Here is a 40,789-nt window from a genome sequence, read left to right as displayed (position 1 = left end):
ATTCACTAGAAGCCGTTGCTTCTTAGTGACTCACCCTGTTCGAGTGAGATGCGCATTATACGCTGGAAGTTTTCGTTGTCAACACTTTTTGAAAATTTATTTTCTGAAGCGTTTCTTCTAAACTCCCGTCTTTACTGGCCTATGTAGGTAGTAGAGACTTACTTCAGGAGGGTTGCTGTTTTGCTTTTCCCCCGAAGCGGATGCGCATTTTAGGGAAATGAGCGCTCACGTCAACACTTATTTTAAAAAAAGTGTCATATTCGTTTTGAACGCTCAAAATACCAACTATTTCCAGTATTTCAGCTTATTCCTTAACCGGAACTTGCGCCAAAGGTTAAGCGGCTTCGCTTTTATCTTACCTTTATAGTTACTATTAAAGTCATCGACTGCATCTAAAATACGTTCGCAATTACGTCCATCTCTATAGGCTTCATGATAATGGGCAAAGTCATTAACCTCTTTCATTAATGATGCAGGTCGCGTTAATGCCGTTTCAATGGCGTTTTCTACTTCGCTTACTTCTGTGACATTAAGTAAATGTTGACCAGGGTTTGTATTGCGATAAGTGACAACAGGTTTGTTCATCATCATAAACTCTAAAATTATAGAGCTGCTGTCACACAACATGACATCTGATTGCTGAAAGTCTTCGAGACGTACATTATCAATAAAGGTAACGTTACTATTTTCGTCTGCCAGCGCACGATATCTATTTAATAGTGCTTGATCGTTAAATTTAGGATGAAATGTTAAACGCCAATTCCATTTCTTTTCTTTCACTAACCTACTAATTGTGTCGACAAGTACAGGAGCAGAGGTAATGCCTTTAGAAAAAGTGGTGGCGTAGAGAATAGTGGGAACATCGTTTTCCTTCTTATATGGAGAAAAGTAGTCATCCACTTTCGCCCAACCTGTTTGGTACACTTTAAAAAACTGATGTTTAGCCTCAAGCTGCTTAAAATACTCTGTGCTACTTGGCCCCTGAGTACAGTACATATCAAACCACCCGCGAATAGAGAAGTGATCATCTGTAGCGCTACTCTTCTCCCCTCGCTTGCCAATCGGATAACCGTGAAAAACTGATACCTTTATACCTGGCAAAAAGTGATAGATGATATTTCCACACGCAAATATGGCTAAGGGGTTGTATTCAACAACATCATTAATAGAGTGAAGGCGAATTTCATCAGGCTTCAAAAGATCGGGACATTCTCCTTCCAAAAACCAGGCTACTTCGTCACCTCTAGCCCTAATGGCCTCTTGTAGTGGTCTATAAATAGGATAGGCATAGGGAAGGGCAGTGAAAAATACATAGCGCTTGGGCATTACAACGTCTCGGTGAATTCTATTAGCAAACTACATTATCATTTTTCTCTTTGTGATTTACTACCCTCCTCTTCGCGTGTTGCAACGTACGGATAGTTACCTGTTGCTTAAAGCATTACGGGTAGGCTCAGTACACCCTACTAGTACCAACTCACTGGCATTGCTGTTAGAGTTTGTGTAATTCACTTTCTGCGCAATTTATATGAGTGTGTAATGCATAAATCGATTGATAGTTTTAAAGGTGTTTCTCCTACATTAGGAAAGAATGTCTATGTTGATGGCTCGGCAAGAATCGTCGGTGATGTAGTTTTAGAAGATGATGCGAGCATTTGGCCGCTGGTCGCTGCTCGTGGCGACGTGAACAAAATTCGGATTGGCGCTCGCAGCAATATACAAGACGGCAGTGTATTGCACGTTACCCGTAAATCTGAGAAAAACCCTGATGGGTTTCCACTTATTATTGGTGACGACGTAACCGTTGGGCACAAATGTATGCTGCATGGCTGCCAATTAGGTAATCGTATCCTGGTAGGTATGGGCGCAATTGTAATGGATGGTGTTATAGTTGAAGACGATGTGTTCATTGGTGCTGGTACATTAGTACCACCAAACAAGAGATTAGAGAGCGGATTTCTTTATGTAGGAAACCCTATGCAAAAGAAAAGACCGCTCAACGACGCTGAAATGGCATTCCTGAAACAATCTGCCGTTAACTATGTTGTATTGAAAGATGAGTACCTTGAAGAAGCGAACTAGTTTCGCTTCTCACCTTGCTCAACGATAGCCCTGACACGTTTTACAATATCTGAAGTATCGGGGCGCTTATGTGTCCATATGTAGAAAGCTTCAGCCGCTTGCTCAACCAGCATCCCTAACCCATCTATTTGTGTTTTAACACCAAGTTCAGCCGCATCTCTCATAAAGCGCGTAGGTGAGTTTTTATATACCATGTCGTACACCACTTCACAGTGTTGTAAAACACCATCAGTCAAACTACACGGCAAATCATTACTTAAACTGGCGGCTGTTGAATTGATAACAATATGAGGTGCGACAGATGCGATATCTTCAAGTGCTACCACCTGTACTTTAGGGTTTGACGCGGCATTTGCCACTTCATCAGCTTTTGCTTTGGTTCTATTTGCAATGGTTAAGGAAGCGGCTCCGGCTTTTAATAACGGCGAAATGACGCCACGGGCTGCGCCACCGGCACCAATAAGCAATACACGTTTGCCCTTAATTTCCACTCGATTATTGAGTAAATCATTTACCAGCCCAACACCATCTGTGTTGTATCCAAGCACATCGCCATTGCCACTATTCATCAGTGTATTAACAGCTTGTGCATCTTTAGCCGCTTGGTCATCTACCTTTGCCAGGTTGAATGCATCTAGCTTAAAAGGCATGGTGACATTGCAGCCTACAGCACCTTTCTGCGCTAAGAACGCTTTGGCAGCTTCAACAAAACCATCTTCAGGCGCAAGTATCTTTTCATAAGAAATATTTTCTCCAACCTGATCTGCAAACATTTGATGAATAGTTGGTGATAAACTCTGTGCAATAGGATTTCCGAATACAGCGAATTTTTTCATGGGAATACGAGACTTATTTAATATAAAGAAGAAAAGCGATAGTCGTGCCTCGCAGAGTACACCATATGTGCGTATAGGTGGAGAGGAGAAAGTACGGGAATTAGCAAATACGTTTTACGACATTATGGAGACCGACCCATTAGCCAATGAACTGCTTGCTATTCACCCTCAGCCATTAGATAGAATTCGCCATGTATTCTTTTTATATTTAAGCTTATGGCTGGGTGGTCCCGATGATTATCAGCAGCAATTCGGACACCCGCGTCTGCGTGCTCGCCATCTTCCTTATACCGTAACACCAGAGTTAAAGGCCCAGTGGATGTATTGTATGCGCAAAGCCATGTTTACAACGGTAGAAGATATCGCTTTAGCTCAACAGTTAATAGACGCACTCGATCAGCTTGCCAATCATATGGTGAATACAAAATAAAAAAACGCGTTGAAAGGGTTAACCTTTTAACGCGCAAGTCCCCTGCTACTGTCTACGCTCTTGTTGGCGTATTAAAGTAGTGCAATTATGAAAGCATCAATTGTTGAGTTTTGGGCCTTAAAAGGTATAACCTACCGATATCGTGTACACCCAAGGGTCTATTTCAATATCGCTAACCGCTCCATCAGCCTCACCAACTTTAAATGTAGCTTCAGTATCAATATCAATAAATCGAACCGAAGCATTTACATGCCACTTGGTATCTATTTGGTAGTCCATACCAACCTGAGCCGATACACCAAATGAGTTATCAAGCGATAGGTCGCTTAAACCCGCAGTTTCATTTGCTCCCGTAAACTTCTCATCAAAAATAAAGGTGTAGTTGATACCCGCACCAATGTACGGCTGAAATGCAGAACTTGCGTCATTGAAGTAATAGTTCGCGGTTAATGTAGGAGGAAGGTGCGTCACTTCTCCAAGCTGATTTCCTGTACCTAGAGGGTCTGCAACGGAAAAGTTCACGTCGTGCTTGAAGGGCGTTGCTGCAAGCAGTTCGATATTAATATTATCAGTAATAAAGTATGCAACGTTCAAACCTAGCTGGGTATCGTTATCAATATTGAGGGCAACACCGAGATCATTGCCACCAGCGACGATGTTAGAAGTAGATTCGTCAGGAGCAACGGTAGTCAGACCGCCACGGACAATCCAATCGCCCTGTTGATGAGCGCCAGCTAAAGGTGAAAGTGCAGCAAGTGTAAGACAAAGTGCAGATAAAGTGTGTTTGCGCATGATGTGTCTCTTTTGTGTTTAACTAAGATGTCGCCACTTTACGCCCTTGGTTAAGAGAAACATTGATCCAGCGCAAGCTTGATAACTCACTGAAACAAAGATGATATTCGTACTTGATGCAGATCAAAAAACGCCGTGTGATCATTTCACACGGCGTTTTTTTGTTATTGATGGTCTTAGTTAAAACAGTAAAAGTGACCTTACTGAAGTTAATTTACCAGTCACTAGGTTTTAACCAGTCAATTAACTTAGCTTCTGCACTACCCGGTGCTGGCGTATAACAATACTCCCAGCGGGCTAATGGCGGCATCGACATTAAAATAGACTCAGTGCGCCCACCGGTTTGTAACCCAAACAGGGTGCCGCGGTCGAACACTAGATTAAATTCGACATAACGACCTCGACGATATAGCTGAAAGTCTCGCTCTCTTTCACCAAAGTCGGTTTGCTTACGGCGTTCAACAATAGGAACGTAAGCATCAATAAAGCCGTTACCTACTGCCTGCATAAACGCAAATGACTGTTCAAAGCCCCACTCATTAAGGTCGTCGAAGAATAACCCACCCACGCCGCGAGTTTCATTGCGATGTTTTAAATAAAAGTAGTCGTCACACCACTTTTTATACTTAGGGTACACATCATCGCCAAAGGGCTTACATAATTTCTTTGCGGTATCATGCCAATGTACAACGTCATCTTTGAACGGATAAAACGGCGTTAAATCAAAACCACCACCAAACCACCATATAGGTGCTTCACCTTCTTTTTCCGCAATAAAAAAGCGAACATTAGCGTGTGACGTCGGGATATACGGGTTATGTGGGTGAATAACGAGTGATACGCCCATTGCTTGAAAGTTTCTTCCTGCAAGTTCTGGACGATTTGCCGTTGCTGATGCAGGCATTTGACTGCCAAACACATGAGAAAAGTTAACGCCGCCTTGTTCAATCACCGTACCGTTTTTTAATACGCGAGAGCGACCACCACCGCCTTCTTCACGCTGCCAGCTGTCCTCAACAAACTGACCTTTGCCGTCGGCAAGTTCAAGGGTTTGACAGATTGTGTCTTGCAGCCCTAGAAGATAGTTTTTTACTTGTTCGATTACTTCAGCGGCGTTTTTACCGTCCAGTAATTCTGCTGATGTCATGCTCTTATTACCTCTGCTGTGTCACCATCGCGAATGGTACTGGGTTTAGTTGCACCACCTACTGCGCCGTCAACATAGAAAACGGAATCAGCGAATACGGCTTTTGCTTCTTCAGTAGTCGTGGCTGGCGGTTGGCCGGTTAAATTAGCGCTCGTAGAAACTAAAGGTTTACCTAGCTTGTTGCACAATTCCACCACTACAGGGTGATTCGTTACGCGCACCGCTATTTTACTATGCTTGCCGGTTAACCAAACAGGCGCCGATGATGACTTAGGTAATAGCCAGGTGTTAGGGCCAGGCCAGCTTGAGAAGATATCGGTACGTCGATGTGGTCGTATGGCGTTGTCGTTAACATAGGGCAGCAATTGACTGTAATTCGCAGCAATTAAGATCACGCCCTTTTCTACCGGTCGCTGTTTTATCTCTAATAATGCATTCACCGCTGCTTCGTTGTCTGGGTCACACCCAATGCCCATCACCGCTTCAGTTGGATAAACGATTAAACTTCCCGCTTCAAAAGCGGCAACAACAGGGTCTACTTCAGATGAATTAGCCTCAACGGGGATAAACGTATTTACGTTCCCATTTTGGATATCAGACATGGTTTTGATCTCTATGTATAGTTCTTCGTTTAGCTACTTTTTAAAGCCGCAAGTTGGCTGAGGGCATTGTAATTGCCCCTTTTTATCTATCAATACTGTCCAACCACAGTCTGGGCAGCTTTCATTTACCGGCGTGAAATTTAGCACATATCGACATTGTGGATAATGATTACACGCAAAAAACTGTTTGCCGTATTTGTTAGTACGCGAGATCAGGTGCCCTTTCTTACACTTTGGGCAATCTACCAAAGTATCTTCTTTTTCTTTAATGGGCTCTATGTGATGGCATGTAGGAAAATTGGTGCAGCCGATGAACATGCCAAACCGCCCCTTTTTTATAGCGAGGTCAGAAGCACATTCGGGACAAGGCATACCATCTAAGGTTTTAAGTATAGTAGTTTGTTTATCGTGAAGCGGTTTGCTGAAGTTACATTCAGGATAACCAGTACAGCCAATAAACGGCCCTGATTTACTGTTCTTTATATGAAGAGGTTTACCACACTCGGGGCAGTCTCCGAAATTATCATCAAGAGCATGCTCGTGTGCCGAAAAAAGTGAATGGTCTATTTTAGACATGTATTAGACGTTAAGGCCTTAAACGCGCTGTAATTTCACAGCGCATATTTGAGTAAATATTTAAATGTCAGTGACTATAACTGCATTAGTGCAGCACGCCATCTGGCTCTTCGAATAAGAGATCTTCCATCTGTGCGTAGGCTTTCTCTTTGCCGGGTACGTTAAACAGTACCATTAGCACAACCCATTTAAGGTCTTCTAAACAGAATTCAGTGGAGTCAATTTCCATGACGCGGTCTATCACCATTTCACGTGTAGACGCATCTAATACATTGACTTGTTCTAAGAACATAAGAAAGCCGCGACACTCCACATCTAAACGCATTTGTTCTTCGTGGGTATAGATACGGCTTAAGCTGGTGCTGATACCCTTACAAAAATACGGCTTAATATCCGTTTCTTGCAGAGCCGCTAGCTTTTCTAACCATGCGAGGGCTTTATAAATCTCATCGTGATGGAAACCTGCGCGCACAAGCTCTTCCGTTAACTCGTCTTGATCAACACGAATTTCCGTTTCACTGTGAATGAAGTTTTCAAACAGATACATGAGGATATCGAACATATTATTTTCCCCTCAATTTAACGTAACCACCAGGGACAGCGGCTACTAAACCACGCAACTCATATTCTAATAATGATGCCATTGCTTGCGATACTGATAAGGCATTGCGCTGGGCTATAACATCAATAGCGGTGATGTCATAATCCACACTAGCTAATAATTTATCGGTTGCCAAGCTATTCGCTGCACTTTTTTCGTTTAGCTCGTTTACGTCCAAGCCCAATTGTTCAGGCTGAAGACCAATTTCATCAAGAATATCGTTAATATTAGTTACTAATTTGGCGCCCTGTTGGATTAACCAATGGCAGCCCTCAGAGTACGCGTGAAAGATATTACCTGGCACAGCGAATACTTCTCGCCCCATATCTGCGGCCAAATTCGCAGTTATCAAGGTGCCACTCTTAATTTTTGCCTCTACCACCAAGGTTCCAAGCGATAATCCAGCAATAATTCTGTTTCTTCTGGGAAAATGCCAGGGTTTAGGCCCCTGCCCTGGAAAGAACTCGGTGACAGTAACCCCTTTGTCATTATTTATTGCCTCGTAGAGCTTGCGGTTTTTAGCGGGGTAGATCTTTTCAGGCCCAGTTCCCATTACCGCGACTGTCCCTATATTGCCCAACAAAGCCCCTTGATGAGCTGCACTATCGATGCCCATAGCAAGGCCACTTGTTACTGCAACCCCGTTGTTAGACAGCCCTAATGCAAATTCACTGGCGATACTCTTACCCTGAATACTAGCCCTTCGGCTGCCCACAATGGCAATTTGCGGGCTTCGCAGCAAAGCACTATCACCCGTTGCGAACAGAACAAGGGGTGGACTATCCAATTGCTTTAATGATTGAGGATAGTATGAAGACGAATAGGGAATAATGTGTCTGTTATCACCCGTTTGCAGCCACGCAAAGGCAGTATCAATGAGGTGCTTTGATATTTGACCTGTCAGCTGTTTCACTGTGTCAGGAAGCGATGATGCATTTCCCGCTAAATCAGCGGGAGAGAATTTATACCGTTCAAGGGTCTGTAACCAGATTTTAGGAGCAATGCGCTGAGCGGAAGCCAGTGCTAACCATGCAAGTAGCTCGCTGTTGGTTTGAGATGAGTGCTGTTTCATTGTCGCTCCTGTGTGAGCGACAATGAACCGTTTGCGTTTAAGGCTTAGCGACAATAAAGCCGCGCTTAATTCCTCTGTTCGCTCGTGTTATTAATCCATAGCTTGCCGCATCGAATGTTTTAAAAACAATCACCTCACCTACTTTTAGAGCGGGTTGTGCTACCGTATCAATAAACCACTCACCACCGTTTTTAGCACCGGGTTCATCAACGTAACGCGGGCTATCTTCATCAATAATGGCAGGGCCTTGGGCATACACCCCCAATACTGTGCCTGGTGCTACATCCACTGCACCAAGGTCAACAATGACAACATCATATTTGCCAAGTAAGTCGTGATCATGCAAATCGCCAACTACTAATCCTCGTTGTGAGGTAGCAGGTGTAAGCTCGAAACCTTCTGGATGAGTAAAGCCGCCGGCCATCAATTTGTCGCCACGTTTTGCTTCTTGGTTAGCGTTATCAATAAACAGCAGCATAGTATCGTCTGCTTGGCCTTTCTCTACTAACGAAGCATTAGATATATGTGTGACCTGAATGCCTAGCGTTTCTCCATCTAGGTTTTTGATAGTAGCGTGCTTTCTAATCACTCTATACTGATCGTCAGTACTGAATTGTTGCTGACTAAGCACAAAGTCATCTGAAGCAAACCTTACATTCCCGTCTTGATTACCTAGGAGTCGAGGTAAGACAGAATAACTTTCTTCGTCAAGCAACATATGCTGTCTTACAAACGGAGAGATAGTTGTCCAAGACAGTACGTCAACAGGTTTTGGCTTTATTCGCTTATCGGTAGACGGTGACAGGTTGTAGGATAACTTGTCGCGCTTCACGCTTAAGACAGGCTGACCGTTAACATAACCTACAACGATAACATCGCCGGGGTAGATAAGATGAGGATTATCGATTTGCGTATTAGTTCGCCACAGCTCTGGCCATAGCCAAGGCTCGTCTAGAAAAATACTCGCAATTTCCCACAGGGTGTCGCCACGCTTCACCGTATAGGTCTCGGGCGCAGTGTCTTTTAATTGAAGCGCGAACGCAGGTAAAGACAAAAGCACTCCAAGAATAATTATTGCTGCACTACGCGCGTACATTAATCGTTTTTTCAAATTAACCACCTGCAAATTATTCACTGTCATTTATTGTTGAATTTTCAGACAATAGCACTATATCGGCAGAAGTACGTATTCTTACAGGGTTCAGGCAAAAAACTGCACGAAACCACCCGATATACGTTAGAATAGTAACTTAATAAGCACTGTAAAGCGTGCTGGCAATTAGATCGTATATGAATTTATACAGCGAAAAGGTGAAGTAAGCGAGAAATGGCAATTTTAGACGTATTAAGTTTTCCTGATGAACGTCTTCGCACGGTAGCTAAGCCGGTTGAAGAAGTTAACGACGAAATTAAACAATTGGTATCGGACATGTTCGATACCATGAAAGACGAGAACGGTATTGGCCTTGCAGCGACGCAAGTTAACCGCCACGTTCAAGTTGTTGTAATGGACGTATCGGAAGATCAAAACGAGCCTCGCGTATTTATTAACCCTGAAATTATTCGTAAAGATGGCTCCACAATTAGTGAAGAAGGCTGCTTATCTGTACCGGGTAACTACGCCAAAGTCGAGCGCGCTGAAGCAATAACGGTTAAAGCGTTAGATGAAAACGGAGACACTTTTGAGTTGGACGCAGAAGGCCTGCTAGCTATCTGTATTCAACACGAACTCGATCATTTAAAAGGTAAGCTTTTTATCGATTATCTATCGCCACTTAAGCGCCAACGTATTCGTAAAAAGCTTGAGAAAGAAGCGCGTCTTGCTGCAAAAGCCTAGGGAATAACGTGACAACTCCATTAAAAGTGATTTTTGCCGGTACTCCGGATTTTGCAGCTAAACATCTGTCGGCGTTGCTAGAGAGTGAGCACGAGGTTATTGCTGTCTACACTCAGCCTGATAGGCCCGCCGGACGAGGTAAGAAACTCACAGCCAGTCCAGTTAAAGTGCTGGCTGAAGAAAATGCCATTCCTGTTTATCAACCTCAGTCGTTAAAAGCGTCAGAGGCACAGGAAGAATTAGCCTCGCTAAATGCCGATTTAATGGTGGTGGTAGCTTATGGTCTAATACTCCCTACTACAGTACTTAATGCACCTAAGCTAGGTTGTATTAATGTACACGGTTCTATTTTGCCAAAATGGCGCGGCGCAGCTCCAATACAGCGTTCTATCTGGGCAGGTGACGCTGAAACCGGCGTAACCATAATGCAAATGGATGAAGGTTTAGATACCGGCGATATGCTACACATTGCGACACTGCCTATCACGCCTGAAGATACCAGTGCGACCTTGTACGAAAAACTTGCAGAGCTTGGACCAAAAGCGTTAGTTGATGTTGTTGACGAATTTGATCGTTACACGCCTACCAAACAAGATGATTCTCAAGCCACCTACGCGAAAAAGCTTTCTAAAGAAGAAGCCCTTATTAATTGGGCAGACGATGCCGAGCAAATAGAACGAAACATTCGCGCCTTCAACCCTTGGCCGGTAGCGTGGATGAAGGTAGAAGATCAGAATGTGAAGGTGTGGTCAGCTACCGTTGTAACACTAGATAAAGAGGTTAAGCCAGGTACGATAGTCAGTGCTAGTAAAGAAGGCATAACCGTAGCAACAGGGCGCGATGCACTTTGCATCACATCACTTCAAATTCCAGGTAAAAAGGCGCTACCAGCGTCAGACGTTATTAATGCTCGCCAAACATGGTTTGAAGTGGGTCGTTGTCTGGCACAAGCGGACTAAACGTGAAACCATTACCCCTCCCCAAACAAAAGAACCTGCGCGCAGATTGCGCGTGGGTTATCTATCAAATTTTAGAACAAGGCAAGTCATCGCGTGAGTGCTTAGAACGCGTTCAGCGCAGACACAACGCCAAAGATAACGCATGGATTCAAGAAATGTCGTTAGGGGTAATGCGTCGGCTTCCCCTTTTACAACACTGGCTTCGTTCTTTGCTTGATAGGCCCTTAAAGGGAAATAAAAAGGTTGTTGAACACCTTATACTTCTTGGTTTATACCAGCTTAACTTTTCGCGTGTTAGCAACCACGCCGCAGTAGGTGAAACCGTTGCCGCAGCGTCTTATTTAAATGCAGCCGCGCTTAAAGGCTTGGTGAATGCGGTATTACGCAATTTTCAGCGAGAGAACCTTGCCGACAAACCCGTAGACGATGCCATTATAAACAGCGGCTTACCTAAGTGGCTGTTTAAGGCAATAGAAAACGCCTATGGCGCCGATGCCGACCAAGTGCGTAGCGAAACTAACGCTATGGCTCCTATCTGGCTTCGCGTAAATAAGCTGCAAACAACATCGGCAGCATTTACCGAGGCGCTCGATAATGCTGGCGTAGAATATACCCTTAGCGACAATCACGCAGATGCAGTAATTCTGACTAAACGTGAAGACATTACAGCCCTGCCTGGCTTTGATAAAGGTCACTTTGCGGTGCAAGATGGTGCAGCTCAGTTAGCCGCGCACTACTTACAGCCGCAAGCAAATGAGCGTATTTTAGATTGTTGCGCCGCACCAGGCGGAAAAACTGGGCACATTGTTGAATGCGCCCCCGATACAGAGTATGTATTAGCCCTAGACGCCGATGCCAACCGTTTAAAGCGTGTTGAAGAAAACATGACGCGTCTAAAACACACGGTAGATATCAAGCAAGGTGATGCAGCAAATTCAGAAACTTGGTGGGACGGAAAGCCTTTCGATAGGATATTACTGGATGCCCCCTGCTCTGCTACTGGCGTTATACGACGTCACCCTGATATTCGCTGGCTTCGAAAATCCAATGACATTGACAATTTAGCGCAGCTACAACGCCGCATATTAGATACGCTTTGGGGCTTATTAAAACCAGGCGGCACGTTGCTTTATGCAACCTGTTCTATTCTACCAAAAGAGAACATGGCGCAAATACAGCAGTTTTTAGCCGACACGCCCGACGCTACGTTATCGCCTTTAGTGAAAACAGAAACCATAGATAAACCTGGACGTCAGATAACGCCTGGGGAACAACAAATGGATGGTTTCTATTATGCGAGGCTGGTAAAGTCGGCAGACTGAGTTTAATAGTTGTGCAGGTTACATAGTTATGGCCTGCACAGATATGAAGGCAAAATAATAACGATGAAGATCATCATTTTAGGGGCCGGACAGGTTGGCGGAACTCTTGCTGAAAACCTAGTAGGTGAAAATAACGAAATTACCGTTATTGACTCTGACCCCACTATTCTGCGCGCGCTGCAAGACCGTCTTGATTTGCAAGTTGTTACAGGTGTGGGTTCACACCCTGATGTATTGCGCAAAGCCGGTGCGGAAGATGCTGATATGCTGATAGCCGTCACCAATAGTGATGAAAGCAACATGCTTGCCTGTCAGGTTGCCTACAGCCTTTTCAAAACACCCACAAAAATTGCCCGCGTACGCTCTGAACAATACATTATTTACCAAGAGCAACTATATAAGCAGCAAGACATTCCGGTAGACCACATCATTGCCCCAGAGCAACTGGTAACCAAGGCAATCAAACGCCTTATCGATTATCCCGGCGCCCTTCAGGTAGTTGAATTTGCAGAAGGCAAGGCAAGCCTAGTAGCAGTTAAAGCTTATTACGGCGGCTTACTAGTAGGCCACGCGTTATCTGCGCTTAAAGATCACATGCCAAACGTTGAAACCCGGGTTGCAGCCATTTACCGTCGCGGCCGCCCTATTCGTCCACTGGGAACAACGGTTATAGAAGCAGATGACGAAGTATTCTTTATTGCCGCCACCAAGCACATTCGTGCAGTAATGAGTGAGCTCCAAAAGCTTGAGTCTAGCTACAAGCGAATTATGATAGCCGGCGGTGGTCTAATTGGAGCAGGGTTAGCGAAAAAGCTTGAGCACAATCATAACGTTAAGCTTATTGAATACAGCCCAGAGCGGGCAAAGTACCTATCAGCCAACTTAGATAAAACCATTGTGTTTAGTGGTGATGCTTCTGATCCTGAATTGCTTAGCGAAGAAAATATTGAGCAGGTCGATGCCTTTATTGCGGTGACCAACGACGATGAAGCGAATATTATGTCGGCCATGCTGGCAAAGCGTATGGGCGCGCAAAAAGCCATGGTGCTTATTCAGCGAAGTGCTTACGTCGATCTCGTTCAGGGTGGCGAGATAGATATTGCGTTTTCACCGCAACAAGCCACGATATCGGCACTACTTACGCACGTGCGCCGTGGTGACATTGTTAACGTTTATTCACTACGTCGTGGCGCGGCAGAGGCTATTGAAGCCATTGCCCATGGCGATGGAAACACGTCTAAAGTGGTTGGCAGACAAATTGGCGACATTAAGCTACCACCAGGTACGACAATTGGCGCTATAGTTCGCGACGAACAAGTGATTATTGCCCATAGTGATACCAAGATAGAAGCGAACGATCACGTCATTTTGTTCTTGGTGGATAAGAAGTACATCAATGATGTAGAAAAGCTGTTCCAGCCTAGTGCATTTTTCTTTGGCTAGCACTATACCCCGCTCTTTTGAGGCTTCGCTAAGATATACGGGTACAGTAATTCGAATATAGACTTATAGAACAAAGGGCGATAATTATCGCCCTTTGTTTTTTTAGCTTGTTTTAAACGATTAGGCAAAGCCATTAGTTGTAGATATTAGCTTCGCCAGAACGTTGGCGAGAAGAGTACCAGTAATGAGAAAACTTCTAGTCGACCAAATACCATCCCCGTTACTAGGATCCATTTGCCGGCATCAGTTACATCGGCATAGTTTGCCGCCACACTGCCTAGGCCCGGGCCTAAGTTATTTAGCATGGCCGCCGTTGCAGTAAAAGCACTGAGGTTATCTAGTCCTGTAGCAATTAGGCCTATCATTATTACCACAAATACCACGGCGTAAGCCGAGAAAAAACCCCATACAGCTTCTACCACTCTGTCAGGCATAGCGCGGTCGCCAAACTTAACGCTATAAACCGCCTTAGGGTGGATTAACCTATCTACTTCACGCTTGCCTTGTAAAAACAATAAGCACACTCGTACTACCTTTAAGCCGCCACCTGTGGAACTGGCGCAACCGCCTATGAAGCTAGAAAAAATAAGCATTATGGGTAAAAACGTAGGCCATACAGAAAAGTCAGTAGTGGCGAATCCGGCTGTTGTGCTAATAGACACAGCCTGAATCATAGCCTGATCTAGGGCTTGCTCAGCTGAGTTATAGTAGCCTGAGAGCGTTAGTACTAGAAAGCAAATACCAATTAGCGACGCTTGAATAATAAAGAAGGCTTTAAATTCTGGATCCTTAAAATAGCCTTTTACTGAGCGAGAGCTTACCGCCGCATAGTGCAGCGAAAAATTCAGCGCAGCAATAAGCAAAAAGACTGTACAAACCACGTTTACCATAGGGCTGTTGAAGTACCCTAAGCTTGCATCATGGTTAGAAAACCCACCAATGGCTACTGTTGAGAATGCATGGCAAATAGCGTCGAATACATTCATACCTGAAAGCCAATATGCACCGGCGCATGCAATGGTTATGGTTAGGTAGATATACCATAGATGCTTTGCCGTATCGGCGATACGCGGCGTCATCTTGTTATCTTTAACCGGGCCAGGCGTTTCTGCTCGATACAGCTGCATGCCCCCAACACCAAGAATAGGAAGTATGGCAACGGCAAGTACAATGATACCCATACCGCCTAACCACTGAAGCTGCTGGCGGTAAAACTGCACTGAATGTGGAAGAAAGTCTATCCCTTCAATCACCGTAGCACCTGTAGTAGTCAGGCCAGAAAACGATTCAAAAAAAGCATCGGTAACTGTCATGCTAGGTTGCTCAAGTAAGATAAGCGGTATTGCACCCACGCTTGCCAGTACAGACCAAAATAGCGCGACTATTAAAAACCCTTCTCGCGCCCTTAAGTCATTTTTTTGCTGACGATTGGGGTACCACAAGGCCATACCGCCAATAACACAGAAAATAAAGGCAAGAGTGAAAGGAAGGCCGCTGCCATCTTGATAAATCAACGACACAATAGCTGGTGGGATCATGGTTACGCTAAATAGCGCTATTAATAACCCAAGTATTCGTATGATGGCACGGTAGTGCATTGTTTGTTATGCCTTTATTCTTATAGCGCGCACAAGGGCTTAAGCGCCCTGGTTTTTTATGTTTTTTTAAACTAACTACAAAAAACAAACTTATCTACCTTAAATAAGGAAGGTAAAGCTCTGTGTGTTTCGTATTGGGTTTTGATTATAGGACTATAATGAGTAGGGGGAAACCTTTGTCTCCCCACAACGTTAAGCAAATCACATGGGATTGAGCTAGCTTTTCGGTGATAGAAAAGCCAGCACCCAAGCTTTCTATTTCATGGCTAACACAGTCTTTACCATTTTGCTAATACTCGCATTCGCCTCACTAACGTTTTGGGCCAGCATATAAGCAGGTGTGGTTACCAGCTTTGCATCATTATCCACGACAACTTCATCTACCGGGCACTCTACATGAGTGGCACCTAATGCATTCAAGCCGCCAGCTGTAGATTCATCATCACCAATAGTCATCTTGGTCTTGTTACCATACACTTTAGCGGCTAACGCTGGTGCGATACAGGCATAAGCTGCAGGTTTTTTAGCTTGTGCAAATGCCTTACAGACTGATAATACCTCTTCGTTAAAGGTACATTTATCACCGTCTACAGCAAAGGTGCACAAGTTTTTCGCCGCACCAAAGCCGCCGGGCAATATAAGTGTATCAAACGCATTAACGTCACAATCAGTGACGGGCTTTATATTGCCCCGGGCGATACGGGCTGATTCTACCAATACGTTTCTGGTTTCTCCTTCCGCGACTTCACCGGTTAAGTGATTGACCACGTGAAGTTGCTCTACATCAGGCGCGAAACATTGATAAGACGCCCCTTCTTGCTCAATGGCTAGCAGCGTTAATACCGCCTCATGTAATTCTGCCCCGTCGAACACACCACTACCACTTAAAATAACGGCTACCTGTTTCATATTGTCCTCCTAGACGTTATGCCATCTACTTATTCAAAATTTGGCTATTAAACACACAAGTGTACAAAAAAAGTTCTTATAAATACGTGTATACAATGTTAACGGTTATGCTACATTACTTGACCAACTTGGTTAAACCAAAAATAAACGTACACCAAGTTATCCACACAAAATGGAATGATTAGTAGCAGGTACGCTGTTTCCACACCTTAGTCTTATTCCCTTATTTTTCTTGATTTAGAAGGTGATCTTTAACTTGACAAAGATCATCCGGATCACCGTGCCTGAAACTTTAGATCACAAAGTTATCCACAGGCGAATTGTGATCGACTGTCACGTTTAATCTTCCTTCATGATATGGCGATCTGCCCTAGCCTGTGGCATCCTTGCGCTCATATTGTATATTGGAAAATCGCCCGCTATGCCAGATTCTAAAAAGCCTCCATTTATTCTTGTCGATGGATCGTCATATCTCTTTCGTGCCTTTCACGGTCTACCACCATTAACGAACTCAAAAGGCCAAGATACCGGCGCCATTTATGGTGTTGTGAACATGCTTAAAAGCTTGATCAAACAATACAACCCTACGCATATGGCGGTAATTTTTGATGCCAAAGGAAAAACTTTTCGCGACGACATCTATAAAGAGTATAAAGCGAATCGTCCACCTATGCCGGATGAACTAAGAAGCCAGATCGAACCACTACATACCATCATCAAGGCAATGGGCTTACCTGTTATTGTCGAGTCGGGCGTAGAAGCAGACGACGTTATAGGTACCCTAGCCAAACATGCCACAGAGAAAGGTATCGATACCCTTATCAGCACTGGCGACAAAGACATGGCGCAATTGGTTAATCAACACGTCACCTTGATCAACACCATGACCAACCAGGTAATGGACGTTGAAGGCGTAAACACTAAGTTTGGTATTCCACCTGAACTTGTGATCGACTTTCTTGCACTAAAAGGCGACAAGGTAGATAACATTCCCGGCGTACCTGGTGTAGGCGATAAAAGTGCTCAAGCTTTACTTAATGGTATTGGCGGCATCGACGATATTTATAAGAACCTGGACAAAATTGCCGATCTATCGTTTAGAGGTAGCAAATCAATGGCGGCTAAAATGCAGGAGTACGAGGAGCAAGCACGACTTTCTTATACCCTAGCCACTATTAGCATAGATCTTGACCTAGACTATGATGTTGAAGCCTTGATGCCCTGCCAAGCCGATAATGAACAACTTCGCGATCTATTTGCTGAGTATGAATTTAAACGCTGGCATACAGAAGTAAGTGCGCTTGTTGCTGGCGGTGATAGCTCAAATAGTGAAACGACTACCAGTGAAGATCAAAGCAATGCACAAGAAAGTGAGCAAAATAATTCGATAGATATCGACAAATCGAAATATGAAACCGTACTTGATGAAGCGCGCTTTAACGCTTGGGTCGCTAAGCTTGAAAAAGCAGAACTAGTCGCCTTTGATACCGAAACAACTAGCCTTAACTACATGGATGCCGAATTAGTTGGCGTTTCATTTTGTATAGAAGAAGGTGAAGCTGCTTATGTTCCTGTAGCCCATGATTACCCCGATGCGCCAGCACAGCTATCGCGGGAATTTGTACTAGAGGCATTAAAACCTATTTTGGAATCAGACAAGGTTATCAAAGTAGGCCAGCACATTAAGTACGATAAGAATGTACTCGCAAACTATGACATAACCTTAAACGGCATTGGCTTTGATACCATGCTTGAAAGCTATGTACTAAATAGTACTGCCCAGCGCCACGATATGGACTCGCTAGCGCTAGCTTACCTTGGCCATAAAACAATTCACTTTGAAGAAATTGCAGGCAAAGGTGCTAAACAGCTTACCTTTAACCAAATTGACCTAGAAGAAGCAGGCCCTTATGCAGCAGAAGATGCAGATATTACGCTTCGCTTACATAACGCTATTTGGACTAAGTTAAAAGATATTCCTGAACTTAAAAACTTGTTGATAGACGTTGAAGTTCCCCTTGCGTGCGTCCTTTCTCGCATGGAGCAAGAAGGCGTACTGATTGATAGCCAAAGACTTAGTCAACAAAGCCAAGATCTTGCTAGCCGTATTGCCGAGCTTGAAAGTGAAGTACATGAAGAAGCTGGAGAGCCATTTAACTTAGGCTCAACCAAACAGCTTCAGCATGTCTTATTCGAAAAGATGTCGCTGCCAATTATTAAGAAAACGCCTAAAGGTGCGCCGTCTACGTCTGAGGACGTACTGCAAGAACTCGCACTTGAGTATCCGCTGCCTAAAAAGATCATGGAATACCGCGGCTTAACCAAGCTAAAGAATACCTACACCGACAAACTTCCTAAGATGATCAATCACCGCACAGGTCGAGTACATACGTCTTATCATCAAGCGGTAACGGCAACAGGGCGCCTTTCATCAACGGATCCTAATTTACAAAACATTCCTATTCGCAATGAAGAAGGTCGTCGCGTACGTCAGGCGTTTGTTCCAAGGGAAGGAAATAAGTTTGTCGCAGCTGACTACTCTCAAATTGAGCTGCGTATTATGGCGCACCTGTCTGGCGATAAAGGCCTACTCGATGCCTTTGCTAATGGCAAAGACATTCACAAAGCAACTGCTGCGGAAGTATTCGGCGTATCGCTTGATGAGGTAACGACCGAGCAGCGACGCAGCGCGAAAGCGATTAACTTCGGCTTAATTTACGGTATGAGTGCGTTTGGACTGTCTAAGCAACTTAATATTCCGCGCAACGAAGCCCAAAAATACATGGACCTTTACTTTGAGCGCTACCCTGGTGTGCTTGAATATATGGACTCTACTCGTGAGAGTGCAAAAGAAAAGGGTTATGTAGAAACTGTATTTGGTCGCAGGCTATACTTGCCTGATATTAAAGCAAGTAATGGCGCACGCCGAAAAGGTGCAGAGCGCGCAGCAATCAATGCGCCAATGCAAGGGACGGCTGCAGACATTATTAAGATGGCGATGATTAAAGTTGACGACTGGATCAGGAAAAATGCATCTGACGATGTAACCATGATGATGCAAGTGCATGATGAACTGGTTTTCGAAATAAAAGAAGATAAGGTTGAGACCTATGTCTCTACTATTACTGCACTTATGGAAAGCGCAGCTACCCTTAATGTACCACTGGTTGTTGAGGCTGGAGTAGGCGAAAACTGGGATGAAGCTCACTAGTTTGGTAATTAGATTACAGTTTTCACATTAAAAGCGCGTTTAGCTTCATCAAATTTGGTAATTTAATTACATAACGCCCTTGCCTTTTCTGTGCTTTGTTGTAATATTACGCATGTAGGGTACAGAGGTGAGAAAGCTGTTTTCAAACCTTTGCTTTAACCCCGACAGTTTTGTCGGGGTTTTTTTATGTCTGCGGAAAATAAATAACCATTAAATATCAAACACATAACCAATTAAGTGATTTTTCTTTCTATTTTTTCTGAACTTCTTTATTTCCTACTACTCTATATCTACGGTTTTTATGTGTTTTCTCTCAGTTTACGCCTCGCTCTATGCGGGGCGTTCTTTTTTCTAGCGCATCGAGCTTTCCCACCAGAGACACTAAGTCAGCACAACTGAAATTCACCGTTTATGTTATTGGGCTTCACTATCGGATGTGTCTTCATTAACCGATTTGCCCAACCCGAACCAAGTATCTAAGATGCTCTCAAGCTCTGGTAAACCATGTTTATTTAATGATGAAAAGGTTTGAACCGTTACATCACCCATAAAGGCCATAGCTGCTTCACGAGCCATTAAAAGCTGTGCTTTGCGCTTTCCGCTTTTGAGTTTATCCGCTTTAGTAAGAAGCGCGAGAACTGGAATATCTGAGGCGACAGCCCAATGTATGAGATCTTGGTCTAAATCCTTAAAAGGATGACGAATATCCATTAGTACTACTAGACCTTTTAGCGACTTACGCTTTTGAAGGTATTCACCTAGTGACGCCTGCCACTTCTTTTTCATCGCAACCGGGACTTTTGCGAACCCGTACCCTGGCAAGTCGACAAGGCGCAAGTCTTCCTCTAATTCAAATACATTGATTAACTGAGTACGACCTGGTGTTTTACTGGTTCTCGCCAAGTTCCTCTGACGAGTTAATGTATTAAGCGCACTCGATTTACCCGCATTCGAGCGACCCGCAAACGCAACTTCAATTCCGCTGTCATCTTTTAAATGACGAATATCAGGTGCACTCGTAAAGAATTTTGCTTTGGTGTAATACGACATCTAGACTTACCTCCACATGCGTCTCAACCTTTGGTTTACAGTTTTTTAATGAATAAACCAGCTAAAAACCATAGTTTTATCATGGAATAGGTTTTTCTGACGCGTTAAATGTGTAAAATACGCATGATATCACGTATATCACGCGAGCCGTTGGATCCATTTAAGAGATTTATTATGAAAAAACTGTGTTTGTTGGTGTGTATGTCTTTAGGTTTGAGCGCAACTGCTATTGCAGAAGGCGACGCCGAGGCAGGTAAAGCGAAGTCTGCAGTATGTGCAGCCTGTCATGGCCCTGATGGCAACAGCATGATTGACATGAACCCAAAACTTGCTGGCCAGCATGAGAAGTACATTGTTAAGCAATTAACTGAATTCAAACTTGCCTCTCAAACGGGTGGCGAGGAAGGTCGTAACAATGCTGTGATGAACGGCATGGCTGCTCCCCTATCAGAGCAAGACATGAAAGACCTAGCTGCTTATTTTTCAAGTCAAGAGCCTAAAGCAGGCGAAACGCCAGAGCAATATGTAGAAGCTGGACGTGCACTTTATCAAGGTGGTGACGAGTCACGTGGCGTAACGGCATGTATCGCTTGTCACGGACCGAAAGGTAACGGTATGGCACTAGCAGGCTTCCCTGACATCAGTGGACAGCACGCAACTTACACTGCATCTCAGCTAAAAGCTTTCCGTTCTGGTCAACGTCACAATGACATGAATGGCATGATGCGCGATATTGCGATGAAATTAACCGATGAAGATATCGAAATTTTATCTAACTATATCGCAGGCTTACACTAAGCCTTACCGTTTTTACACACTGTTGTTAAAATTTTGTTACCAGAAAAGTTGTATTTTAAAATTATTCGTGTAATCTGACGGCGTAGTTTGTAGGTGCCTTTGAAAAGCTACAAACTAAATAACAAGAATAATAATAAAAATGCAGCATGGAAGACGGGATAAAGAGCCACGAGGGCCAAAAACAACAATGCAGCTCTGCTAACAATAAAAATAAGGGGAGCACAGCTAGGGAAGCCAGCTACACATAGATGTGTATAACGGGAGAGGTGTCATCTGACACTCATACAATGTAAGGTGATGGTGTAAGCCATCACCTTTTTCTTTTTTAGTCCCTTTATAAATACCCGCTTTTTATGTCTTGTCCTTTATGTCAAAGCGCTAATACATCGTCTCACTACCACACTGATAAAAAGCGAGAATATCTTCAGTGTTGTGAATGCGACCTAGTTTATGTATCTCCTGAATTTCTGCCCTCAAAAGAAACGGAAAAACAAGAGTATGACCTTCACGAAAATAGTTTCGACGATGACGGTTATCGAAAGTTTTTAGGAAAGGTTTTAACGCCACTTTCACCTTTTATAAAAGCGACTAAAGCACCAGAGCTATCTGGATTAGACTTTGGCTGCGGTCCAGCGCCTGTCCTGGCAAGTATGCTTTCAGAGGAAGGGGTGAATATGAGTATCTACGACCCTTTCTATGCAGCTAGCCCACAGGTACTTGAGCAAAGCTATAACATTGTGACGTGTACAGAGGCTATTGAACACTTTCATTCCCCTCATAAAGAATGGGCGTTATTTAACAAACTTGTGGCACCTGGTGGTGTCCTTGCCATTATGACTAAGCGTGTGCTTGATAAAGCCCGCTTCGCAAGCTGGCATTATAAAAACGACATCACACATGTAAGCTTTTTCAGCAAAAGAACCTTTCAGTATTTAGCACAAAGAGACGGCTATGATGTAAGTTTTCCGGCAAATGACGTGGTGCTAATGAAGAAGCGCTGAAATAGATTATCTGTTACTCACTATATGGCGTATTGATTTTTAATCGCACACCCAAAGATCAATACGTAGACACTAATTCGCGCTATAATAGCGTTGTTTTTTCACTCTCTTTCTTATTTGGAAATTATGGCACGTTCAAAGAAATCACGTAAAGTCGGTCAAATCGGCGTTCGTAAAGACCCTGACTTTAAACCTAGCGAAAACCGTAAATCAGACTCGCCTCGCCCTAAAAAGCACAAGGGCAAGCCCGCTGGTAATCGCCACAACGTTGAACAGAAAAAAGTGACGGGTAAAAAGAGTGCTGAGAATAAAGATCCGCGCCACGGCAGTAAAAAGCCCATTCAGCTTGTTAAAGCAGTGACGCCAACCCCTACTCAAAAGAAAAAGTACGCAACTCCAGCCCAAGAGTTGGCGGCCCTAGAAGCAGATCAACGCTTAACAGATTTACTTGATAAGCTTGATGATGACAAGCCGCTTAGTCGCGAGCAACAAGCTTATGTAGACGAAAAAATGGCGCGCCATCGCATTCTTTGTGACCTGTTAGGTATAGTAGAAGACGACGATGATGAAGACGACGATATGGATCCGTTTAACGATTTAGACGCTATTAACATCGACGACTTTAAGCATTAATAGAAACAGGAAAACGTTATGCTTTGGGCAGTACTTTCAGGCATTGCGCTACTAATCATCATTGGGCTTGGCTTTTACGCGGGCAAATTGCTGTTTATGCTAAAACAGCAGAAAGCTCGACAGGAAGCGGCGAGGCAATCTCGCATTGCGAATATCACTGATAGCATCATAGTGATTGCTAAAGCGATGGAGCAACAACAGTGTGATTTATCCGAAGGTGTTATTCGCATCGTTAACTTGCTTAACGCACTTCCTATTAATTCACCACCTGACTTTAAAGCGCAGTATCCGCAAGTTCATGCGCTTTTCACCGAAATCAGTGGCTTTGCGATTTTAGAAGCAAGACAACAACTTCCCAAGAATGAGCGAAGGAAACAGGATATCGCACGAGAGCAAATTGAGTCTGAATACGAATCTAAGGTATTGGATGAATTACCACCGCTCAAAGCATACTGTGAAACTCTGATGAGCGCTCAGTAGAAAGTAGCGCTACGACGTAAAACAAAAGCGTTAGACTTTATAAAAAAGACCGAACATGATTATGTGCTCGGTCTTTTTTTGTTTCTGCTTTCTATCGCTTAGTTACCCATATTTGATCTTTGCGACGCTTTCTATATCACTTTATCGCCAAGTCACAGGTACGCTGATAACAGTGACACCCTACTTCATGATCATTAACCATTCCAACAGCTTGCATAAATGCGTAGCAAATCGTTTCACCAACGAAATTAAACCCGTGCTTTTTTAATGCTTTTGACATCGCTTTCGATGCGTCCGTAGAGGTTGGTGCTTGCTTAAAGTCATCCCACGCATTTATTACAGTAAGTCCGCCTGTGAATTGCCAAATAAACTCGCTAAATGGCTGAGTTTCTTCTATAGCCAAGAACCCTTTAGCATTTTTAATAACAGACTCTATTTTGAGCTTGTTTCTGATTATACCGCTGTCCTGCATTAGCCTCTCGATATCAGCGGGGCCCATGATCGCTATTTTCTCAGGGTTGAACTGGTGAAATGCCTGCTCAAAATTCCGCTGTTTTTTAAGGATAGTTAACCACGACAAGCCAGCCTGCTGACCATCTAGGCATAATTTAGCAAACAGCGCTCGACTATCTAGCTCAGGTACGCCCCATTCGTTGTCATGATAAGCCAGATAAACAGGGTCATTGCTCACCCAACCGCATCGGTGTAATGGCGTGTTTCGTTCTGTTTTTATTTGATTGGGCATGGCTAAAGATTAAATCCTTGTTGTGAAGTGGCATATTGCCTTTATTCGTGACGTTTTTTCGCCCTTTACACCTACATACTATGCCTCACAAATTGTATACTATCCCACCTTAATTTTAAGTCAGTTAACTAATAAGCAGCGGATGTATGCAGAAATACGATATTAAGACCTTTCAAGGGTTGATCCTTGCGCTTCAAGATTATTGGGCGCGTCAAGGCTGCGTTATTATTCAGCCTCTGGATATGGAAGTGGGTGCAGGTACTTTTCACCCCATGACATTCCTACGTTCTTTAGGTCCAGAGCCAATGAGTAGCGCCTATGTTCAACCATGCCGTAGACCCACCGATGGTCGTTACGGCGAGAACCCAAACCGCTTACAGCATTACTATCAGTTCCAAGTAATGCTAAAGCCTTCACCTGACAATATTCAGGAGTTGTACTTGGGCTCTTTGAAAGAGTTAGGTTTTGATCCGCTGGTTCACGACATTCGCTTTGTGGAAGATAACTGGGAATCACCGACGCTTGGTGCGTGGGGTCTAGGTTGGGAAGTATGGTTAAACGGCATGGAAGTGACTCAGTTCACTTACTTCCAACAGGTAGGCGGCCTTGAATGTAAGCCTGTTACTGGTGAGATTACTTACGGCTTAGAGCGACTGGCTATGTACGTTCAAGGTGTAGATAGTATCTATGACCTAGTTTGGACTGATGGCCCAATGGGCAAAGTCACCTATGGTGATGTATTCCATCAAAACGAAGTGGAGCAGTCTACTTACAACTTTGAACACGCCAATGTTGAAGCGCTATTTAGAACCTTTGATGAGTGTGAAGCAGAAAGTAAGAAGCTTATCGAAAACAACCTTCCACTTCCTGCTTATGAGCAGGTCATGAAGGCCTCACACGCATTTAACTTGCTTGATGCACGTCATGCTATTTCAGTAACAGAACGCCAGCGCTATATTCTTCGCGTTCGTACGCTTGCCAAAGCGTGTGCAGAGAGCTATTACCAAGCACGTGAAGCATTAGGCTTCCCACTATGTAACAAGGAGGCATAAGCGTGCGTACAGAAAATTGTTTAGTTGAATTAGGTACTGAAGAGTTACCACCAAAAGCGCTTAAGTCTTTGGGCGAAGCCTTCGCCACACAATTTGAAGCAGCGCTCAGCCAAGCCGACTTAAGTTTTGACTCAGTTAGCTGGTTTGCAGCACCTCGCCGCTTAGCTGTTTACGTTTCAGGCCTTGCTGAAGGTCAGGCTGATAAAGTGGTAGAGAAACGAGGCCCAGCTGTATCCGCCGCATTTGATGCTGACGGTAACCCCACCAAAGCAGCACAAGGTTGGGCACGCGGTAACGGTATAGACGTTTCTGATGCGGAACGTTTGGTTACAGATAAAGGTGAGTGGCTACTTCATAAAGCACATGTGCCTGGTCAAACAATTGCTGAGTTGTTAGAAGGTTTGATTAATCAAGCCGTAAGCAAGCTACCTATTCCAAAGCCTATGCGCTGGGGTAACTATAATACTCAGTTTATTCGCCCCGTTCATACTCTCTGTGTGCTTTATGGTAGTGAAGTGGTTAACGTTTCAGTGTTGGGCCTAACAAGCGATCGCGTTGTGCAAGGTCACCGATTCCACGGCGAAGGCCGATTTGAGCTTGATCATGCTGACAACTACGCCTCAGCCTTAGAGCAACAATATGTACTAGCAGATTTTGAAGCGCGTAAAGATAAAGTTCGTCAGCAACTTGAAGACGCAGCCAAAAACTTATCTCTTAAGCCAGATTACAATGAAGAGCTGCTTGAGGAAATTGCTTCTCTTGTAGAGTGGCCTGTAGTACTCCAAGCAGGATTCGATAAGGGCTTCTTAGAAGTGCCGAAAGAAGCATTAATCTACACTATGAAGGACGACCAGAAGTATGTGCCGCTGCTTGACAGTGATGGCGCACTTTCTAATACCTTCTTGTTTGTAACAAATATCGAAAGCCATGACGCATCTCAAGTTATCTCAGGTAATGAGAAGGTTATCCGCCCTCGCCTAGCAGACGCTGAGTTCTTCTTTAACAGCGATAAAAAGACAACGTTAGAAAGTCGCCTTGAGAGCTTAGAAACTGTTTTGTTTCAAAAGCAACTTGGTACGCTTAAAGAAAAGTCAGAGCGCATATCTTCTCTTTCGGCATTCATTGCATCACAAATTGATGCGAATGAAGCACAGGCAGCACGAGCAGGTCTTCTAGCTAAAACAGACTTAATGTCGAACATGGTTATGGAGTTTCCAGACGTTCAGGGCGTTATGGGCAAATACTATGCGCTTAACGACGGCGAAGACGCGCCTGTAGCTGAAGCCTTATACGAGCAGTACATGCCGCGCTTTGCAGGTGATGCACTTCCTAGCTCTGGCGTAAGCGCATCGGTAGCCCTTGCTGACAAACTTGATACACTAGTTGGTATATTCGGTATTGGCCAGTTGCCAAAAGGTGATAAAGACCCGTTTGCGCTTCGTCGTGCAGCCATCGGTGTTTTACGTATTGTTACCGAGCTATCGCTGCCTTTAGACCTTGAAACACTTGTAAGCAAAGCAATCGAGGTATATGGCGATAAATTAACAAATGCCGAAACACAAACGCAGGTTGTTGATTTTGTATTAGGTCGCTTCAATGCCCTTCTACAAGATCAAGCTATCGCCACTGACATTATTCAAGCCGTAGCAGCTCGTCGCCCTACCAAGCCATCTGATTACCTTGCCCGTATTCATGCGGTAGATAAATTCAAAGCATTAGAAGAGGCAGAAGCGTTAGCTGCTGCTAATAAGCGCGTAGCAAACATTCTTGCCAAGCAAAAAGTAGATGTGACTAATTCGGTTAACATTGATGAGTCACTTTTAAATGAAGATGCTGAAAAAGCGCTTTATGCTGAGTTAAAAGTTGCACAAAAAGACGTGGATAGCGCGCTACCTTCGCATGACTACACACGCATTCTTTCGGCACTTGCAACCTTACGTGATGTAATCGATAACTTCTTCGATAACGTAATGGTTATGGCAGATGACGAAGCAGTGAAGAATAACCGACTTGCTTTACTATCACTTTTAAGGCAACTTTTCCTTACTACCGCGGATATTTCAATTCTTGCGAAGTCATAAGGCTAGTCAACGTTAATGCGGTTTAATACTGCAATAAATGAAAGCCCAACCTTTACGTTGGGCTTTTTTATAAAGGGAGAAACTGTGAAAAAGTTACTAACTATAGCTTCTATGTGCATAGCCCTGTCGGCGTGCTCAAGCAGTGGAAGCTTTAAGATCCCAGAAATAGCACCGGAAGTACCACGTATTCAGTTTGAAAACATGTTTCTAAGGGGCGTCTTTAACTGGTGGGAAGCCGATGCAGCTTATAGGTTTAAACGCTCAGATTCAGGTTGGACAGTAGACGTAGAACTCATTGCTGATGGTCAACCTTACGATTTCAGGTTATCAGATGCAAAATGGACGCCTTCACAGAGCTGTGGCGGCAAATATAAAGGTCAGCCTGTAATGTTAGGCTCTACCGTTTATTTAGTTTGTGAGCAGGGCTCAGAGAACCTACAGTTCACCCCCTCTTCCACGGGAACCTATCGCTTCACTGCAACACCAGCGAGCGCGGGGGAAGTTGCCCTGGTTGTTAGTAAGGTATAACCTGCTAGGGGTAGCACTATTGCCTCAGGTGCAATGCCTATTACTTTTTAAGGTATTACATAGTGTTACCCAGCAGTAAAGTTGCCATTGGTTAGAGATTTAATAGGTGTCGCTTAATATATCTCTATCGCTAATTCGTCTAATACTAGCGTGTTATTGTCTTTCTTAAAGTAGAAATCATATTTAAAAGCATCCGTATACACTTCCCAATAATCATCCACGCCAAACACCTCACCTTCGAATTTATCGGCGAGTTCATCACTCACTTGATGGACATAAATATTTCCAAATTTCCACTTAGCGTGTGAATTCGTGTTATAAAAAAGTGTTTCTGCGATATAGATTTTTTTTATTTCCTCATCATCAGCTATCAAAATTAAATGATTATCGTAAGCATAGATTTTCTGTTTTTCCGTCCCGTATGCTGTAAAAATTGGATAAAAAGATAAGTCTGAAATTAACGTTGGTTTATTATTTTTTGTGTTTTCGCGAATCATATCGTCGATTGTATCGTAACGCCCCTGAGTATTGTCGTTGATGTAGTTCGCGTCAATCTTGACATTATCGGTCAGGTTTCCATAACGAAATTCATTCACAACTAACATAGCACCTTCTGAAAAGGTGTCTCTCACAAAGTCTATCTCGAGACCTATATCATTTGAGTCTGCATTGAGTCGGAACTTCGCATCTTCAATAAATTCTCCAGCTAAGGACTCTACTACTTGTTGTTTTGTCGCAAGCCGCTCAATATGCCCGTCTATTTTCCAGCTGTTTAGATTGCGTTCATCAAAAGCAATTAAGCTTTTTAATGTGCTTGATATCCAATTATTTTTATTAGTGACGATATGTACTTTGTCATTTTTTGCAACAAGCCAAAGGTTTCTTCCAAAAGAATAGAGTACGTCACTATCATTTAAAGCTACTTCCGACGTCGGCACACCAAGTATCTTAAATGCATCTATAGTTTTCATGCCGGCTTTAACGCCAAATACCCCCTCTTCTAGAGAAATATTATAGGACGCTATTTCAGGCTGTTCAGGGAGATGGCTTCCAGTTGTTTCCAAAACAGAGAAATCAAACTGCAAAGATTTTGTTTTTATTCTTGTCTTAAATTCCTGGGTCAAAATGATTTTTTGCTCGAGAGTACGCCAATTTTTTTCATAAGTTATCTCTGCTTTAGTAAGATTGGATTGTGCAAAACTAGCCTGAGATATTATATACCCCGCAGCAAGCATGATGCTTATAGGTAACTTCTTCATTGTAAATCCTTTTTTTATTAGTAAGCAGCTAAAGCCTCGTTTAGGGTCATAAGCTGTTTGGCGTAATCTTTTTGATATTCATTATTAGTTAAAACGTGAGACAGCTGGATTTCAACGTTTACTATTTTCTTTCTTATCGCCCAAGCAGTGTCATCTCTCATCCCTCTCAGTAAAATCTCAATATTTTTCAGCGGTTTTAAACAACATTTATCCAATGAGTTGTTGTACTCTTCACCCAAGTAATCAATCATTGATTTGCTGTGAAGTGATGCGCCGCCTACAGGTGCTAAAGGCATGTCATTTACCGTCTTTTTAAACTCAAGCGTTTTTTTCAAGGAGGCATTGAGTAGTTCAATAGCCAAGCGTTGTGCATCTTTATCGTATGTACTTAGCCGTGTAGTAAGGGCACTTAACTTTTCTGATTTAATACCTGTGATTTTCGCATGCTCAAGCACTTTTTCTGCATGGTGAACAAGTTCCTTTGCATATATAAGGTGAACAATATCGAGCCGTAAATCGCCAGCTAAATTCTTATCTAAGTAGTTGTTCGCTTTCGAAACAATACTATTATGTTCGTTAATCGCCGTGTTATATCGAATTTGAGAATCGGTAATATCGTTACGCTCTGAACAGCCTGCAATAACTGATAAGAATAATAATGTGAGAAGTAAGCGCATAAGACATCCTTTCTTTATATAGCAAGTACTGAAGTGTTAGAAATTCATTGATGCTTCATCATTACATATTTTTGCTTAACTGTATTAAAAAGACCCCCAGTAATTGGATAGTCCAACTATTGGGGGTCACTTCATAAGTTCGGTCGCTTTTTAACAGTTTCTCAAACTTGATAAACGTTTATCTAAACATCTAAGTTTTCCACTTTAAGCGCATTCGCTTCGATAAATTCTCTACGCGGCTCTACTTGGTCACCCATTAACGTTGTAAATAATTGATCACAACCGATAGCATCTTCAATAGTAACTTGAAGCATACGACGGCTTTCAGGGTCCATGGTCGTTTCCCAAAGCTGCTCCGGGTTCATCTCGCCTAACCCTTTATAGCGCTGAATGTATTGACCACGTTTCGCTTCGTTCATTAACCAATCTAAAGCGTCTTTGAAAGACTCTACAGGTTGTTTACGTTCACCACGCTTAATGTAAGCGTCTGCACCCATCATGTCATTAATAGCTAAGTTAAGCTCTTTCAGACGCTGGTACTCAGACGACTCGATGAATTCGTGATCGATAATGTACTCATAATCGATACCGTGCATACGCATGATGATCGTGATGTAGTATTCGCTCAACTCAGCATCAGTACGGATTTCATAGCGGTATGTAGCACCATCATTTTCGCGCTCTGTAAGCTGTTCTACGAAGTGTTTTGCTACATGCTCTAGAGCCGCTTCGTCTTTTAAGTCTTCTAGATTTAGCGTAGGTGTGTACAGCATGCGGTAAAGAATAGCTGAAGGCATTTTGCGCTTCATACGAGCAATCATCTTTTCTACCGATTGGTACTGCTTAACAAGGTTTTCTAGCCCAACACCGCTGATCCCTGGGTCCTCGTCACTGGTGTGTAACGATGCGCCATCAATTGCAATACCTGTAAGGTAATTAGTCAAAGCGTCATCATCTTTTAGATACTGCTCTTGCTTACCCTTCTTCACTTTATAAAGCGGAGGCTGCGCAATATAGACATAACCACGCTCGATAATTTCAGGCATTTGACGATAGAAGAATGTTAGTAGAAGCGTACGAATGTGAGAGCCATCTACATCAGCATCGGTCATGATAATAATGCTGTGATAGCGTAGCTTTTCTGGGTCATATTCGTCACGACCAATACCACAGCCTAATGCCGTGATAAGTGTTGCAACTTCTTGTGACGAAAGCATCTTGTCGAAACGTGCTTTCTCAACGTTAAGGATTTTACCTTTAAGCGGCAAAATAGCTTGGTTCTTACGATTACGCCCCTGCTTAGCTGAACCGCCCGCAGAGTCACCCTCCACTATGTATAGTTCGCTTAGTGCAGGATCTTTTTCCTGACAATCAGCAAGCTTACCTGGCAGACCGGCTAAATCTAATGCGCCCTTACGGCGTGTCATTTCGCGAGCTTTACGGGCTGCTTCACGCGCTCGCGCAGCATCAATAATCTTACCCGCAATAATCTTACTTTCAGCTGGGTTTTCTAATAAGAAATCTGCGAGCTTTTCATTCATCGCAGACTCAACTGCAGGACGAACTTCAGAAGATACAAGCTTATCTTTTGTCTGTGAGCTAAATTTTGGGTCGGGTACTTTTACTGAAATTACAGCAGTAAGACCTTCACGAGCATCGTCACCACTGGCATTGGTTTTAGCCTTTTTATTCAGGCCTTCCTTTTCCATATAGTTGTTCAGCGTACGCGTCAACGCTCCACGGAAACCTGCTAAGTGAGTACCGCCATCTCGCTGTGGAATATTGTTGGTAAAACAGAATACGTTTTCTTGGAAACTATCGTTCCACTGCATTGCAACTTCCACAGCAATGCCATCTTCTTGCTCGCTCGCGAAATGAAATACTTTTTGATGTACTGGTGTTTTCTTTTCATTCAAATATTCGACGAAAGCTTGAATACCACCTTCGTACATGAAGTGGTCTTCTTTACCGTCGCGTTCGTCTTTCAAACGAATTGAAACACCGGAGTTTAGGAATGAAAGTTCGCGAAGGCGCTTAGCAAGAATATCGTAATGGTACAGTGTATCTGTGAACGTATCAGAACTTGGCCAGAAACGAATCATTGTTCCCGTTTTATCTGTATCTCCAGTAACTGCAAGTGGCGCCTGTGGAACACCATGTTGATATTCTTGTTCATGGGCTTTGCCAGCACGACGAATACGCAGCTTTAGGCGACTAGAAAGTGCATTTACTACCGATACACCTACGCCGTGAAGACCGCCAGAAACTTTGTATGAGTTGTCATCAAATTTACCGCCAGCGTGAAGCACGGTCATTATAACTTCGGCTGCAGACACGCCCTCTTCAGGGTGCAATTCTGTAGGGATACCTCGTCCATCGTCAGACACAGAAACTGATCCATCACTATGGATTTGCACAGTTATTTCAGAACAGTGTCCCGCCAGTGCTTCATCGATAGAGTTATCGACCACCTCAAATACCATGTGGTGTAGTCCGGTGCCATCATCAGTATCACCGATATACATGCCCGGACGCTTTCTTACTGCATCTAATCCTTTAAGTACTTTAATACTGGACGAGTCGTAGTTGTTCTCTTCTGACATACTAGCTTTTACTCCTCTTTCACGCTTCCATGTTCCACGTGAAACATTTTCTTTTCGTTGTATTTTTGTATAAATGCGAGTTGCGAGGACTCAATTGCAGTAACGAAAACCTGCGTGTCCATTTCGAGCAACCCATCAATAAATTGTTCTCTCTTATCTGCGTCTAACTCAGCACCCACATCATCAAGTAAAAATATACTTTTTCGTTGTGTTGCCGAGTTGAATAGCTTGGTCTGTGACATTTGTAGTGCAGCCACAGCCATTCTAAGCTGTCCTCTCGATAAAAGCTCTTGGGCGTTAACACCATTCACTTTAAGCCTTAAATCAGCTTTGTGAGGCCCAGAAGAGGTATGTCCTATTTTACCATCATACTCGCGCTTTTTAACTAAGCTTTCTGATAAAGCGACATCTTTTTCCCACCCTTTATAGTAACTTAATTCCACATCAAAGTTTGGAAGAAATTCTTCTGCATACTGTTTAAAAATTGGTGTAAGTCTATCGACATATTCTTGTCGTGTTAGAGTTAAAGTCTCGCCAAGCTCAGCGAACTGTGTTTCCCAGTACTGGTTTTGTGGTGCGGACAAGTTTGCTTGCTGTTTAAGTAGTGCATTTCTGTGTTTAAGAAATTTACCATACTGATTAGCAATAGACTGAAATTGATGTTCCACGTGAAACAAACCCCAATCACAAAAACGACGACGTTCAGATGGCGAGCCTATGATGAGGTCTGTACTTTGAGGTGTGAAAAGTTGAATGGGAACTAAACTAACTAAATCAGACAATTTATTTGAGTGTTCGCCATCAATACTACAGGTAAATGTTTCGTTTCTACTTCTTTGAAAGCCTAACTTCAGCATTTCACCTGCCTCAGATTTACAGGAGGCAAAAACGCTAAAGCTGTCTTTCCCATTCTGAATAACTGAGCTGTGTTTATTCGTTCTAAAAGAACGACCAAAACCTAGATAGTAAAGCGCTTCAATTAGTGATGATTTCCCACTGCCATTCGCACCTTTAATTATTGTTAAGGATGGTGAAGGAGAAAGCGTTACGGAGGTAAGATTACGAAACTGAGTAATCTGGATGCGGTCCAGTTTCATGAGGCCACACTAAAAATAAAAAAGAAGCGATAAATAACTAAACTTATCGCTTCTTGGATTGGATATGTAAATAACAAAATAAAAATCGTTATAAGAAAAGGTGCAAATACTTTTATTAAGAAAACTAGAGTCGCATTGGCATAATTACATATAACGCAGCGTCATCTGCATCATCCTCGATAAGCGCACTCGCATTTGAATCAGACAGACTTACTTTTACGCCATCGGAGCCCAACGCATTCAATACATCTATAAGATAGGCAACATTGAAACCTATTTCTAAATCATCGCCCTGATATTGAACATCAACTATTTCTTCAGCCTCTTCTTGCTCTGGGTTATTAGCGGTTATTTTGAGTTCACCTGAAGAGAGGTTCAAACGTACGCCTCTGAACTTTTCATTAGATAAGATGGCAGCTCGCGAAAATGCTTCTTTGAGTACCGCCTTACTGGCAATAATTTCCTTGTCGCCGTTTTGGGGTAAAACACGGCGATAGTCTGGGAACCTACCATCCACTAGTTTTGAAGTGAAAATAAAATCGTTTGAGAATATACGTAGATGATTGGCGCCAATTTGTACTTTTAGCGATTTGTCATCTTCGCTAATAAGACGAGAAATTTCTAATACCCCTTTTCGAGGAATAATCACCTGGCGAGACGGTAACGCAGTTTCATAGTTCAAACGGCAAAGTGCTAAACGGTGACCGTCAGTGGCAACGGTACGTATGATATTTTCTTCCGTTTCTAGCGACATACCGTTTAGGTAGTAGCGCACATCTTGTTGCGCCATAGAGAAACTAGTCGCGTCGATAAGGCGTTTTAAGTCACTGCAAGATAATTCAAACTCAACCTCACCTTCCCAATCCTCAAGATTAGGATAATCGTTAGCAGATAACGTAGAGAGCGTATAGCGACCTCGACCGGCGCGAATAAGCGCCTTGCTTCCGTCTAATGAGAAGTGAATGTCTGTTCCTTCAGAAATACCGCGGATGATATCAAATAGCTTTTTAGCTGGAACAGTAATTTCACCCTCAGTAAATTCTCCCTCTAGCTTCATGCTAGAAATTAGCTCGACCTCTAAATCTGTGCCGGTAAGCCAAAGTGCGTCCTCACTAACTTTAATGAGAACGTTAGAAAGAATTGGCAATGTATGTCGACGCTCAACAGCACCTGACACTAATTGTAGGGGTTGTAAAAATTGTTCGCGGCTTATAGAAAATTTCATCGCAGTGCTATCTCGCCTCTAAAGTCGTGTTGTTAGGAAGACAAAGTCCTAATGAGGTTCTTATAGTCCTCTTTTATATCATGACTTTCTTCTCTTAGCTGCTCTATTTTTCTGCACGCATGCAAAACGGTAGTATGGTCTCGCCCACCAAACGCATTTCCTAATTCAGGCAAGCTGTGATTAGTTAGCTCTTTAGCCAGCGCCATCGCTACTTGGCGAGGGCGTGCTACGCTACGACTGCGGCGTTTAGACAAAATATCAGCTACTTTTATCTTATAATAATCAGCGACAGTTTTCTGAATATTATCAACAGTTACCAACTTTTCTTGAAGCGCTAATAAATCGCGTAGGGCTTCACGTACAAAATCAATGGTAATAGGGCGGCCCGTGAAATTTGCATTTGCAATAACTCGGTTTAGTGCACCCTCTAGCTCACGTACATTCGAGCGCAAACGTTTAGCGATGAAGAATGCAACTTCGTTGGGTAAGTGAATACGGTTTTCAGCTGCTTTACGCATCAAGATTGCGACACGGGTTTCAAGCTCTGGTGGTTCAATAGCAATAGTTAAGCCCCAACCAAATCGCGACTTCAATCTATCTTCTACCCCATCGATCTCTTTGGGGTATCTATCAGAGGTCAAGATAATTTGCTGGTTACCTTCCAAAAGCGCGTTAAACGTATGGAAAAACTCTTCCTGCGAACGCTCTTTGTTTGCAAAAAATTGGATATCATCAATAAGAAGGGCATCGACGCTTCGATAGAAACGCTTGAAATCTTCTATCGCATTATTTTGAAGCGCCTTAACCATATCTTGTACAAAGCGCTCAGAATGCATATAAACAATTTTGGCATCGCCATTGTTTGCGACAATACCATTGCCTACCGCATGCAATAAGTGAGTTTTACCTAAACCTGTCCCACCATAGATAAACAATGGGTTATAAGAGCCACCGGGATTATTGGCAACTTGAGTCGCCGCCGCGCGTGCTAGTTGGTTAGATTTACCCTCGACGAAATTATCAAACTGATACGTCGGATTAATATTGCTTTTATGTTTCATCGCTTCAGGGATCGGGATCACCTTTGGCGGCGTTGACGATCGTGGCGCATGATTTCCGTAATGATTTTGACCATTAGGATCTATATTTTTTGAAACCGCATTATTGCGATCAGCTTGCTGTGAATAAGCACCTAGATCCTGGTTTTGCTCTTTATAATTAAAGTGAGTAGCACTGTTAGATCCCATCGCCGGGTTACTGTTGTGGGAAAGAGACGGTTGACGTTCATGCGACGAGTGCTGACCCAGATTCTCATTGTTGCGATTAGTGAATTGCTGTGAATTGTAGTTTGCATTAGTCCCCTGATACGGCGAACTCGCTGTCGTGGAACTGTTGGTGTAGCTATCACTATTTGTAGTAGATACTGAAGCAGAGGCACTACTCGCAGCCGGCTGAGAACGATTCATACTATTGCGACTCATTACCTCTAAGCGCAATTGGGGTGCGTCAGCTCCAGCAAATTCTCTTAGCAGACCCGTAATATTGTTTAGATACTTGTCTCTTACCCAATCAAGCACAAAACGATTAGGAGCGTATAGTGCTACAACACCGCCCTGCTCTTCACATACAAGCGGTCGTATCCACATACTAAATTGTTGCGTAGGTAGTTCTTGACGCAATCTTTCAAGACATTGGTTCCACAAGGACATGGTACGTTAATAGCTCCCGTAACTCGCCAAAAAATCACCTTTTGATAGCCAAGCAAAGAATAGCAGGCACTGAGGGCGAGCCATTAGAAGAAAATAGCGTTGGAGGTGTAGAGTAGTAGCGAGAAATTTAAGTTTTCATTTTATTCGCTGTGGATTATCTTACGTTATCAACATAATGTAAATGGCGATCTCGATCGATCTTTTCGATCAAACACATAAGCTATTGATTTATTGTCGGTTAAGCTTTAGATCAAATATAACTATGACAAGAAAAAATCATTCTAAATTTCAATATAAAAACCGCTAGATCACCTTGCAAATTATACTTAGCGTAACGTTTTACACAATTTATTGTGGATAACCTAGGCCAATCTCATGCGTTATTCACAAGTAAACTGTGTAAAAAACAGTGTTATCGTTCAAAAAACAGCATAAATTGTTCACTTATTCGTCCGAAAAGCGAGAATATGCATTGACAGCAGGCCCCGAGATCTCTAGAATTCAGCGTCCTTTTTCGATGGGCTTTTCTGGTGAAAACACCACATTGTTCTGGCAACAGTATAATGTGTTACCAAAAACGCCTATGTTTAACTAAATATAAGTGAGACTTTGGTCATGAAAAGAACATTTCAACCGAGCAATCTAAAGCGCAAGCGTTCTCACGGTTTTCGTGCTCGTATGGCGACTAAAAATGGTCGTAAAGTACTAGCAGCTCGCCGTGCAAAAGGCCGCGCTCGTCTTTCTGCTTAATTAGAAAGACGCCAAAAGTGGGTGAGAATAATTTTTCAAGGGAGTTACGTCTGTTAACTCCCACCCACTTTACCTATGTGTTTGATGACGCAACCCCTGCTGTATCCCCCTCTTTTACTGTTCTAGCTAGAAAAAATACACTCTCTAATCCTCGTTTGGGTATTACGCTTGCGAAAAAACGTATCCGTAAAGCACACGATAGAAATCGATTGAAGCGATTAGTCAGAGAAAGTTTTCGGCACAAGCAGCACAACTTACCCAATGTCGATATTATCGTTATTGGTAAGTCAGGCGCTGACAACCTTAGCAACCAAGAAGTTTTCGCTACATTGGACAAGCTATGGAAAAAATTAAACAAGCGTTGCGGCAACTCTTAATTGCTGTGCCTTTGGCCTTGATAAAATTTTATCAATGGTTCATTTCCCCTATATTAGGGCAACGATGTCGTTTCCATCCTTCTTGTTCTTGGTATGCTATAGACGCATTAAAAACACACGGATTAGTAAAAGGCGGTTGGTTATCTATTAAACGCATATTAAAATGCCACCCTTTGCATGCCGGCGGATATGATCCAGTGCCGGAAAAACAACAAGATAAACACTCAAAATAAAGAGACCTCTATGGAATCGCAACGTAGTTTTCTGATAATTGGCCTAGCGCTAGTTAGCTTTTTGCTTTGGCAATCATGGCAAAAAGATTATGGGCCGCAGCCAGTTGTGCCTGTTGAGCAACAACAAACGCAAGAAACATCACAAGGTGTACCTTCATTTGATGACAATGGTAGTGAAGATGTACCTAGCAGTGATAGCGTGCCCGCTGCACAGCCTATTGCTGCGGCGCAAAATACAAACCGTATTATTGAAGTAAAAACCGATACGCTAGATTTACGCATCGATTTGTTAGGCGGTGATGTAGTATCAGCAGACTTACTTAAGTTTCCAGTAGAGCAAGGTTCAGACATTCCTTACAGCCTGCTTCGTTCTGGCAACGGTCTTTATGTAGCGCAAAGTGGCCTAATCGGTGCTCAAGGGCCTGATGCAAGCAGCAGTGGCCGCCCTGTCTATAACGCGCAAAGCGAATTCTATGAAATGACGGGCGACACCCTTGTTATTCCTCTTACTTGGAAAAACAATCAGGGCTTGGCTATCACCAAAACCTTCACTTTTACAAAAGGTCACTACGACGTAAACGTAAGCTATAGCGTTGAAAATGGTACCGGCAGCGCGGCAACGGTTCAGCCGTATGCACAGCTTAAGCAAGTGATGGAATTTGAAGACGACGGCAACATGTTTATGCCAACGTACCGAGGGGCTGCCTATTCAACGGAAGACGATCGTTATCAAAAGTACTCGTTTGACGATATAGAAGATGAGAAGCTGCGTGAAACCACAAAAGCGGGTTGGGTTGGCATGCTTGAACATTACTTTGTGTCAGCATGGGTACCTTCACAAGAGCAAACCAATACACTTTACTCGCGTAACCTTAAAAATCAGTATGCAGTAATCGGTGTATTATCGCCTTCTGAAAGCGTTGCCCCTGGTGAAACTAAAACTATTGCGTCTACCCTTTACATGGGCCCGAAAGACCAAGATAAGCTTGCCAAGATTGCTCGCGGTTTAGATCTGACTGTTGATTACGGCATCCTATTTTGGATTTCACAACCGCTGTTTGCCCTGCTTACGTTCCTGCATAGCTTAGTTAATAACTGGGGTGTAGCAATTATCCTTATCACTATTGTAGTGAAAGGCGCAATGTACTGGCTAACCAAGAAGCAATATGAATCAATGGCGCGCATGCGCAACCTAGCGCCTAAGATGCAGCAGCTAAAAGACCGCTTTGGCGATGACAGACAGAAAATGTCACAAGCCATGATGGAGCTTTACCGCAAAGAAAAAGTAAACCCGATGGGCGGCTGTTTACCCCTTCTTCTGCAAATGCCTATCTTCCTAGCCCTTTACTGGGTTCTGATGGAAAGTGTTGAACTACGCCATGCAGACTTTGTACTTTGGATCACTGACCTTTCTACAAAGGACCCATATTTTGTACTGCCTATTCTAACAGGCGCAAGTATGTACCTATTGCAAAAGCTTCAGCCGACCACCATTACTGATCCAATGCAGCAAAAAATCATGCAGTGGATGCCGGTAGCAATGAGTGTTTTCTTCCTGTGGTTCCCTGCGGGTCTGGTACTATACTGGCTAGTAAGTAATGTGATTACCTTGGTTCAAGCCAAAATGATTTATGCTTCCATGGAGAAGCGGGGCATCAGCAATAAATAACACGCTGATCAATAAATTATACAGCCCGCCTATGCGGGCTGTTTTGTCTTAAAAGATAGAGGATTAACCTGTGCCATCATTTGATATTGTTTCAGAAATCAATATGGAAGAAGTTCGTAACGCCACCGAAAACGCAAGCCGAGAGCTATCCACGCGTTTTGACTTTCGCGGCATTGACGCCAGCTTTGAGTACAAAGATAAAACCGTAGTTATGAAAGCCGAAGCTGAATTCCAACTTCAGCAAATGGAAAGTATGTTCAGAACGGCGATGTCTAAGCGCAATGTAGACACCTCTTCGATGGATGTGAAGCCTTATGACGCTCACGGTAAAACTTATCGCCAAACCATTGCGTTTAAAGAAGGTATTGAACAGCCAACGGCAAAGAAAATTGTAAAGCTGGTTAAAGACGCCAAAATTAAAGTGCAAACCGCCATTCAAGGTGAAGAGCTTCGCGTAACTGGTAAAAAGCGCGATGATTTACAGCAAGTAATTGCACTCGTAAAAGAATCGAATTTAGGTCAACCTTTCCAATTTAAGAACTTCCGCGACTAATTATGGAATCACTCACCCTTTCTACCGACACTATTACCGCACAAGCGACAGCGCCCGGTCGTGGCGGCGTAGGCATAGTGCGTGTTTCAGGTCCTAAGGCTAAAGCCATCGCAGAGGCGTTAGTACCAAGCGCTCTAACACCACGTCTTGCAACCTATACGCCGTTTGTTGACGCCAACAAAAGCGTAATAGACCAAGGCATAGCACTGTTTTTTAAAGGCCCGAATTCGTTTACTGGTGAAGATGTACTAGAACTTCAAGGCCATGGCGGTCAAGTCGTGATGGACATGTTGATTGACGCCGTTCTTGCTACTGGTCATGCTCGCTTAGCCAATCCGGGTGAATTCAGTGAACAAGCCTTTTTAAACGATAAATTAGACCTTGCTCAGGCAGAGGCGATTGCCGACTTAATTGATGCAAGCTCGAAACAGGCAGCGAAAAGTGCGCTTCGTTCACTACAGGGTGAGTTTTCCACACAAATTCAAACGTTATCTGACCAAATTGTACACCTTCGTATGTACGTAGAAGCCGCTATTGATTTTCCTGAAGAAGAAATCGACTTCTTGTCTGATGGGAAAGTATCGGGTGATTTGAGCGCCATCATGCAAAGTCTTACTAAAGTGCGCGAACAAGCTAAACAAGGCACCTTGCTGCGCGAAGGTATGCAGGTGGTTATAGCGGGGCGGCCTAATGCGGGTAAATCGAGTTTATTAAATGCCTTAGCTGGGCGAGATAGTGCCATTGTTACTGATATTGCTGGTACCACACGAGACGTGCTTAAAGAGCATATTCACATTGATGGTATGCCGGTGCACATTATCGACACTGCGGGACTTCGAGAAAGCCCAGATA

At 43.4% G+C, this 40,789-nt stretch carries 39 protein-coding genes (1 of these 39 only partly in view); 20 read left to right on the top strand and 19 right to left on the bottom strand.

Annotated features, from left to right (window positions below):
• Positions 1 to 285 precede the first annotated feature (285 nt).
• Positions 286 to 1,197 carry a UDP-N-acetylglucosamine 2-epimerase gene (locus V7R55_RS13075; RefSeq protein ID WP_334059852.1) on the bottom strand — a complete coding sequence of 304 codons (912 nt, stop codon included), beginning with the start codon at positions 1,195 to 1,197 and terminating at the stop codon, positions 286 to 288.
• Between the two features lie 342 nt (positions 1,198 to 1,539).
• Here V7R55_RS13075 and V7R55_RS13070 point away from each other — a divergent pair, with 342 nt between their 5' ends.
• Positions 1,540 to 2,082, top strand: coding sequence for a gamma carbonic anhydrase family protein (locus tag V7R55_RS13070; protein ID WP_334059849.1), 543 nt, complete (start codon positions 1,540 to 1,542; stop codon positions 2,080 to 2,082).
• Here V7R55_RS13070 and aroE read toward each other — a convergent pair.
• Positions 2,079 to 2,918, bottom strand: a complete 840-nt coding sequence (gene aroE / locus V7R55_RS13065; RefSeq protein ID WP_334059848.1) for a shikimate dehydrogenase — start codon at positions 2,916 to 2,918, stop codon at positions 2,079 to 2,081. The two genes, V7R55_RS13070 and aroE, sit on opposite strands and share 4 nt — an antisense overlap.
• Here aroE and V7R55_RS13060 point away from each other — a divergent pair.
• A complete protein-coding gene (locus V7R55_RS13060; protein ID WP_334059847.1) occupies positions 2,917 to 3,348 on the top strand; it encodes a group II truncated hemoglobin in 432 nt (143 codons plus the stop codon). The genes aroE and V7R55_RS13060 overlap by 2 nt on opposite strands.
• Before the next feature lie 117 nt (positions 3,349 to 3,465).
• Here the strand turns inward: V7R55_RS13060 and V7R55_RS13055 are convergent, their stop codons facing one another.
• The 7 genes from V7R55_RS13055 to V7R55_RS13025 all read right to left on the bottom strand — a co-directional run bounded on the left by V7R55_RS13055 (position 3,466) and on the right by V7R55_RS13025 (position 9,249).
• The gene (locus V7R55_RS13055) at positions 3,466 to 4,140 is read right to left on the bottom strand and encodes an OmpW family outer membrane protein (protein WP_334059846.1); all 675 of its coding nucleotides are present in this window, start codon (positions 4,138 to 4,140) and stop codon (positions 3,466 to 3,468) included.
• Between the two features lie 214 nt (positions 4,141 to 4,354).
• Positions 4,355 to 5,287: an oxygen-dependent coproporphyrinogen oxidase gene (gene hemF, locus V7R55_RS13050; protein ID WP_334059845.1), complete on the bottom strand. Its 933-nt coding sequence runs from the start codon at positions 5,285 to 5,287 to the stop codon at positions 4,355 to 4,357.
• The gene (locus tag V7R55_RS13045; protein WP_334059844.1) at positions 5,284 to 5,889 is read right to left on the bottom strand and encodes a Sua5/YciO/YrdC/YwlC family protein; all 606 of its coding nucleotides are present in this window, start codon (positions 5,887 to 5,889) and stop codon (positions 5,284 to 5,286) included. The genes hemF and V7R55_RS13045 overlap by 4 nt, the downstream gene beginning before the upstream one ends.
• A 33-nt stretch (positions 5,890 to 5,922) precedes the next feature.
• Positions 5,923 to 6,465, bottom strand: coding sequence for a DNA topoisomerase family protein (locus V7R55_RS13040; RefSeq protein WP_334059843.1), 543 nt, complete (start codon positions 6,463 to 6,465; stop codon positions 5,923 to 5,925).
• 85 nt (positions 6,466 to 6,550) lie between these two features.
• Positions 6,551 to 7,027, bottom strand: coding sequence for a DUF494 family protein (locus V7R55_RS13035; RefSeq protein ID WP_334059842.1), 477 nt, complete (start codon positions 7,025 to 7,027; stop codon positions 6,551 to 6,553).
• Between the two features lies 1 nt (position 7,028).
• On the bottom strand, positions 7,029 to 8,138 hold the full coding sequence (dprA, locus tag V7R55_RS13030) for a DNA-processing protein DprA (RefSeq protein WP_334059841.1): 1,110 nt from the start codon (positions 8,136 to 8,138) through the stop codon (positions 7,029 to 7,031).
• A gap of 37 nt (positions 8,139 to 8,175) precedes the next feature.
• Positions 8,176 to 9,249: a LysM peptidoglycan-binding domain-containing protein gene (locus tag V7R55_RS13025; RefSeq protein ID WP_438823594.1), complete on the bottom strand. Its 1,074-nt coding sequence runs from the start codon at positions 9,247 to 9,249 to the stop codon at positions 8,176 to 8,178.
• A gap of 216 nt (positions 9,250 to 9,465) precedes the next feature.
• Here V7R55_RS13025 and def point away from each other — a divergent pair, with 216 nt between their 5' ends.
• The 4 genes from def to trkA all read left to right on the top strand — a co-directional run bounded on the left by def (position 9,466) and on the right by trkA (position 13,699).
• A complete protein-coding gene (def, locus tag V7R55_RS13020; RefSeq protein WP_334059840.1) occupies positions 9,466 to 9,975 on the top strand; it encodes a peptide deformylase in 510 nt (169 codons plus the stop codon).
• Positions 9,976 to 9,983: 8 nt separating this feature from the next.
• Complete coding sequence (fmt, locus tag V7R55_RS13015; protein WP_334059839.1) at positions 9,984 to 10,934, top strand: methionyl-tRNA formyltransferase; 951 nt, start codon at positions 9,984 to 9,986, stop codon at positions 10,932 to 10,934.
• A 2-nt stretch (positions 10,935 to 10,936) separates the two neighbouring features.
• The gene (gene rsmB / locus V7R55_RS13010) at positions 10,937 to 12,256 is read left to right on the top strand and encodes a 16S rRNA (cytosine(967)-C(5))-methyltransferase RsmB (protein ID WP_334059838.1); all 1,320 of its coding nucleotides are present in this window, start codon (positions 10,937 to 10,939) and stop codon (positions 12,254 to 12,256) included.
• A 63-nt stretch (positions 12,257 to 12,319) separates the two neighbouring features.
• Positions 12,320 to 13,699, top strand: a complete 1,380-nt coding sequence (gene trkA, locus V7R55_RS13005; RefSeq protein WP_334059837.1) for a Trk system potassium transporter TrkA — start codon at positions 12,320 to 12,322, stop codon at positions 13,697 to 13,699.
• A gap of 146 nt (positions 13,700 to 13,845) precedes the next feature.
• On the opposite strand, the gene V7R55_RS13000 is transcribed toward trkA, so the two are convergent.
• On the bottom strand, positions 13,846 to 15,297 hold the full coding sequence (locus V7R55_RS13000) for a TrkH family potassium uptake protein (protein ID WP_334059836.1): 1,452 nt from the start codon (positions 15,295 to 15,297) through the stop codon (positions 13,846 to 13,848).
• A 255-nt stretch (positions 15,298 to 15,552) separates the two neighbouring features.
• The gene (elbB, locus tag V7R55_RS12995; protein WP_334059835.1) at positions 15,553 to 16,206 is read right to left on the bottom strand and encodes an isoprenoid biosynthesis glyoxalase ElbB; all 654 of its coding nucleotides are present in this window, start codon (positions 16,204 to 16,206) and stop codon (positions 15,553 to 15,555) included.
• A 421-nt stretch (positions 16,207 to 16,627) separates the two neighbouring features.
• On the opposite strand from elbB, the gene polA reads away from it, so the two are divergent.
• Complete coding sequence (polA, locus tag V7R55_RS12990; protein ID WP_334059834.1) at positions 16,628 to 19,417, top strand: DNA polymerase I; 2,790 nt, start codon at positions 16,628 to 16,630, stop codon at positions 19,415 to 19,417.
• Between the two features lie 414 nt (positions 19,418 to 19,831).
• Here the strand turns inward: polA and yihA are convergent, their stop codons facing one another.
• Positions 19,832 to 20,467: a ribosome biogenesis GTP-binding protein YihA/YsxC gene (yihA, locus tag V7R55_RS12985; RefSeq protein ID WP_334059833.1), complete on the bottom strand. Its 636-nt coding sequence runs from the start codon at positions 20,465 to 20,467 to the stop codon at positions 19,832 to 19,834.
• A gap of 174 nt (positions 20,468 to 20,641) precedes the next feature.
• Between yihA and V7R55_RS12980 the strand changes: the two genes are divergently transcribed.
• From V7R55_RS12980 to V7R55_RS12965, 4 genes are all read left to right on the top strand, one after another.
• Positions 20,642 to 21,265 (top strand): c-type cytochrome, encoded by a 624-nt coding sequence (locus V7R55_RS12980; protein WP_118491010.1) that lies wholly within the window; start codon positions 20,642 to 20,644, stop codon positions 21,263 to 21,265.
• 353 nt (positions 21,266 to 21,618) lie between these two features.
• Positions 21,619 to 22,266: a class I SAM-dependent methyltransferase gene (locus V7R55_RS12975; RefSeq protein ID WP_334059832.1), complete on the top strand. Its 648-nt coding sequence runs from the start codon at positions 21,619 to 21,621 to the stop codon at positions 22,264 to 22,266.
• A 126-nt stretch (positions 22,267 to 22,392) separates the two neighbouring features.
• Positions 22,393 to 22,899 carry a Der GTPase-activating protein YihI gene (gene yihI / locus V7R55_RS12970; RefSeq protein ID WP_334059831.1) on the top strand — a complete coding sequence of 169 codons (507 nt, stop codon included), beginning with the start codon at positions 22,393 to 22,395 and terminating at the stop codon, positions 22,897 to 22,899.
• Between the two features lie 18 nt (positions 22,900 to 22,917).
• Positions 22,918 to 23,379: a DUF2489 domain-containing protein gene (locus V7R55_RS12965; RefSeq protein ID WP_334059830.1), complete on the top strand. Its 462-nt coding sequence runs from the start codon at positions 22,918 to 22,920 to the stop codon at positions 23,377 to 23,379.
• 136 nt (positions 23,380 to 23,515) lie between these two features.
• On the opposite strand, the gene V7R55_RS12960 is transcribed toward V7R55_RS12965, so the two are convergent.
• The gene (locus tag V7R55_RS12960; protein ID WP_334059829.1) at positions 23,516 to 24,124 is read right to left on the bottom strand and encodes a DNA-3-methyladenine glycosylase I; all 609 of its coding nucleotides are present in this window, start codon (positions 24,122 to 24,124) and stop codon (positions 23,516 to 23,518) included.
• A gap of 146 nt (positions 24,125 to 24,270) precedes the next feature.
• Here V7R55_RS12960 and glyQ point away from each other — a divergent pair, with 146 nt between their 5' ends.
• From glyQ to V7R55_RS12945, 3 genes are all read left to right on the top strand, one after another.
• The gene (glyQ, locus tag V7R55_RS12955) at positions 24,271 to 25,176 is read left to right on the top strand and encodes a glycine--tRNA ligase subunit alpha (protein WP_014947716.1); all 906 of its coding nucleotides are present in this window, start codon (positions 24,271 to 24,273) and stop codon (positions 25,174 to 25,176) included.
• 2 nt (positions 25,177 to 25,178) lie between these two features.
• Positions 25,179 to 27,257 carry a glycine--tRNA ligase subunit beta gene (glyS, locus tag V7R55_RS12950; protein WP_334059828.1) on the top strand — a complete coding sequence of 693 codons (2,079 nt, stop codon included), beginning with the start codon at positions 25,179 to 25,181 and terminating at the stop codon, positions 27,255 to 27,257.
• Between the two features lie 84 nt (positions 27,258 to 27,341).
• The gene (locus tag V7R55_RS12945) at positions 27,342 to 27,785 is read left to right on the top strand and encodes a hypothetical protein (protein WP_334059827.1); all 444 of its coding nucleotides are present in this window, start codon (positions 27,342 to 27,344) and stop codon (positions 27,783 to 27,785) included.
• Between the two features lie 113 nt (positions 27,786 to 27,898).
• On the opposite strand, the gene V7R55_RS12940 is transcribed toward V7R55_RS12945, so the two are convergent.
• The 6 genes from V7R55_RS12940 to dnaA form a co-directional block, all read right to left on the bottom strand.
• Entirely contained in the window at positions 27,899 to 29,044 is a 1,146-nt protein-coding gene (locus tag V7R55_RS12940) for a hypothetical protein (RefSeq protein ID WP_334059826.1), read from the bottom strand.
• Positions 29,045 to 29,061: 17 nt separating this feature from the next.
• Positions 29,062 to 29,721, bottom strand: a complete 660-nt coding sequence (locus V7R55_RS12935) for a hypothetical protein (RefSeq protein WP_334059825.1) — start codon at positions 29,719 to 29,721, stop codon at positions 29,062 to 29,064.
• Between the two features lie 182 nt (positions 29,722 to 29,903).
• On the bottom strand, positions 29,904 to 32,324 hold the full coding sequence (gene gyrB, locus V7R55_RS12930; RefSeq protein ID WP_334059824.1) for a DNA topoisomerase (ATP-hydrolyzing) subunit B: 2,421 nt from the start codon (positions 32,322 to 32,324) through the stop codon (positions 29,904 to 29,906).
• Between the two features lie 8 nt (positions 32,325 to 32,332).
• Positions 32,333 to 33,421: a DNA replication/repair protein RecF gene (recF, locus tag V7R55_RS12925; protein ID WP_334059823.1), complete on the bottom strand. Its 1,089-nt coding sequence runs from the start codon at positions 33,419 to 33,421 to the stop codon at positions 32,333 to 32,335.
• 124 nt (positions 33,422 to 33,545) lie between these two features.
• On the bottom strand, positions 33,546 to 34,646 hold the full coding sequence (dnaN, locus tag V7R55_RS12920; protein ID WP_334059822.1) for a DNA polymerase III subunit beta: 1,101 nt from the start codon (positions 34,644 to 34,646) through the stop codon (positions 33,546 to 33,548).
• A gap of 32 nt (positions 34,647 to 34,678) precedes the next feature.
• Positions 34,679 to 36,355: a chromosomal replication initiator protein DnaA gene (dnaA, locus tag V7R55_RS12915; RefSeq protein WP_334059821.1), complete on the bottom strand. Its 1,677-nt coding sequence runs from the start codon at positions 36,353 to 36,355 to the stop codon at positions 34,679 to 34,681.
• Between the two features lie 615 nt (positions 36,356 to 36,970).
• Here dnaA and rpmH point away from each other — a divergent pair.
• From rpmH to mnmE, 6 genes are all read left to right on the top strand, one after another.
• Positions 36,971 to 37,105: a 50S ribosomal protein L34 gene (gene rpmH, locus V7R55_RS12910; RefSeq protein WP_014290886.1), complete on the top strand. Its 135-nt coding sequence runs from the start codon at positions 36,971 to 36,973 to the stop codon at positions 37,103 to 37,105.
• A gap of 17 nt (positions 37,106 to 37,122) precedes the next feature.
• Complete coding sequence (gene rnpA / locus V7R55_RS12905) at positions 37,123 to 37,482, top strand: ribonuclease P protein component (RefSeq protein WP_334059820.1); 360 nt, start codon at positions 37,123 to 37,125, stop codon at positions 37,480 to 37,482.
• Positions 37,467 to 37,715: a membrane protein insertion efficiency factor YidD gene (yidD, locus tag V7R55_RS12900; protein ID WP_205422076.1), complete on the top strand. Its 249-nt coding sequence runs from the start codon at positions 37,467 to 37,469 to the stop codon at positions 37,713 to 37,715. Before rnpA ends, yidD begins: the two co-directional genes overlap by 16 nt.
• Before the next feature lie 10 nt (positions 37,716 to 37,725).
• Positions 37,726 to 39,384, top strand: a complete 1,659-nt coding sequence (gene yidC / locus V7R55_RS12895; RefSeq protein WP_334059819.1) for a membrane protein insertase YidC — start codon at positions 37,726 to 37,728, stop codon at positions 39,382 to 39,384.
• A gap of 70 nt (positions 39,385 to 39,454) precedes the next feature.
• Positions 39,455 to 39,937, top strand: a complete 483-nt coding sequence (locus tag V7R55_RS12890) for a YajQ family cyclic di-GMP-binding protein (protein WP_118491035.1) — start codon at positions 39,455 to 39,457, stop codon at positions 39,935 to 39,937.
• 2 nt (positions 39,938 to 39,939) lie between these two features.
• Positions 39,940 to 40,789 carry the 5' portion of a tRNA uridine-5-carboxymethylaminomethyl(34) synthesis GTPase MnmE gene (gene mnmE / locus V7R55_RS12885; protein ID WP_334059818.1) on the top strand. The gene runs 539 nt beyond the window's last position, so only the first 850 of its 1,389 coding nucleotides appear in the window; it begins with the start codon at positions 39,940 to 39,942; its stop codon lies beyond the right edge, outside the window.

The sequence above is a fragment of the Alteromonas sp. S005 genome (assembly GCF_036864475.1).
In the GTDB taxonomy this organism is placed as follows: Bacteria; Pseudomonadota; Gammaproteobacteria; order Enterobacterales; family Alteromonadaceae; genus Alteromonas.
The sequence above is the reverse complement of the archived record's forward strand: the minus strand, read 5'-3'. Positions and strand labels throughout refer to the sequence as shown.

What these genes read in the sequence shown, in the direction of transcription:
- V7R55_RS13070 (WP_334059849.1), top strand. Translation starts at nt 1,540, where the DNA reads ATGCATAAATCGATTGATAGTTTTAAAGGTGTTTCTCCTACATTAGGA.
- V7R55_RS13060 (WP_334059847.1), top strand. Translation starts at nt 2,917, where the DNA reads ATGGGAATACGAGACTTATTTAATATAAAGAAGAAAAGCGATAGTCGT.
- aroE (WP_334059848.1), bottom strand. Translation starts at nt 2,918, where the DNA reads ATGAAAAAATTCGCTGTATTCGGAAATCCTATTGCACAGAGTTTATCA.
- V7R55_RS13055 (WP_334059846.1), bottom strand. Translation starts at nt 4,140, where the DNA reads ATGCGCAAACACACTTTATCTGCACTTTGTCTTACACTTGCTGCACTT.
- hemF (WP_334059845.1), bottom strand. Translation starts at nt 5,287, where the DNA reads ATGACATCAGCAGAATTACTGGACGGTAAAAACGCCGCTGAAGTAATC.
- V7R55_RS13045 (WP_334059844.1), bottom strand. Translation starts at nt 5,889, where the DNA reads ATGTCTGATATCCAAAATGGGAACGTAAATACGTTTATCCCCGTTGAG.
- V7R55_RS13040 (WP_334059843.1), bottom strand. Translation starts at nt 6,465, where the DNA reads ATGTCTAAAATAGACCATTCACTTTTTTCGGCACACGAGCATGCTCTT.
- V7R55_RS13035 (WP_334059842.1), bottom strand. Translation starts at nt 7,027, where the DNA reads ATGTTCGATATCCTCATGTATCTGTTTGAAAACTTCATTCACAGTGAA.
- dprA (WP_334059841.1), bottom strand. Translation starts at nt 8,138, where the DNA reads ATGAAACAGCACTCATCTCAAACCAACAGCGAGCTACTTGCATGGTTA.
- def (WP_334059840.1), top strand. Translation starts at nt 9,466, where the DNA reads ATGGCAATTTTAGACGTATTAAGTTTTCCTGATGAACGTCTTCGCACG.
- trkA (WP_334059837.1), top strand. Translation starts at nt 12,320, where the DNA reads ATGAAGATCATCATTTTAGGGGCCGGACAGGTTGGCGGAACTCTTGCT.
- V7R55_RS13000 (WP_334059836.1), bottom strand. Translation starts at nt 15,297, where the DNA reads ATGCACTACCGTGCCATCATACGAATACTTGGGTTATTAATAGCGCTA.
- elbB (WP_334059835.1), bottom strand. Translation starts at nt 16,206, where the DNA reads ATGAAACAGGTAGCCGTTATTTTAAGTGGTAGTGGTGTGTTCGACGGG.
- polA (WP_334059834.1), top strand. Translation starts at nt 16,628, where the DNA reads ATGCCAGATTCTAAAAAGCCTCCATTTATTCTTGTCGATGGATCGTCA.
- yihA (WP_334059833.1), bottom strand. Translation starts at nt 20,467, where the DNA reads ATGTCGTATTACACCAAAGCAAAATTCTTTACGAGTGCACCTGATATT.
- V7R55_RS12980 (WP_118491010.1), top strand. Translation starts at nt 20,642, where the DNA reads ATGAAAAAACTGTGTTTGTTGGTGTGTATGTCTTTAGGTTTGAGCGCA.
- V7R55_RS12975 (WP_334059832.1), top strand. Translation starts at nt 21,619, where the DNA reads ATGTCTTGTCCTTTATGTCAAAGCGCTAATACATCGTCTCACTACCAC.
- yihI (WP_334059831.1), top strand. Translation starts at nt 22,393, where the DNA reads ATGGCACGTTCAAAGAAATCACGTAAAGTCGGTCAAATCGGCGTTCGT.
- V7R55_RS12965 (WP_334059830.1), top strand. Translation starts at nt 22,918, where the DNA reads ATGCTTTGGGCAGTACTTTCAGGCATTGCGCTACTAATCATCATTGGG.
- V7R55_RS12960 (WP_334059829.1), bottom strand. Translation starts at nt 24,124, where the DNA reads ATGCCCAATCAAATAAAAACAGAACGAAACACGCCATTACACCGATGC.
- glyQ (WP_014947716.1), top strand. Translation starts at nt 24,271, where the DNA reads ATGCAGAAATACGATATTAAGACCTTTCAAGGGTTGATCCTTGCGCTT.
- V7R55_RS12940 (WP_334059826.1), bottom strand. Translation starts at nt 29,044, where the DNA reads ATGAAGAAGTTACCTATAAGCATCATGCTTGCTGCGGGGTATATAATA.
- V7R55_RS12935 (WP_334059825.1), bottom strand. Translation starts at nt 29,721, where the DNA reads ATGCGCTTACTTCTCACATTATTATTCTTATCAGTTATTGCAGGCTGT.
- gyrB (WP_334059824.1), bottom strand. Translation starts at nt 32,324, where the DNA reads ATGTCAGAAGAGAACAACTACGACTCGTCCAGTATTAAAGTACTTAAA.
- recF (WP_334059823.1), bottom strand. Translation starts at nt 33,421, where the DNA reads ATGAAACTGGACCGCATCCAGATTACTCAGTTTCGTAATCTTACCTCC.
- dnaN (WP_334059822.1), bottom strand. Translation starts at nt 34,646, where the DNA reads ATGAAATTTTCTATAAGCCGCGAACAATTTTTACAACCCCTACAATTA.
- dnaA (WP_334059821.1), bottom strand. Translation starts at nt 36,355, where the DNA reads ATGTCCTTGTGGAACCAATGTCTTGAAAGATTGCGTCAAGAACTACCT.
- rpmH (WP_014290886.1), top strand. Translation starts at nt 36,971, where the DNA reads ATGAAAAGAACATTTCAACCGAGCAATCTAAAGCGCAAGCGTTCTCAC.
- yidC (WP_334059819.1), top strand. Translation starts at nt 37,726, where the DNA reads ATGGAATCGCAACGTAGTTTTCTGATAATTGGCCTAGCGCTAGTTAGC.